Annotated in this window: 64 protein-coding genes, 3 tRNA genes and 1 pseudogene (1 of these 68 running past the window's edge); 43 read left to right on the forward strand and 25 right to left on the reverse strand. The window is 35.0% G+C overall.

From position 1 onward, the window contains the following. Positions 1 to 341: 341 nt before the first annotated feature. Together BKH41_RS06895 and BKH41_RS06900 are read left to right on the forward strand one after the other, a co-directional pair. Positions 342 to 416, forward strand: a tRNA-Gln gene (locus tag BKH41_RS06895). Positions 417 to 442: 26 nt separating this feature from the next. Beyond that, positions 443 to 519 (forward strand) — tRNA-Met (locus tag BKH41_RS06900). Between the two features lie 415 nt (positions 520 to 934). Here BKH41_RS06900 and BKH41_RS06905 read toward each other — a convergent pair. After that, complete coding sequence (locus BKH41_RS06905; protein WP_095298363.1) at positions 935 to 1,909, reverse strand: ABC transporter substrate-binding protein; 975 nt, start codon at positions 1,907 to 1,909, stop codon at positions 935 to 937. Between the two features lie 86 nt (positions 1,910 to 1,995). Between BKH41_RS06905 and BKH41_RS06910 the strand changes: the two genes are divergently transcribed. From BKH41_RS06910 to BKH41_RS06970, 14 genes are all read left to right on the forward strand, one after another. Further along, positions 1,996 to 2,661, forward strand: a complete 666-nt coding sequence (locus BKH41_RS06910; RefSeq protein WP_095298365.1) for a tRNA threonylcarbamoyladenosine dehydratase — start codon at positions 1,996 to 1,998, stop codon at positions 2,659 to 2,661. Further along, positions 2,655 to 2,822 carry a hypothetical protein gene (locus BKH41_RS09815; protein ID WP_180762766.1) on the forward strand — a complete coding sequence of 56 codons (168 nt, stop codon included), beginning with the start codon at positions 2,655 to 2,657 and terminating at the stop codon, positions 2,820 to 2,822. Before BKH41_RS06910 ends, BKH41_RS09815 begins: the two co-directional genes overlap by 7 nt. A 12-nt stretch (positions 2,823 to 2,834) precedes the next feature. Beyond that, on the forward strand, positions 2,835 to 3,707 hold the full coding sequence (locus tag BKH41_RS06915) for a carbon-nitrogen hydrolase (protein WP_180762773.1): 873 nt from the start codon (positions 2,835 to 2,837) through the stop codon (positions 3,705 to 3,707). A 12-nt stretch (positions 3,708 to 3,719) separates the two neighbouring features. Continuing rightward, positions 3,720 to 5,024, forward strand: a complete 1,305-nt coding sequence (locus tag BKH41_RS06920) for a Na+/H+ antiporter family protein (protein ID WP_180762767.1) — start codon at positions 3,720 to 3,722, stop codon at positions 5,022 to 5,024. Between the two features lie 4 nt (positions 5,025 to 5,028). Next, positions 5,029 to 6,126, forward strand: coding sequence for a UDP-galactopyranose mutase (gene glf, locus BKH41_RS06925; protein ID WP_095298369.1), 1,098 nt, complete (start codon positions 5,029 to 5,031; stop codon positions 6,124 to 6,126). Between the two features lie 92 nt (positions 6,127 to 6,218). Next, positions 6,219 to 6,797, forward strand: coding sequence for a glycosyltransferase family 2 protein (locus BKH41_RS06930; protein WP_095298371.1), 579 nt, complete (start codon positions 6,219 to 6,221; stop codon positions 6,795 to 6,797). A 195-nt stretch (positions 6,798 to 6,992) separates the two neighbouring features. Further along, positions 6,993 to 8,402: an O-antigen ligase family protein gene (locus BKH41_RS06940; protein ID WP_095298375.1), complete on the forward strand. Its 1,410-nt coding sequence runs from the start codon at positions 6,993 to 6,995 to the stop codon at positions 8,400 to 8,402. Then, positions 8,392 to 8,604, forward strand: a complete 213-nt coding sequence (locus tag BKH41_RS06945) for a hypothetical protein (RefSeq protein ID WP_095298377.1) — start codon at positions 8,392 to 8,394, stop codon at positions 8,602 to 8,604. Before BKH41_RS06940 ends, BKH41_RS06945 begins: the two co-directional genes overlap by 11 nt. Before the next feature lie 3 nt (positions 8,605 to 8,607). Next, positions 8,608 to 9,762: a glycosyltransferase family 1 protein gene (locus tag BKH41_RS06950; protein WP_095298379.1), complete on the forward strand. Its 1,155-nt coding sequence runs from the start codon at positions 8,608 to 8,610 to the stop codon at positions 9,760 to 9,762. A gap of 13 nt (positions 9,763 to 9,775) precedes the next feature. Next, positions 9,776 to 9,952: a hypothetical protein gene (locus BKH41_RS09660; RefSeq protein ID WP_219350024.1), complete on the forward strand. Its 177-nt coding sequence runs from the start codon at positions 9,776 to 9,778 to the stop codon at positions 9,950 to 9,952. Further along, positions 9,943 to 10,836 carry a glycosyltransferase gene (locus tag BKH41_RS06955; protein ID WP_095298381.1) on the forward strand — a complete coding sequence of 298 codons (894 nt, stop codon included), beginning with the start codon at positions 9,943 to 9,945 and terminating at the stop codon, positions 10,834 to 10,836. The genes BKH41_RS09660 and BKH41_RS06955 overlap by 10 nt, the downstream gene beginning before the upstream one ends. Next, positions 10,833 to 11,834: a glycosyltransferase gene (locus tag BKH41_RS06960; RefSeq protein WP_095298383.1), complete on the forward strand. Its 1,002-nt coding sequence runs from the start codon at positions 10,833 to 10,835 to the stop codon at positions 11,832 to 11,834. Before BKH41_RS06955 ends, BKH41_RS06960 begins: the two co-directional genes overlap by 4 nt. Positions 11,835 to 11,874: 40 nt before the next feature. Next, a complete protein-coding gene (locus BKH41_RS06965) occupies positions 11,875 to 12,477 on the forward strand; it encodes a class I SAM-dependent methyltransferase (protein ID WP_095298385.1) in 603 nt (200 codons plus the stop codon). Next, positions 12,474 to 13,808: an MATE family efflux transporter gene (locus BKH41_RS06970; protein ID WP_095298387.1), complete on the forward strand. Its 1,335-nt coding sequence runs from the start codon at positions 12,474 to 12,476 to the stop codon at positions 13,806 to 13,808. Before BKH41_RS06965 ends, BKH41_RS06970 begins: the two co-directional genes overlap by 4 nt. On the opposite strand, the gene BKH41_RS06975 is transcribed toward BKH41_RS06970, so the two are convergent. Further along, the gene (locus tag BKH41_RS06975) at positions 13,801 to 14,049 is read right to left on the reverse strand and encodes a hypothetical protein (protein WP_095298389.1); all 249 of its coding nucleotides are present in this window, start codon (positions 14,047 to 14,049) and stop codon (positions 13,801 to 13,803) included. The two genes, BKH41_RS06970 and BKH41_RS06975, sit on opposite strands and share 8 nt — an antisense overlap. Before the next feature lie 175 nt (positions 14,050 to 14,224). Here BKH41_RS06975 and BKH41_RS06980 point away from each other — a divergent pair, with 175 nt between their 5' ends. Then, positions 14,225 to 15,052 carry an outer membrane beta-barrel protein gene (locus tag BKH41_RS06980; RefSeq protein ID WP_095298391.1) on the forward strand — a complete coding sequence of 276 codons (828 nt, stop codon included), beginning with the start codon at positions 14,225 to 14,227 and terminating at the stop codon, positions 15,050 to 15,052. A 50-nt stretch (positions 15,053 to 15,102) separates the two neighbouring features. Here BKH41_RS06980 and BKH41_RS06985 read toward each other — a convergent pair whose 3' ends face one another. The 3 genes from BKH41_RS06985 to BKH41_RS06990 form a co-directional block, all read right to left on the reverse strand. After that, complete coding sequence (locus BKH41_RS06985) at positions 15,103 to 15,606, reverse strand: ferritin (RefSeq protein WP_095298393.1); 504 nt, start codon at positions 15,604 to 15,606, stop codon at positions 15,103 to 15,105. A gap of 84 nt (positions 15,607 to 15,690) precedes the next feature. Next, positions 15,691 to 15,846 carry a hypothetical protein gene (locus BKH41_RS09825; protein WP_180762769.1) on the reverse strand — a complete coding sequence of 52 codons (156 nt, stop codon included), beginning with the start codon at positions 15,844 to 15,846 and terminating at the stop codon, positions 15,691 to 15,693. Next, on the reverse strand, positions 15,843 to 16,379 hold the full coding sequence (locus BKH41_RS06990; protein ID WP_095298395.1) for a hypothetical protein: 537 nt from the start codon (positions 16,377 to 16,379) through the stop codon (positions 15,843 to 15,845). The genes BKH41_RS09825 and BKH41_RS06990 overlap by 4 nt, the downstream gene beginning before the upstream one ends. 86 nt (positions 16,380 to 16,465) lie before the next feature. Between BKH41_RS06990 and luxS the strand changes: the two genes are divergently transcribed. After that, on the forward strand, positions 16,466 to 16,963 hold the full coding sequence (gene luxS / locus BKH41_RS06995) for an S-ribosylhomocysteine lyase (protein WP_095298397.1): 498 nt from the start codon (positions 16,466 to 16,468) through the stop codon (positions 16,961 to 16,963). 99 nt (positions 16,964 to 17,062) lie between these two features. Here the strand turns inward: luxS and BKH41_RS07000 are convergent, their stop codons facing one another. The 7 genes from BKH41_RS07000 to ribE form a co-directional block, all read right to left on the reverse strand. Continuing rightward, a complete protein-coding gene (locus BKH41_RS07000; protein WP_095298548.1) occupies positions 17,063 to 18,208 on the reverse strand; it encodes a DegT/DnrJ/EryC1/StrS family aminotransferase in 1,146 nt (381 codons plus the stop codon). Between the two features lie 7 nt (positions 18,209 to 18,215). After that, on the reverse strand, positions 18,216 to 18,980 hold the full coding sequence (locus BKH41_RS07005) for a MetQ/NlpA family ABC transporter substrate-binding protein (protein WP_095298400.1): 765 nt from the start codon (positions 18,978 to 18,980) through the stop codon (positions 18,216 to 18,218). A 21-nt stretch (positions 18,981 to 19,001) separates the two neighbouring features. After that, entirely contained in the window at positions 19,002 to 19,772 is a 771-nt protein-coding gene (locus tag BKH41_RS07010; RefSeq protein WP_095298403.1) for a MetQ/NlpA family ABC transporter substrate-binding protein, read from the reverse strand. 18 nt (positions 19,773 to 19,790) lie between these two features. Continuing rightward, positions 19,791 to 20,435, reverse strand: coding sequence for a methionine ABC transporter permease (locus BKH41_RS07015; protein ID WP_095298407.1), 645 nt, complete (start codon positions 20,433 to 20,435; stop codon positions 19,791 to 19,793). A 1-nt stretch (position 20,436) separates the two neighbouring features. After that, positions 20,437 to 21,441: an ATP-binding cassette domain-containing protein gene (locus tag BKH41_RS07020; RefSeq protein WP_180762774.1), complete on the reverse strand. Its 1,005-nt coding sequence runs from the start codon at positions 21,439 to 21,441 to the stop codon at positions 20,437 to 20,439. Between the two features lie 130 nt (positions 21,442 to 21,571). Next, positions 21,572 to 21,862: an EscU/YscU/HrcU family type III secretion system export apparatus switch protein gene (locus BKH41_RS07025; protein WP_095298411.1), complete on the reverse strand. Its 291-nt coding sequence runs from the start codon at positions 21,860 to 21,862 to the stop codon at positions 21,572 to 21,574. A 3-nt stretch (positions 21,863 to 21,865) separates the two neighbouring features. Then, positions 21,866 to 22,486 carry a riboflavin synthase gene (gene ribE, locus BKH41_RS07030; RefSeq protein WP_095298414.1) on the reverse strand — a complete coding sequence of 207 codons (621 nt, stop codon included), beginning with the start codon at positions 22,484 to 22,486 and terminating at the stop codon, positions 21,866 to 21,868. A 96-nt stretch (positions 22,487 to 22,582) separates the two neighbouring features. Here ribE and BKH41_RS07035 point away from each other — a divergent pair, with 96 nt between their 5' ends. The 11 genes and pseudogenes from BKH41_RS07035 (at position 22,583) to mrdA (ending at position 30,952) form a co-directional block, all read left to right on the forward strand. After that, positions 22,583 to 23,353 (forward strand): TatD family hydrolase, encoded by a 771-nt coding sequence (locus BKH41_RS07035; RefSeq protein WP_095298416.1) that lies wholly within the window; start codon positions 22,583 to 22,585, stop codon positions 23,351 to 23,353. Positions 23,354 to 23,446: 93 nt separating this feature from the next. Continuing rightward, entirely contained in the window at positions 23,447 to 24,562 is a 1,116-nt protein-coding gene (locus tag BKH41_RS07040) for a lytic transglycosylase domain-containing protein (RefSeq protein ID WP_095298418.1), read from the forward strand. Between the two features lie 239 nt (positions 24,563 to 24,801). Further along, positions 24,802 to 25,527, forward strand: a pseudogene (locus tag BKH41_RS07045) (septal ring lytic transglycosylase RlpA family protein); the annotation flags it as partial. 2 nt (positions 25,528 to 25,529) lie between these two features. After that, complete coding sequence (gene hisB / locus BKH41_RS07050) at positions 25,530 to 26,114, forward strand: imidazoleglycerol-phosphate dehydratase HisB (RefSeq protein WP_095298420.1); 585 nt, start codon at positions 25,530 to 25,532, stop codon at positions 26,112 to 26,114. Further along, positions 26,111 to 26,602, forward strand: a complete 492-nt coding sequence (locus BKH41_RS07055; RefSeq protein ID WP_095298422.1) for an HAD family hydrolase — start codon at positions 26,111 to 26,113, stop codon at positions 26,600 to 26,602. The genes hisB and BKH41_RS07055 overlap by 4 nt, the downstream gene beginning before the upstream one ends. A gap of 82 nt (positions 26,603 to 26,684) precedes the next feature. Then, the gene (locus BKH41_RS07060; protein ID WP_180762770.1) at positions 26,685 to 27,143 is read left to right on the forward strand and encodes a hypothetical protein; all 459 of its coding nucleotides are present in this window, start codon (positions 26,685 to 26,687) and stop codon (positions 27,141 to 27,143) included. Next, the gene (gene lptA, locus BKH41_RS07065; protein ID WP_095298427.1) at positions 27,140 to 27,664 is read left to right on the forward strand and encodes a lipopolysaccharide transport periplasmic protein LptA; all 525 of its coding nucleotides are present in this window, start codon (positions 27,140 to 27,142) and stop codon (positions 27,662 to 27,664) included. The genes BKH41_RS07060 and lptA overlap by 4 nt, the downstream gene beginning before the upstream one ends. Then, positions 27,661 to 28,284 carry a ribosome biogenesis GTP-binding protein YihA/YsxC gene (gene yihA / locus BKH41_RS07070; protein WP_095298429.1) on the forward strand — a complete coding sequence of 208 codons (624 nt, stop codon included), beginning with the start codon at positions 27,661 to 27,663 and terminating at the stop codon, positions 28,282 to 28,284. The genes lptA and yihA overlap by 4 nt, the downstream gene beginning before the upstream one ends. Before the next feature lie 46 nt (positions 28,285 to 28,330). Next, the gene (locus tag BKH41_RS07075; protein ID WP_095298552.1) at positions 28,331 to 28,747 is read left to right on the forward strand and encodes an N-acetyltransferase; all 417 of its coding nucleotides are present in this window, start codon (positions 28,331 to 28,333) and stop codon (positions 28,745 to 28,747) included. After that, positions 28,696 to 29,187, forward strand: coding sequence for a hypothetical protein (locus BKH41_RS07080; RefSeq protein ID WP_180762771.1), 492 nt, complete (start codon positions 28,696 to 28,698; stop codon positions 29,185 to 29,187). The genes BKH41_RS07075 and BKH41_RS07080 overlap by 52 nt, the downstream gene beginning before the upstream one ends. After that, positions 29,162 to 30,952 (forward strand): penicillin-binding protein 2, encoded by a 1,791-nt coding sequence (gene mrdA, locus BKH41_RS07085; protein ID WP_095298433.1) that lies wholly within the window; start codon positions 29,162 to 29,164, stop codon positions 30,950 to 30,952. Before BKH41_RS07080 ends, mrdA begins: the two co-directional genes overlap by 26 nt. Positions 30,953 to 30,955: 3 nt before the next feature. On the opposite strand, the gene serB is transcribed toward mrdA, so the two are convergent. After that, on the reverse strand, positions 30,956 to 31,576 hold the full coding sequence (serB, locus tag BKH41_RS07090) for a phosphoserine phosphatase SerB (protein WP_095298435.1): 621 nt from the start codon (positions 31,574 to 31,576) through the stop codon (positions 30,956 to 30,958). A 48-nt stretch (positions 31,577 to 31,624) separates the two neighbouring features. On the opposite strand from serB, the gene BKH41_RS07095 reads away from it, so the two are divergent. Together BKH41_RS07095 and BKH41_RS07100 are read left to right on the forward strand one after the other, a co-directional pair. Continuing rightward, the gene (locus BKH41_RS07095; RefSeq protein WP_095298437.1) at positions 31,625 to 32,110 is read left to right on the forward strand and encodes a hypothetical protein; all 486 of its coding nucleotides are present in this window, start codon (positions 31,625 to 31,627) and stop codon (positions 32,108 to 32,110) included. Continuing rightward, positions 32,089 to 32,379, forward strand: a complete 291-nt coding sequence (locus tag BKH41_RS07100) for a hypothetical protein (RefSeq protein ID WP_095298440.1) — start codon at positions 32,089 to 32,091, stop codon at positions 32,377 to 32,379. The genes BKH41_RS07095 and BKH41_RS07100 overlap by 22 nt, the downstream gene beginning before the upstream one ends. A 3-nt stretch (positions 32,380 to 32,382) precedes the next feature. Here the strand turns inward: BKH41_RS07100 and BKH41_RS07105 are convergent, their stop codons facing one another. The 7 genes from BKH41_RS07105 to glmU form a co-directional block, all read right to left on the reverse strand. Continuing rightward, positions 32,383 to 32,889 (reverse strand): chemotaxis protein CheW, encoded by a 507-nt coding sequence (locus BKH41_RS07105; RefSeq protein ID WP_095298442.1) that lies wholly within the window; start codon positions 32,887 to 32,889, stop codon positions 32,383 to 32,385. Next, positions 32,879 to 35,266: a chemotaxis protein CheW gene (locus BKH41_RS07110; RefSeq protein WP_095298444.1), complete on the reverse strand. Its 2,388-nt coding sequence runs from the start codon at positions 35,264 to 35,266 to the stop codon at positions 32,879 to 32,881. Before BKH41_RS07110 ends, BKH41_RS07105 begins: the two co-directional genes overlap by 11 nt. Positions 35,267 to 35,323: 57 nt before the next feature. After that, positions 35,324 to 36,250: a chemotaxis protein CheV gene (locus tag BKH41_RS07115; RefSeq protein WP_257875436.1), complete on the reverse strand. Its 927-nt coding sequence runs from the start codon at positions 36,248 to 36,250 to the stop codon at positions 35,324 to 35,326. 2 nt (positions 36,251 to 36,252) lie between these two features. Beyond that, positions 36,253 to 37,020, reverse strand: coding sequence for a metallophosphoesterase (locus BKH41_RS07120; RefSeq protein WP_095298447.1), 768 nt, complete (start codon positions 37,018 to 37,020; stop codon positions 36,253 to 36,255). After that, on the reverse strand, positions 36,996 to 38,003 hold the full coding sequence (argC, locus tag BKH41_RS07125; RefSeq protein WP_095298557.1) for an N-acetyl-gamma-glutamyl-phosphate reductase: 1,008 nt from the start codon (positions 38,001 to 38,003) through the stop codon (positions 36,996 to 36,998). The genes BKH41_RS07120 and argC overlap by 25 nt, the downstream gene beginning before the upstream one ends. A gap of 38 nt (positions 38,004 to 38,041) precedes the next feature. Then, the gene (gene thiS / locus BKH41_RS07130; protein ID WP_095298449.1) at positions 38,042 to 38,248 is read right to left on the reverse strand and encodes a sulfur carrier protein ThiS; all 207 of its coding nucleotides are present in this window, start codon (positions 38,246 to 38,248) and stop codon (positions 38,042 to 38,044) included. A 192-nt stretch (positions 38,249 to 38,440) separates the two neighbouring features. Continuing rightward, complete coding sequence (gene glmU / locus BKH41_RS07135) at positions 38,441 to 39,769, reverse strand: bifunctional UDP-N-acetylglucosamine diphosphorylase/glucosamine-1-phosphate N-acetyltransferase GlmU (protein WP_095298451.1); 1,329 nt, start codon at positions 39,767 to 39,769, stop codon at positions 38,441 to 38,443. 116 nt (positions 39,770 to 39,885) lie between these two features. Between glmU and fliP the strand changes: the two genes are divergently transcribed. Continuing rightward, positions 39,886 to 40,599 (forward strand): flagellar type III secretion system pore protein FliP, encoded by a 714-nt coding sequence (gene fliP, locus BKH41_RS07140; RefSeq protein WP_095298559.1) that lies wholly within the window; start codon positions 39,886 to 39,888, stop codon positions 40,597 to 40,599. A gap of 25 nt (positions 40,600 to 40,624) precedes the next feature. Here the strand turns inward: fliP and BKH41_RS07145 are convergent. Then, positions 40,625 to 40,701: transfer RNA gene (locus BKH41_RS07145), tRNA-Ile, on the reverse strand. Then, on the reverse strand, positions 40,663 to 41,814 hold the full coding sequence (locus BKH41_RS07150; RefSeq protein WP_095298561.1) for an FtsW/RodA/SpoVE family cell cycle protein: 1,152 nt from the start codon (positions 41,812 to 41,814) through the stop codon (positions 40,663 to 40,665). The genes BKH41_RS07145 and BKH41_RS07150 overlap by 39 nt, the downstream gene beginning before the upstream one ends. Positions 41,815 to 41,871: 57 nt before the next feature. On the opposite strand from BKH41_RS07150, the gene BKH41_RS07155 reads away from it, so the two are divergent. The 10 genes from BKH41_RS07155 to BKH41_RS07200 all read left to right on the forward strand — a co-directional run bounded on the left by BKH41_RS07155 (position 41,872) and on the right by BKH41_RS07200 (position 51,081). Further along, complete coding sequence (locus tag BKH41_RS07155) at positions 41,872 to 42,852, forward strand: RluA family pseudouridine synthase (protein ID WP_095298563.1); 981 nt, start codon at positions 41,872 to 41,874, stop codon at positions 42,850 to 42,852. Continuing rightward, positions 42,803 to 44,056: a hypothetical protein gene (locus tag BKH41_RS07160; protein ID WP_257875437.1), complete on the forward strand. Its 1,254-nt coding sequence runs from the start codon at positions 42,803 to 42,805 to the stop codon at positions 44,054 to 44,056. Before BKH41_RS07155 ends, BKH41_RS07160 begins: the two co-directional genes overlap by 50 nt. Before the next feature lie 3 nt (positions 44,057 to 44,059). Beyond that, positions 44,060 to 45,226, forward strand: coding sequence for a tRNA (guanosine(46)-N7)-methyltransferase TrmB (gene trmB / locus BKH41_RS07165; RefSeq protein WP_095298453.1), 1,167 nt, complete (start codon positions 44,060 to 44,062; stop codon positions 45,224 to 45,226). After that, positions 45,223 to 45,894, forward strand: coding sequence for an ABC transporter ATP-binding protein (locus BKH41_RS07170; RefSeq protein WP_095298456.1), 672 nt, complete (start codon positions 45,223 to 45,225; stop codon positions 45,892 to 45,894). Before trmB ends, BKH41_RS07170 begins: the two co-directional genes overlap by 4 nt. Next, complete coding sequence (locus tag BKH41_RS07175) at positions 45,881 to 46,690, forward strand: cell division protein FtsX (protein WP_095298458.1); 810 nt, start codon at positions 45,881 to 45,883, stop codon at positions 46,688 to 46,690. The genes BKH41_RS07170 and BKH41_RS07175 overlap by 14 nt, the downstream gene beginning before the upstream one ends. Continuing rightward, a complete protein-coding gene (locus BKH41_RS07180) occupies positions 46,691 to 47,956 on the forward strand; it encodes a peptidoglycan DD-metalloendopeptidase family protein (RefSeq protein WP_257875438.1) in 1,266 nt (421 codons plus the stop codon). A 72-nt stretch (positions 47,957 to 48,028) separates the two neighbouring features. After that, a complete protein-coding gene (locus BKH41_RS07185) occupies positions 48,029 to 48,421 on the forward strand; it encodes a FlaG family protein (protein WP_095298460.1) in 393 nt (130 codons plus the stop codon). 22 nt (positions 48,422 to 48,443) lie between these two features. After that, positions 48,444 to 50,483, forward strand: coding sequence for a flagellar filament capping protein FliD (fliD, locus tag BKH41_RS07190; protein ID WP_095298462.1), 2,040 nt, complete (start codon positions 48,444 to 48,446; stop codon positions 50,481 to 50,483). 9 nt (positions 50,484 to 50,492) lie between these two features. Then, complete coding sequence (fliS, locus tag BKH41_RS07195) at positions 50,493 to 50,876, forward strand: flagellar export chaperone FliS (RefSeq protein ID WP_095298464.1); 384 nt, start codon at positions 50,493 to 50,495, stop codon at positions 50,874 to 50,876. Continuing rightward, entirely contained in the window at positions 50,860 to 51,081 is a 222-nt protein-coding gene (locus tag BKH41_RS07200; protein ID WP_095298466.1) for a hypothetical protein, read from the forward strand. The genes fliS and BKH41_RS07200 overlap by 17 nt, the downstream gene beginning before the upstream one ends. On the opposite strand, the gene BKH41_RS07205 is transcribed toward BKH41_RS07200, so the two are convergent. The 3 genes from BKH41_RS07205 to BKH41_RS07215 are packed head-to-tail and all read right to left on the reverse strand — an operon-like array spanning position 51,082 to position 54,157. Next, complete coding sequence (locus BKH41_RS07205) at positions 51,082 to 51,756, reverse strand: YggS family pyridoxal phosphate-dependent enzyme (RefSeq protein WP_095298468.1); 675 nt, start codon at positions 51,754 to 51,756, stop codon at positions 51,082 to 51,084. An 11-nt stretch (positions 51,757 to 51,767) separates the two neighbouring features. Beyond that, positions 51,768 to 53,606, reverse strand: coding sequence for a menaquinone biosynthesis decarboxylase (locus BKH41_RS07210; protein WP_095298470.1), 1,839 nt, complete (start codon positions 53,604 to 53,606; stop codon positions 51,768 to 51,770). Between the two features lie 53 nt (positions 53,607 to 53,659). Further along, positions 53,660 to 54,157, reverse strand: a complete 498-nt coding sequence (locus BKH41_RS07215) for a hypothetical protein (RefSeq protein ID WP_095298472.1) — start codon at positions 54,155 to 54,157, stop codon at positions 53,660 to 53,662. A 182-nt stretch (positions 54,158 to 54,339) separates the two neighbouring features. On the opposite strand from BKH41_RS07215, the gene BKH41_RS07220 reads away from it, so the two are divergent. After that, on the forward strand, positions 54,340 to 56,222 hold the 5' portion of the coding sequence (locus BKH41_RS07220; RefSeq protein WP_095298474.1) for an RNA degradosome polyphosphate kinase. It continues 205 nt past the right edge of the window; 1,883 of the gene's 2,088 nt are visible here — the first part of the coding sequence; the start codon lies at positions 54,340 to 54,342; its stop codon lies beyond the right edge, outside the window.

The raw sequence follows: 56,222 nt of genomic DNA on the forward strand, positions 1-56,222 counted from the left end.
AGGTTCTTTCATCTCATATTGTTGCAATGATTGTTGCAACATTCTTAGATTGGATAACAGCTTGCTTCCAACAAATAAACAAATCCTTTTCAGATTCAGTTTGATATTGGGGGAGGGGGATTAGAAAAAGAGATTTATATGAATCTATCTCATCAGGTTAAATGGAAATAAAGAGGGCAATGTGATCTGCCTTGATTTAATATAGATTTAATAATGTTTTTAATTCTTTTTGAACTTGGATACCAGAGGGAGAGAAGCAAGGAGTAGAGGAGTTATTGACAATTTTTTCTAAAGTGATTATAATTCCACCTCTAAAAGATTTTGTTTTATGATTATTTTATTGGGGTATCGCCAAGCGGTAAGGCACCTGGTTTTGGTCCAGGCATTCAGAGGTTCGAATCCTTTTACCCCAGCCACTTCTTCTTATCATTTTAATCTTTATCGCGGGATAGAGCAGTCCGGTAGCTCGTTGGGCTCATAACCCAAAGGTCGGCGGTTCAAATCCGTCTCCCGCAACCATCTTTATGTATTTTAATCCATTTTTAAAATAACTTGATTTTTATAAATGCTTTTTCAAAAATTATTTTATTTCTAAGGCTTCGCCTTTTTAAGGGACATAAGGGGGCTTAAATTGAAAAGATTGCCCCTTATGTCCCTTAACAACCCTATACCCTATGACACTTTTAAGAAAAAACCAAAGCACAACTTTAACTTTTGACATTAAAAGCATTAGCAGATAAGAATAGGTTTTGGAAATTTGCATTTAAAAAGCGGGGGTAGGTCTTAGGAAGGGGGTGGGCGATGTTTCACAAGTAAAACTCGCCCCCTCCTAAAGAAAAAGATTTTAAAAAATAGAGATTTTATATCGCCATTATTGATTTGATTTTTGAATTTTTGATTGAAATTTCTAATCTTCAAAAAAAATCAGTGTCGTTTATTCCCATAAAAAAGGCTTGATTTCAGATGGTTTGAGATCAAAAACGTTTTTATAATAATCTTTTAAAAGTGCGTTTATATCCGTGTCTTTAAAAGCTTGTGGGTAGGCTTTGGAAGCTATAAAGAGGGATATGAGTGGAGTTCTAGGACCACCGATGTCAATCGGAGGAAGTTTATAGACTTGTTTATTTTTGATTGCTGCTATGGTTTGAAGCTGCGGATTATTTAATAAATCTTGGGGATTATAGGGGCTAAGCCACCAAATAAAAATTATTTCGGGATTTTCTGAAATTATTTTTTCTAGACTGATTTCTGCTCGCCCGTGATCGATGTATTTAAGACCTAGATTTTCCACGCCTGCATAGACCATAATGTCTGAATCAAGGCTTTCTTTTCCACTAAGTTGGTTGGGTTTGTGAAAAATCTCTATAACGCGTTTTTTGTTCTTAATATTTTTTGTTTTCTGTTCAATCAGCGTTAGAATTTCTTGCATTTTTGCAATCTTTGGGAGTGCTTGAGATTCTTTTTGAAGAACTTTGGCTTGTGTGGTGATGTTTTCGATCACACCTTGAACAGTTCTGTCTTTGAAAGATAAAAAATTGATTCCAAATTTTTTGGCGAATTCGACAGCTTGAGGATTCCCGACGTAGGTGATGATAATGTCGGGTGAGAGGCTTTTGAGTTCTTCGATATTTAAAGCTGCATAATGATCATCGCTTAACTGTTTAATAGAATCAAGGTTTTTTGCAGTCGCTTTGACAATATCGCTTTTGAAGCCATAAGATGCCATCCCTACTATTTCATCCCAAATTCCAAGCATCGCTGGAACTTCGGCATAACTTCCTAGATAAATGACGCGTTTTATTGGTTCTTTAAAAGTTTGTGTTCCAAAATAATCTTTGACTGTGATGGATTCTGTTGCATTTAGAAAAGTTGAAGCAATCAAAAAAGTTAATAAAATGATTTTTTTCATATTTTTATACCCGATCCTTTTGTTAAAATCCCCTTGTGGAGTGTTTGGAGTATGATAAAATAATAAAAAAAATTTAAAGGAAACGGATGGAGGATAGGTTTGTCCGCACGAGATTTTTGTTTGGAGAAGATTTTGAGCTTTTTAGAGATAAAAAAATAATTATTTTTGGCTTAGGAGGCGTGGGGGGATTTGCTCTAGATTGTCTATATAGGACGGGGATTGGGCATATAACCATTGTAGATAAGGATATTTTTGATATTACCAATCAAAATAGGCAGATCGGTTCTGATCGGGTAGGAGAAAGCAAGGTCGAGGTATTGTCTGAAATGTATATGGGGGTAGAGCCTGTCAAAAAACTTGTAAATGCTGATTTTTTGAAAGATTTTGATTGTACTTTATACGATTATGTTATCGATGCTATCGATGATATTCCTGCTAAAGTTGCATTGGCAAAAATTTGTGCCAAGATGCCTTATGGAACTTATGTTAGTTCTACAGGAAGTGCTAAAAAACTTAATCCCTTAGAGATCAAAGTGGATTCTGTTTGGAAAAGCTATGGGGATAAATTTGCTAGAAAATTCAGAGAATTGTTAAAGAAAGAAGGTTTTTGTGGTGATTTTAAGGTAATATTTAGTCCTGAGAATCCAAGGTGCAAACCCTTAGGGAGCTTTAGTGCAGTAACTGGAAGTTTTGGTTTGCAGATTGGGAGTGAGATTATTCGGGATATTTTAAACAGGAGAGAACGATGTTAAAATCTTATGTTTATAAAATGTATGAAGATGATGAAATTGAAGATGAAGGCTATGAAGAGGATTATCAAGATTATGATGATGACGATGAGGATACGACTTCATACAGCGGTTATGACGATGATGACTATCAGAGTTCAGATGATGAATATGAAGAAGATTAGAAAATGAGGAAAATAAAGGTTGCTGCCTTACAGCATAGTTTTAAAGCGGATCGAAAATCGACTATGGCGCACACGCGTTTGATGATGGAGGAAGCTTGTGCGAAGGGAGCGAATCTTATCGTTCTTCAAGAGCTTCATTGCAGTGAATATTTTTGTCAAAATGAAGATACGGCCACTTTTGATTATGGAGCTTATTATAAACTTGATATTGAGTTTTTTTCGCAGGCTGCTAGGGAATATGGGGTAGTGTTGGTGACTTCTTTGTTTGAGAGGCGCGCAAGTGGTTTGTATCATAATACTGCTGTTGTATTTGAAAAAGATGGGAGTATCGCAGGAAAGTATCGCAAAATGCATATCCCTGATGATCCGGGTTTTTATGAGAAATTTTATTTTACTCCAGGTGATTTGGGTTTTGAACCGATTGAGACAAGCGTAGGGAAGCTTGGTGTGCTGATTTGCTGGGATCAGTGGTATCCTGAGGCAGCACGAATTATGGCTTTAAAGGGTGCAGAGATTTTGATTTATCCTACTGCCATCGGTTGGTTTGAGAATGATGATTTTGAAGAGAAAGCACGTCAAAGAGAAGCTTGGATTGCGGTGCAAAGGGGGCATAGCGTTGCCAATACGCTCCCTGTGGTCGCAGTGAATCGAGTGGGGTTTGAAAAAGACCCTTCAGGAGTTCTTGAAGGCATTCGTTTTTGGGGGTCTAGTTTTATTTTTGGAGCACAAGGGGAATTGCTTGCTTTAGGGAATACCGAAAAAGATGAAATACTAAATGCTGAAATCGATTTGGAAAAATGTGAAGAAATACGACGTATTTGGCCATTTTTAAGGGATAGGCGCATTGAGTTTTATGGGGATATTTTGAAAAGATTTTGTGATTGAGGGAAAATAAGTTTGATAATATTTAATCCTGTCGTCATCGCTGTGCTTGTGATGTGTATTTTGTGTTTGTTTCGATTGAATGTGATGCTTGCAATCATAGCAGCTTCTTTAGTTGGGGGCTTGATGGCAGGTATGGGAGCGATTGAGACGATGGGAGTGATGATAGCAGGAATGAAAGGCAATCTTGAAACTGCTCTTAGCTATGTTCTTTTGGGTGCTTTAGCCGTAGCGATTTCGCGGGGGAATCTGACAAAAATACTCATTTATAAGATGGCAAAACTTATTGATGGTAAAGCTGTTTTTCTATGTTTTTTCATCGCTTTCATTGCTTGTTTTTCGCAGAATTTAATTCCGGTTCATATTGCTTTTATCCCGATTTTGATCCCTCCACTTTTGGGGTTGATGAATAGGCTTAAAGTTGATCGTAGGGCGGTGGCTTGTGCATTGACTTTTGGACTTGAGGCTCCTTATATTTCGATTCCAGTGGGGTTTGGGTTGATTTTTCATACTATTTTGCGTGATCAGATGATTCAAAATGGCATTGCTGTTGAGCTTTCAGATATTGCAAGTGTGATGTGGATAGGGGGTTTAAGTATGCTTGTGGGGCTTTTTATTGCCATATTGATTCTTTATAGAAAGCCTAGGGAATATCGCGAAGAGATTTTTAAAAATCAAGAAATCAAGCTTGAAAATATTCGGCTAGGGTTTCAAGATTATTTTATGCTTTTGGGAGCTTTGGTGGCTTTTGGGGTTCAAATTTATACGGGATCTTTGCCTTTTGGCGCTTTTGTGGGGCTTGTGGTGATGCTTGCAGGGAAGGTTGTGAAATGGAATGAGATGGATTTGATCATTGATGAGGGAATGAAGATGATGGCATTTATTGCCTTTGTAATGCTAATTGCTGCGGGTTTTGGAGAAGTGCTTAAGGAAAGCGGAGCGATTGGGGAGCTTGTTTCAGCGACGACAAGTATGGTTGGGGGCAAGCTCGGGGGTGCGATTTTGATGCTCGTGATAGGATTGCTTATTACGCTTGGAATCGGGACTTCTTTTGGAACAATCCCTGTGATAGCTGCATTTTATTGTCCTTTGTGCGTTGCATTGGGTTTTGGAACGCCTGCAACGATTTTATTGCTTGGTATCGCAGGAGCGTTGGGAGATGCCGGTTCTCCGGCCTCATCAAGCACAATGGGTCCGACTTCAGGATTGAATGCTGATGGGCAACACAATCATATTTGGGATACTTGCGTGCCGACATTCATCGCTTATAACATTCCTTTGCTTGTATTTGGCGTTATCGGCGCGATGATATTGGGGTGAAAATATGGGAATTAGAAATTTGATCGTGGGTGCGGGAATTTCAGGATTGGTTCTTGCAGAAAGGTTGGCTAATGAGCTTAAAGAGGAAGTTCTTGTTATCGATAGACGCAATCATATTGGGGGGAATCTTTATGATTATGATGATGAAGGAGTGAATGTTCATAAGTATGGAGCGCATATTTTTCATACCGATTCTTGCAAGGTTTGGGAGTATTTGAGACAATTTACACAATTTTATCCTTATATGCATGAAGTAAAAGCATTGATAAATGGGTGTTATGTACCTATCCCTTTTAATCTGAATTCACTCCGTATGCTTTTTCCAGAATCTCTTGCCTCAGATTTAGAAAGCAAACTTTTAAAAGCCTATCCTTATGGGAGTAGAGTGTCTATTTTAGAGCTTTCTAAAATAGAAGATTTAAAGTTTTTAAGCGAATTTATTTATGAAAATATTTTTTACCATTACACGCTCAAACAATGGCAATGTTCCCCAAAAGATCTTGATTCTTCAGTCCTTTCAAGAGTTCCTGTTTGCATCGGTAAAGACAACCGTTATTTTAAGGATAAGTTTCAAGGCATTCCTTTTGAGGGCTATACCAAAATGTGTGAGAGGATGGTTAAAAATCCCTTGATTGAAGTCCGTCTGCAAAGCGATTTTAAGGAATTTAAGAATCTTGAGATACAAAGGGTGTTTTATAGTGGGGGGATTGATGAGTTTTTTGATTACTGCTTTGGAGAGTTGCCTTATAGAAGCTTGGAGTTTGATTTTAGGAAAATCTCAAAGGAATACTTCCAGTCTGCTTCTGTCATTAATTATCCTAATAATTATGATTTTACTCGAATTGTGGAATATAAATACTTTTTGAGCCAAAAAACATCTCGTAGCGTTATTTCTTTTGAATATCCCAAGAATTATTCAAAAGGTATGGAACGTTTTTATCCAGTGCCTAATGATAAAAATAGGGCATTGTATGAGAAATACTTGCAAAAAGCTTTGGAATTGGAGAATGTTTATTTTATCGGTAGGTTAGGAAAATACGAGTATTTTGATATGGATAAGGCAATATTGAATGTTTTAGAGCTATTCGATAAACTAAGGTAAAAGTAATAAAATTAAAGTTATCATTCGCAAAAATAATCTAATTATAAAATTTAGAATTTGTGAATCATATATTTGGAAGAGTAAGGTAAGAAATGCCGTTGGTTTCAGTCATTATTCCTAGCTATAATACTGCAAAATTTATAAGTTTTGCGCTTGAATCTGTGATTTCTCAGAGTTTTAAAGATTTTGAATGTTTAGTTGTTGATGATGCTTCAGATGACGAAAGTCCTGCTATTATTCAAGAGTATGCTCAAAAAGATTTTAGAGTTTTGCCTATTTTGCTTACTCAAAATGTCGGGGTTTCTAAGGCTAGAAATCTTGCTTTAGAGAGGGCTAAAGGAAGATTCATTGCTTTTTTGGATTCAGATGATATGTGGGAGAAAGATAAACTCAAGATTCAGATTGAGTTTATGCTTAGTGAAAATATCGTGTTTTCGCATACACCTTATTTTGTAGTTGATGAATCCAATAAAAGAATTGGGTCTTTTTTTCCTAAAAAAAACATTAACTATAAAGACATTTTAAAAACTTGTGATATAGGGAATTCTACAGCTATTTATGATGCTTCTGTTTTGGGAAAAATAAGCAGTGGAACGATCCGCCACGATTATGAGATTTGGCTAAAGATTCTTAAGCAATATAAAAGTTATGCCCCCCCCCCCTATTCATAATCACGAACCTTATTTAGCCTCTATACGCATCCGTTCAGGTAGCGATACTTATAATAAATTTAAATCTGCTAAACGCCAATGGCAGGTTTATCGCGAAGTGGAAAAATTAAGTTTTTTCAAAAGCGTATATTATTTTATGCATTATGGTTATTGCGGTTTGAAAAAGAGACACCAATATTTTAAGGAAATATCGCAATGAGTGTCCTTTTAAAGATATTTCCCAATAAAATTATTTCTTTGAGCATCTTGTTTTTAGTTGCAGGTTTTTTTATGATTGGAGCGAATATACCCGATCGATTCGGAGCGATATTTTTGCTTGTCGGAGGCTTGTTATACGCGTATTATATTTATAAGAGCGATTTTAATTTCAGAACCATTTTAAGAGAATTTTATCCGATTTGGTTTTGGATTTTAAGCTATTTGGGCGTTGTTTTTATGGCACTTGTATCAGTGCATTTTGCTTTTGATACTCAAGCCACACTCAAGGCTATCGGACTTTTTTTGATTTTGCCTTTGATTTTGAGTTTATTTTTTTATTTTGTGATAAAAAATTTATCTCAAAAAGCTTTGAGATTTTTTTTGATTTTGCTTGGTGGGATGATTTTTTTCCACCCTTTAGCAACTATTTATGATTATTTTATCAATCATAGTGATCGTGCCACAGGCTTTGGAGAGGCCCTTATTATTCCTTATGGAATGTTTTTGATTCTTTCTTTTGCTTTGGGTATGACGATGGTAGTTTATTTGAGTGGGAAATGGCGTTTTTTTTCTTACGTGGCTTTTGGTATTAGTCTTTTGGCGATATATGCAAATGGAACACGTGCTTTAATTTTGTCTGTGGCAACAATGATTTTTGTGGCATTATTTTTCTTGCACATCAAATATAAAAAAATCATCATTCCCATTGTATTTGTTTTCTTGACTGGGATTGGTATTGGGGTGATTTTTTTAAGCTCTCATTTTAGTGATCGATTCAATTTCAAAAAAATGCTTGAACATATTAGCGTTGTTTGGCATTATGCTCCTAGTGAGATGGGTAGATTTGATAAGAGGTGTTTTATCAATTATTTGTATAAATGTTCTGAATATAGCGGGGATAAATTGGATCAAAGATTTAGTTTTGAATCCAATGCATTGGGTCGATTAAGTCTTTGGAAAAGCGCTTTATTAGCAATCGCAGAAAATCCTTTTCGTCCAAACGGGTTTTATTCCAGATTTTTCGATAAAAATATTTTAAATGTTTTTAAGTCAAGTTCGAATAACCATCCTTATGCTTTGAATCACAGCGGTAAAATTAGTTTTTATGATCATATTCACAATATGCCTTTATCATTTATATTTGAATTGGGTATTGTGGGATTTTTATTTATCATAATAAATTTTTGTTGTATGATCAGGCATTTTACTTCGTATTTAAGACAAACGAATGATTTTTATGAAACTTTTTTCATATCTTTTTTCATCATTTTTTTATCAGGATTTATTATTAGTATGTTTTTTGATTCGATGTTGAGTTTTTTCAATTTTAATAGTTCGTTTTTTATCCTTTGTGGTATATTTTTGGGCATCAGTTGCAGAAAATTTAAAGAAAAAAATGTTTTATGATTACTGTATTTTTGATAATGAATCAGATGCTTCAGCCCAAAAAATAAAGCTGATGTCTGATTGTATCATTGTAAATCATCAAAATATCTCCATCTTTTATGCCAAACAAGTATGGGGAGGGGAAACATATAAAAACATTCTTTGGATGAGTAAGTTAGTATTTCTAAAAATAAAAATTATTAAAATATTTAAGGAGATATAAAGGATGAAAATTATTTTTGATGGGTATTGTTTTAAATATATAACACAGAATAATTCTTCTCGAAGTGGAATATTTTTTAGTGCCTATAATATTCTCACACAGATGCTTCAATATAAAGATTTGGATATTACAATTTATGCAGATGTCAAAACTTTTTATATTTTTAAAGAGCAAATTAGACAAGAAAGAAATTTAAAGAATGTTAAGCTTCTTGAGGTGTATAGAAAATCTGTTTTATTTGTGTCTTATTTGTATTATCTGAAGTCAAAATTTATTCCTAAGGGTATATTTCAAATCTTACTTTCGAAATTAACCACATTGATTTTATTTTTTTTAGAACAATTGGCATTATTTATGTCTGGGATTAAAAAAATAAATTTAAATCAAATAGAGATTTATTTTTCACCTAAAAATAAAGTTCCTAAAATATTTTATAAAGAAAAAAATATTACCAAGTTTATTTTATTGCACGATGTTGTTCCTTTGGTTTTACCTAAGCATCTTGTGAAGCAAGATAGGGGATTTATAGGTTTTTTAAAAGAAAAGATTACGGGGCAAAGTTGGTTTGAAGAGTTTGCAGCTTCTTTAAACCAAGATGACTATTATTTTGCCAATTCTATTTATACAAAAAATGATTTTTTGAAATATTGTCCAAAAATTAATCCTGATAAGATTATGGTGACTTATTTGGGTACGAATGAGAATTTTTACCCCGATAAAAATACAAGAAAAAATATACTTATCCGACAAAAATACCATATTCCTCAAGATAAAAAATATATTTTCAGCCTATGTTCTTTAGAGCCTAGAAAAAATCTCTTGTTTGTTGTAGAAAATTTTATAGATTTTATTAAGAATAATCAAATTCAAGATCTTGTATTTGTTCTTGGCGGAGGGTATTGGGAAGAGTTTATCAAGGAGTTTGAAAAAAAGATTGATGGCTTGGGCGATTGGAAAGATAAGATCATTCGAGCTGGTTATGTGGATGATGAAGATTTGGCAAATCTTTATTCACATAGTTTGTGCAGCGTGTATCTGTCTATCTATGAGGGGTTTGGCTTGCCTGCACTTGAGGCGATGAAATGTGGATCTCCACTGATAGCTTCTAATGTCACTTCAATTCCTGAAGTTGTCGGGGGGGGGGGGGATACTCATTGATCCTAAGGATTCTTTGGCATTGCAAGATTCTTTAAAAAAGATTTATTATGATCCTGCTTTTGCCAAAGAATTATCTTTAAAAGGAATTTTACAAGCAGAAAAATTTAGTTGGAAAAAATGTGTCGATGAAATGGTAGGAAAAATGAAAGCGGTATCAGAGGAAAAAATGTTGGAGGCAAAATGTCGTTAAAGGTTATACATCGGATATTTTTTGGCTTTAAGGGAGAAAAAGATATTTATTTGGAATATTTTCAAAATTGGCAAGAAAAGCTTGTTGGTTATGAATTCAAGCATTGGAATGCTACCAATCTTCCTCTTGATCTCAACCCATATGTAAGGGCAATGGTAGAGCTTGAAGATGGAGTGTTTTTAAGCGATTATTTCAGATGGTGGGTTTTGAGGGAATATGGAGGGATTTATTTGGATGGGGATATAGAGATCATTGATGGATACAAGCTTGATGTTCTTATTGATGAGTTTGAGGCATCTGATGAATATGATGCGATTATCGGGACAGAGTTGAATGATAGGGGTGGCTATACAAGCCATTCAATGGCATCTAAACCCCATTCGGCTCTGAGTGAGTTTATGTGTGAGCTTTATGAGAATCTGGGAAAACTCTATTTGGCACGCAAAGAATTGCTTATTGGACCTAAAATCACAGCATTGTATTTCTTAGACAAGGGAAGTTTTGCCAATTCAAAAGGGTATATTTTTGGTTTTAAAGAGCCGATTGTAAGCAATAGGGTAAAAATCTATCCCAAAGATTATTTTTCTCCTATTTCTTATGGCAGGACCCCAGTTTTGGAAGATCTTACCCATAGATCAGTTTTGGCTCATCATTATGGAAATTCTTGGTGGGAAAAAGATTCTTATTTTTTTGTTCAAAAACAAGCAATGAAAAAACGCCGCAAAATGATCAAAGACTATTTGCAAGAGCAAAAAAGCTTGAAATTCAGATTTAAACGAACTTTAAAATTTATTTTCATCAAACTATTTTTTCCGATAGGTTCCAAACGCAGGTTGTGGGCTAAGAATATGGCTCAAAAAATCATACATATAGGAATAAAATGATTGATTTAAGCGTGATTGTTCCAATTTATAACGTACAAAATTATCTGAGGCAATGTTTGGATTCTTTGATTAAGCAGAAACTTCAAAATATGCAGATTCTTTGTATTAATGATGGCTCTACTGATGGGTCTTTAGATATTATTTCAGAATATGCCAAAATTGATTGCAGAATTGAGCTTATCAATAAGGCAAATTCTGGTTATGGGCATAGCTGTAATGTTGGGATAAAGAAAGCTTTGGGGCAGTATATAGCGATTTTAGAACCCGATGACTTTATTGATCCAGGTATGTATGAAGCGCTTCTTAAAGTGGCTGGAGAAAATGATTCAGATATTGTTAAATGTGCGTATTATGATTATTTTGATTCTATGGGTTCTAAGGCAAGCCATTTTAAGATGGCGCGATGGAATCAAGCTATCAAGCCTCCCAAGAAAGTTTTTGAGATAAAAGATTGTCCTTTATTTTTATTCCATCATCCTAGCATCTGGGCAGGAATTTATAAAAGAGAATTTTTGCTCAATCATCAGATTGAATTTGTTGAAGCAAAGGGAGCTTCTTGGGTGGATAATCCTTTTTCTGTTCAAACATTATGTATGGCAAAAAAAATTTCTTATATTGAAAAAGCTTATTATTTTTATCGTCAGAGCAATCCAAATGCTTCGAGCAATTTGAAAGATTTTAAAATTCCACTGGAAAGAATGCACGATATAAATGCATTTTTGAATACTCATAAAGAATCTCGGGCTGAAATTTTGACTCCAATTTTGAAAAAATATATCCGTTATTTGCTGCTTAGCATTTATGTGGGCAAAAATCAAAGAATTCCAATTGATACAATCAAATTTGAGGTTCATAGTTTGATCAACCAAATCATCAAAGATTTTAAGATGTCTCAAATGCTTAAAATTCAATTTTTATTATTGAGATTTGTTCCTATTGATATAATTTATTATCCATATGCTTTGCTCAAATGGGCAAAATATAAGTTTTTAGTATGATTTATAATTTGATGAACGAAGAAAATAATTTCTTGAGGTAATGCAAAATTTAACCCGATTAGGATATGATTTTGTAAAACATTTTGGAAAAGGGATGAAAGAAGATGCATTTAAGTGGGATAAAAGGCATTCCCAAGACTTGATGCCTGAAACTCCCAGTGATTTTTTAGTAAAGTTTGCTGGTATTTTGCCTAAAGGAAAGGTTTTAGACATTGCTTGCGGGAATGGAAGAAATGCAAAATTTTTAGCTCAAAATGGCTTTATATGCGAGTGTATCGATATTTCTCAGGTTGCACTCAAAAGACTTTTGGGCTTAGAAAGGATTATCCCCATCTGTTCAGATTTGGATACTTATGAAATCAAGCCCGATGCCTATACAGTCATTTTGGATTTTTATTTTTTGGATAGAAGGCTTTTTAAGGGTATCAAAAAAGGTTTGAAGTTTGGAGGGGTTTTCTTGATGGAGACATTTGTTGCCGACAAGAACTTTCCTACAGACATTTGCACGGATAAAATTTTACAGCCTGCAGAGCTGGAAAAAGAGTTCTGTGATTTTGAAATTTTTTTTAAACAAGAGTGCATTGTTTATCGCCTTGATCGGGAAATAAAAACGATTGCTTTTGGGGCGAGAAAAATCAAATGAATGAATTGACATTTTTTCAAAAACTCAAAAAAATTCTTAATATTGCTCTTCCATCAGGAGCGAATTCATTTCTAGATATTTTTGTCATCGCTATTTCAATGTTCTTTATGGGAAAGCTTTCTGATAAGCACATCGTCGCAGTCGGCGTATCAATGAATTTTTTTATGCTGTTTTATACGATTAATGCTATTTTTTATATAGGAACCAATGCACAAATTTCGAGATTTTTTGGAGCCAAAGATAGAGAAAATTCAAATCTTGTATTTTCAACGATTTTAATCGGGACATTTTTTGCTTGTATCCCTGTTTTGATCATCGCTTTTTTAGGTTATGGTTATTTTTTGGATTGGATTGAACTAAGCAAAGACGCTAGAGATCTTTCAGAAATTTATTTAAGAGTGGTGATTTATTCTTTGCCAGCAATGTTTTTAAAAAATATCATCATTTCTGGACTTGCAGCTATCGGGGATACCTTAACTCCTTTTATGATAAGGATTTTTACGACAATTTTTTGCATCGCTTTGAATTACGCTCTTATATTTGGAACATTTGGCTTTCCTCGATTGGAGATATTGGGCGCGGCATATTCAAATATTATTGTGGCTTATTTGGAGCTTTTTATTTTGTTGGTCTTGATGCTTTCAAAAAATAGGTATTTAAGTTTTCACTTGAGATTCCATTATCTGTTTTTTCAGAATGCCTTAAAAATAGGGATTCCTGCTGGACTTGAAAGGCTTTTGACATTATTTTCTTTGGTATTGACGACAAAGTTTTTGTCTGAATATGGGGATAATGTTTTGGCAGGTTCGCAAATTGGGACGCGAATAGAAGCTTTTTCTTTTATGCCTGGTTTTGGTTTTATGATTGCAGCGATGGCTTTGATGGGGCAGAATCTTGGTGCAAATCGTGTGGATTTAGCAGGGGATTTTGTGAAAACGATTTTAAAGATTTCTTCTGTATTTATGGGAATTTTGGGTTTGATAATGGCTATATTTTCAGTGGAATTTTCATCCATTTTTACTTCTAAAGAGGAAACTCTTTATGTTTCTCATTTTTATCTTTTGGCAGTTGGATTATCTCAAGTGCCTTTGATTTGGGTTTTTGTTCTTGATGGAGCGCTCAGAGGGGCGGGAATTACAAAGATTTCTTTATGGATTAATGCAATAAGCATTTGGGTATTTAGAATTTTTCCGATGTGGGTGTTCATTCATTTTGGCTTTGGGGTGGAGTGGATTTTTTTAATGATTTTTATAGAAACCTATATCCGAGCTTTCATATTTTGGCTTGTATTTAGAACTGGTGTATGGAAGCGTCCGGGAAAAACTATTTAGATTCTCGTTTTTCTTTGCATTGTTTGGGAAGAAGTTTCTGGTGCAGAGAGCTTTTTTCCATTACTTGATGGATTGATGAGGGAATGATTTGATTGCGCTCATCTAAAAAAACTCTGTATAAATATCCGTCAATGCATTGATCCAAATGCTGTGGAAAATAAGGAGTTTTGGGCGGGATTTGGTTGGCAGCTGTTAAGAAAGATACCACAATCAGAGGCGATAGAAGTAAAAAATTTTTCATATGGCAACCCTTTGTTTTTGATCTTGTCATTTTCTCTAAAAATATTAAACCAAGCTATATGGCAATAGTTTTGACAAATATTTTTATTGAACAATTAATATAATAAATAATTTAATTAAAGTATTAATGATAATATAATATAGTTTAAAAATAAGTACATAAATAGGAGATCCTTATGCCAAAAATTATTTTTATCACTCTGTTGTTTTTGACAGGACTCTATGCAGATGCTTTTAATGCCAGTATTGCCCGAAATAAAAGCGGATTTTTTATCGGCGGACAAATCGGACTGGTTTCTGCATCTCAAGAATCTTGGGGTTCAAAAGAAATTAGAGAAACTGTTTATGATCCTGGTATCAGCAATTTGAAATGTGAAAAACTACCCAATGGTATGACAAGTTGCACAGGTCACAACGTACTTATCAGTCCTAGTACCTCTGTGACCGATACGTTTGAATTTTTCAGAAGAGATTTTAAAGAAATAACGATAGGATATGGTGGGAGAGTGGGTTATAATCTTTTTCTTACACCAAGAAACGGATTGCGTTTTATAGGTGCTTTGAATTTCTCAAATTTAAATATGAGCAAAGATAAGTATAATGTTTTTGAGGGACGAAAAAACAACTCTTTTTATGTTGCCTCTATTGGTGTAGATTATCTTTTTGATTTTACTAAAGGCAAATCCCCTTTTGGGATTTTTATAGGGTTGGGGTATGATTATAATTTTGGACCTATGTTTGAGGATTTGAAGAGAAATGCACAAAAGAAATCAGACATCAAGAATTCAGGTGTTTATGTAAATTTTGGTATTTCTCAAACAATTTCAAGGCGTTTGCGCATTGAATTGGGATATAAGGCTTTATCTTATGACTATTTTAAGGGTCGTTATGAAAAAAATTATAATGAAATTATCGATGTGAATCATAAAAAAGAAATCCACGAACCTAGCACTGAAACAATTTCTGCAAATTCATTTTATATGGCTGTGGATATACTTTTTTGAGAAAATTTTGAGTAGTATTTCAGGGAGTATTACACTCCCTAAAAGAAGATTTATGATTTTCTTGAGAGGGCAATATTTTTAATGTATTGATCAGCAAGATATAATCCGTTTCCGTTATCTCCTATCAATCTGACTTTATCAACGATGCCTCTAAATAAAGCTTCTTCTTCGTGTTGCTCATTGACATACCATTGCAAAAAATTAAAAGTCGGATAATCTTTTTGTTCAAGCATATGATCAACTAACTCATTGATAGAAAGAGTAATCTTTTTTTCGTGTTCATAAGTTTTTTCAAATACATCTAGCAATCCTTTGAAATTACTTTCAGGCGCATCAATTTTTGCCAACTCAACATGAGAATCAGTCTCATTTAAGTAAGTAATGATTCTTTTTGCGTGATCGCGTTCTTCTTCAGCATGATCAAACAAAAATAATCCTGCTCCATCAAAGCTATTTTCATAGCACCAAGAACTCATACTTAAATATAAATTTGATGAGAACATTTCTTTTTCAACTTGAGAATTCAATAACTTTACGATTTCTTTTGATAACATAAAAAACTCCTTATATTTTTTTTGTATCATAATTATATCATAAATGAGAATAGAAAAGTAAATATCAAGAAAAAATTTACTATCTTACTCTGCAATTCCTATACATTTTTGATGGCATTCATTTGCTTTGCAAAACGTTTCGCATTTGATGGCGGTAATATTTTTTTTGATTTGAAGTTTTTTTTGAGCACAACCATAAAATACCAATGCAAGCGCTAAGGTGCTGAGTATGATTTTCATTTTACACCCGTATCAAAACTATTGAGCATAGAGTGATAAGCAGCTTGAAAAGCCTCGTTTGTGGATTGGTTTTTATCTTCTTGTGTAATGGAGGCGTCTTGTCCAATGCTTAAAATTTTTTTACCATTGATTCGGATAGAGTTTTTGCCCTTGAAGTTTTTTGTAGTTGTTTTATTTTTCAAAGATAAAGTAACTTCTGAACTAAGGATATTCTTAACTTCGGAACTAGCGATTTTTTCATCTGAAGAGCTTTGAAGAGAGGTTTTGTAATTGATTTTTACCAAATAAGTATTTGAGCTGGGTTCTTTTGCTATAACCAAGCAATTATCCTTTAAATTTTTTTCAAGCAATGCTTTGATGAATTCAGGGGTAATATTAAGATCATTTTTTTCGTGTGTGATAGACTCGACATAAATTTCTGCAAGGGGAGTAGAACACTCTTTTGTCGGGAATGAGGTACTAATATTTTGAGGTTGTGCGCATCCATAAATAAAGATTAGAGAAATTGCGCTTGCGAGGAGAAAATGTTTCATATTTTTCCTTATTTGAGTTTTTTTATTATATCCCAACTTGGGTATAATAAGCAATCATTACAACATTGAAAATTTAAGGAGTCTATATGCCTTTATTAGATAGTTTTAAAGTTGATCATACCATTATGCCTGCACCGGCAGTGAGGCTTGCTAAAAGTATGGAAACCCCAAAAGGAGATCATATATCTGTTTTTGATTTGAGATTTTGCAGACCCAATCAAGAAATTTTAAGCGAAAAGGGCATTCACACTTTGGAGCATTTATTCGCAGGATTTATGCGAGAACATCTGAATAATTCTAGAGTTGAGATCATTGATATTTCTCCGATGGGTTGCCGAACAGGATTTTATATGAGTTTAATCGGAATACCTGATCCTTGTGATGTGAGGGATGCTTGGGAAGCAAGTATGCGAGATGTTTTGAGAGTGAAGGATGAAAAAGATATTCCTGAACTCAATATTTACCAATGTGGGACAGCAAAAATGCATTCTTTGAAAGAGGCTCAAGATATCGCCCGCAATATTTTAGATAAAGGTGTGGGTGTGATGAATACCCAAGATTTGCTTTTAAAAGATTTTAAATAACGTTATCTTTTGATCGTTTAAATTGGAGGGGGCTTTTATTTGTTTTGAATAGATTCTTGCAATCCAAATTTTTCGAATCAATTTCAATGCAAGCTGTTATTAATTAATAATCTTTTCAAGCTCATAAAATTTTTCACAAATATAGAGTATTTGTTCTTGTTTGATGTGTTCTCCTATCGGCAGGCTTAGAATATCGGAAGCGTATTTTTTGGCGTTTTTGTTTGAGGCAATTTTGCATTCAGGATGCCCCAAAAGGACTTCTAGGCTTCCCAAGTCTTGGGGATAGTGGATACCACAAGCAATGCCATTTTTTTCCAAATATTCCATAATTATTTTTCTTTTTCCTTTCCATTTTTTTACCAATCGGATGACGTATAAATGCCAAACATTGTTTTCTTTAAAGCAAGATTTTGGAGGTAGGAAGATGTTTTCAAATGTGCTTAGATTTTGACTATAGGTTTCAGCACATTTTTGGCGTGCGGCATTTGAGTCTTGGAGTCGTTTGAGTTTGATGTCTAGGATACCTGCTTGCAAGGAGTCCAAGCGAGAATTTCTTCCGATTAAAGCGTGATCGTATTTATTATTTGTAATGCCGTGATTGGAAATGGAGCGACAGATTTTTAATAATTCTAAATCGTTGCTAATAATTGCTCCTCCATCTCCATAAGCACCAATGTTTTTACCCGGATAAAAGCTAAAACAACCGACATTCCCAATACTTCCAACATTTTTAATTTCATCTTTCCAAAGGATTTTTGCCCCGTGGGCTTGCGAACAATCTTCGATGACTTTAAGAGAATGTTTTTTAGCTAAATCCATAATGGAATTCATATCGCACGCACGTCCATAAAGATGAACGGGCATAATGGCTGAAGTTTTAGGACTGATTGCATTTTCTAACGCTTTTATATCAATCAGATAATCTTCCGTGCAATCAACCAATACAGCTTTGTAACCGCTGTTTAAAATGCTTTCAACGGAAGCAAAAAAGGTATTAGCAGGTACGATGATCTCGCTTGCAACGGGGAGATTTAAGGCCTTAATAGCGATTTCAAGCGCATCTGTTCCATTACCTACGCCCACACAGCCTTTTGTTCGGTTAAAACGTGAAAAATTTTCTTCAAATTTTTGAACATATTTGCCCCCGACAAATACGCTTGAATGTAAAATTTCAGACAAAAGCAAATCAATTTGGGGCTTCAGAATATTATATTCTGCGTAAAGATCAAGAAATTTAATTTGCATAGCCTGATCAAAAGGCCGGAACAATTTCGCCGTGATAGGTTTTTAAGATAAAATCCTTGACTTTTTGACTTTGTAAGGCTTTTTTAAGCTCAAGAATACTTTTTTTATTTTCATCGCCTTTTCTGACTGCTAAAACATTAGCATAAGGAGAGTCTGGACCTTCTGTAAAAATAGCGTCTTTAGCACTTAATCCGGCTTGAAGTGCATAGTTTCCATTGATAATTGCTCCATCAAGGTCATCCAATGCCTTTGTAAGCATTGCTGCTTCTAAGGGGCGAATTTTGATATTTTTAGGATTTTTGATGATGTCAAATTCAGTTGCATAGAGATTTGCAGGATCTTTTAGTGTTATAAGTCCTTTTTTATGGAGTAAAATAAGTGCTCTACCTCCGTTGCTTGGATCATTAGGGATAGCAATGGTTGCTCCGTTTGGGATTTGCTCGATTGATTTTATTTTTTTGGAATAAAATCCAAGCGGTTCAATATGGATTTTGGCGATGGAAACCAAATTTAAATTTCTGTCTTTGTTTGTTTTATCCAAAAAAGGTTGGTGTTGGATAAAATTTACGTCCAAAGACTTGTCTGCAAGCGCAAGATTAGGCGTTACATAATCAGTGAATTCAATAATTTTCAAGTCAATTCCCTTTTTTTTCAAGTCTGGAATGACGACTTTGAGAATTTGGGCTTGGGGAATTGGTGTCGCTCCGACTTTTAGCACTTCAGCATAAATGAAGCTGATTCCTATGAGTAAGACTAAGATGATTTTTTTCATTTTTTTTCCTTTTGAATGATTTTATTGAGCTGGGATGATCTCGCCTTTATATTTTTTGAGGATAAACTCTTTAATTTCAGGACTTAAGAGAACTTTTTTAAGTTTGACAATATCGGGATTGTTTTGGTTGTCTTCTCTTGAAGCAAGCACGTTGGTATAAATTGATTTACCATTTTCGTGAAAAAAAGCTTGCTTGAGACTCATCCCAGCTTGAAGCGCATAATTGGCATTGATGACAGCTGCATCAATGCCGTCTAAAACTTTGGGAAGCATTGCGGCTTCAACTTGTTTAAACTTGAGTTTTTTCGGATTTTCTATAATGTCAAATTCTGTAGAATCTAGATTTGTCGGATCTTTGAGTTTGATAACGCCGTTATCGTGTAAAAGAATTAAAGCGCGCGAATAATTTGTTGGATCATTTGGCAATGCAATAAGCGATCCGTTTTTAATATCTGCAACGCTTTTATATTTTTTGGAATAAAATCCCAAAGGAACGACATAAATTGGTTCAATGGCTACAAGTTTAAACCCTCTGTCTTTATTTATTTTTTCTAAGAAAGGTTTGTGTTGGTATAAGTTGGCATCACTAGATCCTTCATTTAAAGAGATATCAGGAGTCACATAATCTGTGAAGCTTTGGATAATGAGATTGACACCTTCTTTGGCCAAAATCGGCTTGGCAAATTCTAAAATTTCAGCTGCAGGAACCGGTGTAGCACCTACTTTGAGGTTGCCTGCAAATGCACTTAGAGTAAATGTGAAAAATAGTGTAAGCATTTTAATGATTTTCATAACTTTTCCTTGTTAGTTTTATTTATATTTTCGCAGTCTTTTAACGACTAAATCTCCGCTTGTTTGAATGATTTGTACCAAAACAATGATTGTGATGACAGAGTAGAGTAAAACATCAGGGCGATAAGTCTGATAACCGATCCTGATAGCTAAGTCTCCGAGTCCGCCTGCTCCTACTGCACCTGCCATTGCAGAATATCCGATAAGGGAAACGGTTGTGATGATGAGGGCATTGACCAAAGAGGGTAAGCTTTCAGCAATCATCATTTTTACAATCATAAATTTATTTGCGCCCATACTCTGTGTGGCTTCAATCAATCCTTTGGGAACTTCGGCTAAAGCCCCTTCAAAAAGTCTGGCTACAAATGGGATTGCAGAAATTGAAAGCGGAATGATGGCAGCAGTGCTTCCGATACTTGTCCCAATGATCAGACGAGAAAGTGGCAGTAGTAAAATAATTAAAATGATAAATGGGAAAGATCTTGCTGTATTGACAATCCCTCCCAAAGCCTTATTTAACATCGGCATTGGAAGAATGCCATCTTGTTTGGTGATCTGTAAAAAAACTCCCAAAGGAAGTCCAAATAACACTGCAAAAATGCACGAAAAAAATACCATATAAATAGTTTCGAGTGTCGAGTTATGGATCATATCAAAAATCATTTTAAGCCCCTAATTCTTGAATCGTTAATCCATTTTGTTTCAGATAGTCAATGGATTCTGAGATTTTATTTTCTTTTCCGTTAAATTTGATCACTAAATGCCCAATGCTCTCTGTTGCCAAATCTTCTATATTTCCCGAAAGTATGTTGGCATCAATGTCAAAGCGTTTGATAACATCTGAAATCAATGGTTTATTGGCATTATCTCCTGTAAAAATGATCTTAAATACATTTTTTTGATCTTTCAGATGTGAAAGGATATCTTTGCTGTCTGCAGGCGGGAGATAAGAGATAAGTTCTTTGGTTATTTCATTTTTTGGATTTGCAAAAAGTTTATGAACAAGTCCTCTTTCAACGATTTCTCCATCGCTCATCACGCACATTTGAGTGCAGATTTCTTTTACAACTTCTATTTGGTGTGTAATCAGAACAATTGTGAGATCAAATTTTTTCTGAATATTTTTTAGAAGGTTCAGGATGGATTTTGTGGTTTTTGTATCCAAAGCGCTTGTTGCCTCATCGCATAAAAGAATTTTGGGGTGATTTGCCAAGGCTCTTGCTATAGCCACTCTTTGTTTTTGTCCCCCGCTAAGTTGGCTTGGATAAAAATCTGCCTTTTCCTTAAGCCCAACTAGATCTAAAAGCTCATAAACGCGTTCGGAGATATTTTGACGTTTCCAGCCTGCTATTTCAAGGGCGAAAGCGACATTTCCAAATACATTTCTTGAGCTTAATAAATTGAAATGTTGAAAAATCATACCGATTTTTTGACGTATTTTTTGAAGCTCCTTAGGTTTAAGAGAGAGCATATTAATTCCATCTATGATAAGCTCGCCATCAGTGGGATCTTCCAAGCGATTGATGATTCGAATAAGGGTGGATTTTCCTGCCCCCGAATACCCAATAACCCCCATAATATCACCGGCTTTTACTTCTAAATCCAATTTTTTGATTGCGCAAAATCCGTTTGGATAATTCTTTGTTATATTTTTTAAGGTAATAATGATTGACTCCTTAAGATAAATAAATATGCTAGATAAAAACTAGTTGCGATTTTATATTAATATTTTAAAAACACGAATTGTATTTAAAATTTATTTTTGAGATTTGTCTTAAAATGTTACAAATATTCTCATTTTATCCATCTTGAAGAGATTTGCTGAATTGAGAAGAATATTCGGCATTTTTTAGCCAGATAAAAATTTCTACTACGCTTTGATAAAGTTCTTCTGGGATTGATGCATCAATTTGTATTTTCGTTAAAGATTCGGCTAAAGCAGGGTTGGCAAAAATAGGCACGTCGAATTCTTTTGCTTTATTGATAATATTTTTTGCGATTTCCCCTATACCTGAAGCGACAACTTTAGGGGCATTGTCTGTTTGTGAGTGATAAGCTAGGGCTACTGCTTTAAGAGTATTGTTTTTCATTAATTAGTAACCCAGCAAGATCGAATCAATTTCTTTCCAAGAACAGAGGTCGAGTTTTTTATCCCGCTTTTTAAGAAGATGAGCGATACTTCTTACTAGCACGTCGGTTTCTATATTGACCCTTCTTTGAGGTTTATAGGTATGAAAAAGAGTATGTTTTAGAGTATAAGGAATGATGGTGAGTCCAAATCCTTCTTGGAAAATCTCTGATACTGTCAGGCTGATCCCATCTATAGTGATGGAACCTTGCGGGATCACTAGATCCAAAATTTCTTTGGAGGTTTGGATAAAAAAGTCTGTTTGATTTGTCTTTTTACTAATGCTCTTGATTGTGCCAATCCCGTCAATATGCCCTTGTACAAAGTGACCATCCAATCTTGAAGTTGCTTTTAAAGCAGGTTCGATATGCACAAGGTTTTTATAGTTTTCTAAGGCGATATGTTTTTGAGTGTGTTCGCTGAGTTCGAGTTCAAACCCATCTTCATTGGTTTGGACGACTGTAAGACATACTCCATTGACAGCGATACTATCTCCAAGCTGAGGTCTATAGGGACTATGAAGATATAAAATATTATTTTGAAATTTTTTTACTTTTGCAATCTCACGCACAAGCCCGCTGAACAAAATTATAATCCTTAATTTTTATCTGTTGTCAAAATACTGAAGTTTTTTGACTAAAATTGACGAATAATAAAATTCTACCATACAATTGAGAGGAAAATGAACTGTTTGATTGATACGCATTGCCATTTGGATAGCCGAGTTTATGAGAATGATCTTGAAGAAGTTATTCAGGAATCAATGAATAATGGCGTCAAAAAAATCATCATTCCCGGAGCTGATTTGAAAGATTTGCCTAATGCTGTTGCAATTGCAGAAAAATACGAGCAAATTTATTTTGCAGTGGGTATCCACCCTTATGAGATTCAAAATGCACACATTCCCTCTCTTAAAGAATTGATTTCTCATCCCAAGTGCGTGGGGGTTGGAGAATGTGGGTTGGATTACTACAGACTTCCTCCTGAAGAAGAGAGAAAGGATTATAAGGATGCTCAAAAAAAAGCTTTTATTTCTCAAATTGAATTGTCTATTGCATTTGATAAACCTTTAATTGTACATATTCGAGAGGCAAGTTTTGATGCCTTTGAAATTTTAAGTCGATACAAGGAAGCACACGGGGTTTTGCATTGTTTTAATGCCGATGAGATCTTGTTGGGTTTGTCTGATAGGTTTTATTATGGGATTGGGGGCGTGGCGACTTTTAAAAACGCTAAAAAAATTATTGAAATTTTACCAAAGATCCCAAAAAGCAGATTATTACTTGAAACTGATGCGCCTTATTTGAGTCCTCACCCTTACAGAGGAGAGAGAAATGAGCCAATGCGCATACCCTTGATTGCTCACAAACTTTCTGAAGTGCTTGCGATGAATGTCGATGAAATTGCTTCCCTTACAACCCAAAATGCTTATGATTTGTTTGGTTCGATTTAAGGATGAGGTTTTTATTGGGTGGAATAATTTTGGGTTTAAGTATTTTTCAAGTAGAATAAACCCTTAATTCTAGATTTTCAGTTAGGAAAATAAATGCAGCTAAAAACAATGGTTTTGCTGACCTGTTTGTGTTCATCAAGTATGTTGAAAGCAGACTTTAATAGTCTTATTTATGACAGGTTTAGCGAAAATATTTTAAACTCTTTTGGTGTGAGCGGGACATTTTTGGCTGAATTGAAAGTAAAAAATTCATTTAAGACAAATAGTGCAGAAGCCAGATGGGATTATTTTTTGGAAAAGTTTGATTCTAGCTATGAGTTTATACCGATTCTTAAAAGTATGATGGCTCAAGCAGGGATTCCTCAAGAATTTTTGTTTTTAGCTATGGCAGAGTCTGAATTTTCTACAAGAGCATATAGTCCTAAAAAAGCTTCTGGAATTTGGCAACTTATGCCTGTTACAGCTAAACAGCTTGGATTAAAGATCAATGATTATATTGATGAGAGGCGTGATCCCATCAAAAGCACTCAGGCTGCTATTAAATACCTTCAATTTCTATATAAACTTACGGGGCAATGGTATTTGGCTGCTATGGCTTATAATTGTGGTGTGGGGAGACTTCAAAAGGCCATCAAGAAAGCTCAAACAAGTGATATTAATGTTCTTTTGGACGATAAGAAAAAATATCTTCCAAAAGAAACAAGGAATTATATGCGGATGATTTTGAGTATGTCTGTAGCTTTTAACAATATCGATAGATTTAAAAGTGAGGATAGGGAATATTTACTCAATCGAGGGGCGATGAATACTTTAGCGAGTGTGAATGTCAAGGCGGGAACCTTGCTCAAAACGATTGCACAGGGAGCAGGAATAAGTTTAAGCGAATTGAAAAAATACAATCGTCAATTCCGTTACGATTTTTTACCCCCAGGCTATAAAGAATATACTGTCTATATCCCTTATGAGAAACTCGTTTATTTCAAACAGAATTTTAAAGAAGATGAAAATCCCAATGAAATGTTTGTTTTACACAAAGTAAAGCAGGGGGAAACGCTCACTTCCATTTCCAAAAAATATAAGGTCAGCATTCAAGAATTAAAGATTACCAATAATCTTAAAAATTCTTTCTTATCCATCAATCAAAAACTTATTGTTCCAGTCATTAGAAAAGATCATCAAAAATTAGCTCAAAATGAGGTCGGACGTTGAGAGAATATGTTGGTAAAGGGCTTTTTGTTTTTATTTTAGCTTTATTTTGGGGCTGTTCTCCTCAAAGTGTTTATAATGGTGGGGTGGGTGCTTTTAGCGATTATGAAAGTTTAGGATCTTATCGATCTAAAAAATATACTTCAAATTATACCAATCAATCTTATTCAAGTGAATCAGGTTTTGGATCAGGGAATGCTGCAGACGATGTTTTTACAGGTTCAAATCCTTCAATGTTGGAGGGAATGAGAGATTCTGCTGCGATTCAAAGAGCAACGATGAGACCTTATCAAATAGCGGGTAAATGGTATTATCCGACTAGAGTTGATGTGGGAGAAATTTTTGATGGAATTGCGAGTTGGTATGGACCGAACTTTCACGCTAAAAAGACCTCTAATGGCGAAACCTACAATATGCACGCTCATACAGCAGCAAGTAAAATTTTACCGATGAATACAGTGGTAAAAGTTTATAATAAAGAAAACGGAAAAAGTACCGTTGTTAGGATTAATGACAGAGGTCCTTTTGTAGATGGGAGGATTATTGATTTATCCAATGCAGCAGCTCGCGATATTAATATGGTTGATAAGGGAACAGCTAAAGTGAGACTTGAAGTCTTAGGTTTTGGCGGGATGATTTCTAAAAATTATGAAAGTTCTATTTCCAAAGATATGGAACAATCTAAGACCTTAAAAGAAGAATTTAAGATTGGAGAAAGTAAGACTAGCGTAGAGGGAGGGTCTTTTTCTTTGCAAATAGGGGCATTTAAGAAAAAAGAAGGGGCGCTTGCTCTAAAGGAGCAGACTGAAAAATCTATCAAAGAGAGTCATTATAAGGTCGATATAAAAGAACAAGTCAGTAACGGCGAAGCAATTTATAGGGTTTTTGTTAAAGGCTTTCAAAGCGAGGATGAAGCGCTTGATTTTGCCAAATCAAAAAATTTGGCCGGTATAGTCATCAGGGAGTAAAAATGAAGCAAATAACACGCGATACCAAAGAAACAAAAATAAAGGCTTCTTTGGAAATATATGGGAATGGTGAAGGAAAAATCAGCACAAAGATAGGTTTTTTTGATCATATGCTTGAAGCTTTTACTAAGCATTCTTTAATGGATTTGGATATTGTTTGTGAGGGGGATAAACATATTGATGGGCATCATAGTGTTGAAGATTGTGGGATTGTTATTGGGAGTCTTTTGAGAGAGGAAATCTATCCGATTAAAAGTATTGAGAGATTTGGAAGTGGGGCTGTTGTGATGGATGAAGCTTGCGTGGAATGCGATATTGATATTTGCAACCGAGCTTTTTTGGTATTTGATATGGATAATTATGGGGATTTTAAAGGAAAAGTCGGGGATTTTGACATTGAATTGACCGAAGAGTTTTTTAGGGCTTTGGCAATGAATGCAGGGTTTTGTATGCATATTTATCTCAAAAGAGGAAAAAATCTCCATCATATTATAGAAGCGATTTTCAAATCCTTTGCATTGGCTTTGCGCAGGGCATTGTCACACAATCAAAGAATTGGCATTCCAAGCACGAAAGGCTCTTTGTGATTGAGCTTATTTTGCTTGATGTAGATGGGACGCTTACAAATGGAGAGTTGATTTACAATCAGGATTTGGTCGAAAGTAAGTCTTTCAATATCAAAGATGGCTTAGGTTTGGTGGTTTGGCAAAAATTGGGGAAAAAGGTTGCTGTTATATCTGGACGACATTCAGAGATCACTGCCTTTCGGATGAAAGAATTAGGAATCACTTCTGTTTATATGGGGATTGTCGATAAAGGAAAAATCGCCTCTGAGCTTAAAAAAGAACTTGGTTTAAAATCTTGTGAAGTTGCTTGCATTGGAGATGATTTGAATGATTTGGGTATGTTTAAAGAATGCGGCTTGCGCTTTGCTCCAAGCGATTCTGCAGAATGGATCAAAGGGTTTGTTGATGTGGTGCTGTGTGCATCTGGAGGAAAGGGAGCTGTTCGAGAAATGATTGAGCATATCCTGATTAGAGATGGGCTAAAAGATGAAGTACTTAAGTTCTACTAATAGTGTATTGAACTTTTTTTTGGTCCTATTTGGGCTTACTTTTGCATCTATTTTCTTTTTTGCCCCTTCTAAAAGATTTGAAGTGATTTCTAGTGAAAATATCCCTAAAATTGAACTCATAGATTTTAATATGTATCAGATTAATGGGAATTTTGTGGATATGAAAATCGAAGGTTCCAAAGCACTTCAATTTAATGATTATGAGATTTTATATGGTTTTTTAGCAAGCCGTTATAACAATAAATCTAAAAATACATATGAGTATATCAGTGGGGATGAGGTGATTAGAAAGGGAGATATGTATGATTTTCCAAAAGGAGTGGTTTATACCAAAAGCGATGGCGGAAGTTTTTGGAGTGAAAGCGGGATTTATGACTATCGTAAAGAGATTTTTAAAGGCAAAGGAGATTTTGTGCTTAATGCCTTGGAGGGTGAATTTATGGGTAAAAATATTGTTTATGATAAAAAATCTCAAATAATTCATGCTGTAAGCGTCACTTCAGAGATTATTCTTGAAGGTGGAGATAAGGACAAAAAATGAAGAAAATACTTTTTTTGTTTTGTTTATCTTTTGCCATAGCCATATGTTCCCAAGAAACCCTTGAAGTAACTGCAAATAAATTTTATGGCGATGATGCTAAAGGAATTACAATCATAGAAGGCAATGTGCATATAAAAAAATCTAAAGACACGCTTGAAGCTGATAAAGTAATCATTCATTCAGACAAAAATAGAAAACCTCAGTTTTATGAGGCGCAAGGAAATGTAAAATTTCATATTTTTATGGAAAATGGCAGGGAGATTAAAGGGCATTCTGATAAACTGACTTATAATGCTCAAAATGGAGAATATAGGCTATTGGAAAATGCGGTCGTGAATGAAGTGGGGAAAGCCAATACGATCAGGGGTGAAGAGATTATTGTTAATAATGAGAGTGGTTATGCCAACGTGCTTGGAAGCAAGGATAAACCGGCTAAATTTATTTTTAATTTAGATGATATTGATCAGAAAGATGATAAAACTCAAAATCAACAGACCCAACCCAATAAGGGCAATGAATGATTGTTGTCAAAGATGCAAAATTTCTGACTTCTGCGACAAAGCTTGCCGATTGCCCACATCCAGATTTGATGGAAGTTGTATTTTTGGGCAGGAGCAATGTGGGCAAAAGCACTTTTATTAATTTGATATTAGGTAAAAATCTAGCAAAAAGTTCATCAACACCCGGAAAAACTCAGTTGATAAATTTTTTTACTTCAATTTGGGAAAGGAAAGAACCTGATTCTCAAATTATTTCTTTCAGATTTGTGGATTTACCGGGCTTTGGCTATGCTAAGGTTTCTAAAGAGATAAAGAAAAAATGGGAAGATAATCTTTGGGAATTTTTAAGCAAACGAGTTTCTGTTAAATTGTTTGTACATTTGATAGATGCTAGACATACTGAGCTTGAGATAGATAATTATGTCAATGAAGCTTTAGAGAATATTCTAAGGAACGATCAAAGGATTTTAAATATTTATACCAAATTTGATAAGCTCAATAAGAGCCAACAACATCTTTTTTATCAGAAGGGCAGAGTAGTTGCATCAAATAATGATAAAATTATAGATAAAAGATATGGTGGCAAAACTAAAATCCAAGAAATAATTTTAAACGGGGTGTTGGGAATTGGGACAGATTGATGCAACAATATATATACAAAAACCTGTTTTAAACGATATACCATTGATGTGTGCTATGGTGGCAGAAGAAGTTCAAAAAGGTTTGATATTGCCTAGAAGCCCTGAGGAAATGGCAACCTCGATAAGATCTTATTTTATTGCAAAACAAAGTGAAAACATTGTAGGATTTTGCGCTTTACATATTTATTCACCGACATTAGGAGAAGTCAGAAGCTTAGTTGTCAATGAGAGGTATCGTCGTCAAGGCATAGCTAGAAAACTTGTGGATTCGGTTTTGAGCGAAGGGGGAACGCTTGGGCTTAAAGAGTTTTTAGTTTTGACTTATTGCGATGGTTTGTTTAGAAAATTAGGTTTTGAAGTTATTGAAAAATCATTATTGCCAGACCATAAAATCTGGGCGGATTGTATTAAATGCAAGCGTTTTCCAATTTGCGAAGAAATAGCACTCTTAAAGAAACTTTAAAAGCTTCTGTGCTTTTGGTTTGTTTTTATTTTTATACTTGTTTGAGTGATATTTATTTATTTTTACCACCAATGATTGGGTTACTTTTTATTCTTTATGTGCGGGCTTCTAAGGAAAATCGTTGGATTTTTACATTTGGAATTGTAATTTGTCTGTTATTTTTTGAGTTTGATCACGATAAATATGCCGGTATTTTACCAATCGTGTTTGTGGCTATCAATTGGCTTGTAATTAAAAAATTTCGGCTATTGTTCGAGGAAAATATATTTTTTGTTTTTATATATGTTCCTTTAATTTATTTTGTTTATTTCTTTATTTTGTATCTGTTTGGTTTATTTGGAGAGGTTTTGGATTCGGATTTAGGTTCGATTTTTATTTCTTATGTTTTTTATGAGTCTTGCTTGGGAATTGTGTATGAAAAAATTAAACATCAGATATAAAATTGTCATTTTTGCTTTTATCCTTATTTGGATGGCATTGATTGCAAAAGTATTTGTGCTAACCATCAAATCTCACGAGTATTTTGAAAAATTAGCCCAGAGAAATATGACTAAAAAAGAAATTCTTATTCCTTCTAGGGGGCAGATACTTGATAGAAACGGTGAGCCTTTAGCCATCAATGAGTTAGGTTTTTCAATCTTGTTCAATCCTTTGCTTAAAGATGAAGCCTTAGAAACGCAAATAGAAACTATTGGGAGTTTTTTTCCCGAAATTAATCGTCCCGAAATGATAAAGGCATATAAAAAACAAGATTCTATTTACAATCATTCCCCGATTAAAGTTGTTAATTTTATTCCTTATACGAAAATGCAAAAAATCTATGCTCGAATTATTCAAAATCCTGATATTTTAGTGGAGCCTGCTACCAAAAGACTTTATCCCAACAATCTTTCGGCTTCTCATGTTATTGGCTATGTAGGGGCAGCAGATGAAGCAGATATTCAAAGCGATCCTGTTAGTAAATATACTGGGATTATTGGCAAAACGGGTTTGGAGAAAGAATATAATTTTTTTCTGCAAGGACAGATTGGTTATCGTATTATGGCCGTTAATGCCCTCAACCAAGAACTTGAGGTTTTAGACGAATTGAAACCTGAAAATCAAAATGATTTGGTGCTTAGCATTGATATGAGACTTCAAGAAATTGCCGATGCGGCATTTCAGGATAAAGAGGGTGCAGTTATCGTGATGGATGTTCATACCGGAGAGATTATTGTTGCAGGGAGCTATCCTGAATATAATCTGAATGATTTTGTCGGTGGGATTAGCTATGATAAATGGAATGCTTTGAGCGAAAATATTTATAATCCTTTGCTCAATAAACTTGTGAATGCTTTGTATCCTCCAGGATCTGTTGTGAAAATGGGTATGGGGCTTGCTTTTTTGGAGTATGCAGGGGTTAATGAGAATACAAAAATTGACACACCTGCTTATATTGAGCTTGGGGGGAGAAAATTTCGAGATTGGAAGCCTTCAGGACACGGAAAGTCAGATTTAGTTAAGGCAATTCGCGAATCTGTGGATGTTTATTTTTATAAGCTTTCTCAAACTGCGGGAATAAATAATATTGCAAATGTTTTAAAACAAATGGGTTTTGGGCAAAAAACCGGCGTTGATATTCCTAATGAATTTATTGGTATTGTGCCAGATCCCGAATGGAAAATGAAGAGATATGGAAGAGTTTGGTATACAGGAGATACAATTATAACTTCAATCGGGCAGGGAGCTTTTTTGGTAACTCCAATGCAGATTGCTGGATATACTGCTTTAATTGCCACAGGAAAATTACCTATCCCACATTTTGCAAAAACTTTTGGAAATGAGAATTCTGATTATGAGCCTAAAGATGTTTTAAATGATTTTCAAAAATCAAAATTGAGCATTCTACAAAAAGGAATGTATGAGGCTTGTAGTGTAAAAGGCGGAACAGCTTACAGCCGCACTTTAGGATCTAAAGCCCCACTTGCTTGTAAAACCGGAACCGCTCAAGTTGTGCAAATCCCTCAAGAGATTAAAGTCAGAATGAAAGAAAGTCAAATGGAGTATCTTCGTCGTTCGCACGCTTGGATTACGGGATTTGTGCCTTATAAAAATCCCAAATATGCCATCACGGTTTTGCTTGAACACGGACAAAGCGGAGGAAAGGGAGGTCCCATTTTGGTTAAAATGGCGAATGCGCTTTATGATTATGGATATTTGAAATAAAATTCAGATATAAGAGAGTATTTCTTGCAAATCTTTTTTATCAATGATGATATTTGCTTGTTTTTTAAGAATTTCTTTCGCACAAAAAGCAACTTTTTTATCTGCGTGTTGAAACATACTTGCATCATTAGCTCCATCGCCTATTGCGATAGTATCAGATGGCGAAACTTGAAGCAGACTTTGAAGGGTTTGGAGCATTTCTCCTTTTGAGGAGCCAAACATCATTTCACCCCCAACTTCTCCGCTAAGCATACCGTTTTTACAATGGAGTGTATTGCTGAAATCGGCATCTAGCCCGATGATGTCTTTAAAATGTGCAGTTGCAAATTTAAATCCCCCGCTAAAGCACACTACTTTATAGCCCCTATTTTTCAGGCCCAAAACGACCTCCTTAGCTCCTTTGTTTAGGGGTAGGTTTTGACAGATTTGGCGTGCTTGTTGCTCTTGCATTCCTTTGAGCAGTTTTACACGGGCTTTGAGGCTTTCGTAAAAATCTAATTTTCCTTCCATTGCTTTTGTTGTAATGGAAGCTACTTGTTCAATTACCCCGTGACTTTGGGCAAGAATTTCAATGGTTTCACCATCCATTAGTGTGGAGTCAAAATCAAACACGGCAAGTTTCATCGGCTTTCTCCATAAAATTTGTATAATTCTAGCAAAAATGGAGATAAAGTGTTAAGTTTAGAATATATTCCAAAACATCAAGAGCGTGATTATGCAATTCTTTCTGATTGGTTTAAAAAGTTTCAAGCAGATTTTTTAATTATCCCTGATAGTCCTAAAATGAGACCGACACCAGAAGCTTGTATTGTGAGCGTGTTGTTTGGTAAAGGGCTTGGAGTAGATGTAATTCCAAGCATAGCAGCTTCTGGAAGAAGAGAAGAAAGAGTGGAGAGTCTTTTGTTGGGGTTAAAATATGCAGGGATTAAAAAAGTTGCGGTTGTGGGAGGGGACTATCGTAAAGCAGAAGAACTTAACGGATCACAAATGGCAAAGAAAGCCAAAGAGATTTTAGGTGCGGAAAGCTTTATTGTTTGTGGTAGTCATTTAGTCTTGGACAAAGCGAATAAAAAGTTATTGGAAAGTAAAATTACCAACGGCGCAGAAATGATTATCAGTCAGCCTGCATTCGATATTTGGAGTGCGCAAAATTTTTAAAAGATTTTGAAGATGTTATAAAGGGGAGTAAGATAAAAGTAGCCATAGGTTTTTTTCCAATTTATGAAAGTGCTTTGTGCGAAAAAATTGCAACCGATAATCTCGGATTTGAGATCCCATTTGCTTATAGAGAAAAAATCTGCAACAAGGCTTTTGAGACAAATCTTAAGCTTTATAAAGAACTCAAAGGGATTTGCCCCAATATCCATCTTTGCGGGGCAAAAAATGCATTTATCAACAATTTTATAATGAGTGCAACGGAATTCTAGAGACTAAAAATCCCTTTTTAAAAGTGTTTCTATTTTAAGAATAGTTACAAGCCTATCTTCTCTTTTACCTACCCCATACATTAAATTGTCTTGTTCGGCAAGGGTTTCTGGGACAGGGTCAATATCTGATTTTTTGATCCGAATCGCTTCAGTGAGCTTATCAATAACAAAACCTGCAATTTGATCATTGTGTCGCACAACCAAATAACGGGTGTCTTTATCTTGTTTGGCTGCAGGAATTCCAAATTTTAATCGTAGATTTATCAATGGAAACACATTACCCCTGAGATTAAAAACTCCTAGAACATAATTAGGGGTTCCTGGAACTCTTGTGTATTCTATGGGTTTTACAATCTCAATAACATTTAAAATAGGGACGGCAAACTCTTCGTTACCAACGATAAAGCCAATGACTTGAAGGATATCTTCAATTTCTTCTTGTCGAGTGGCGTGCTGAGTTGTTTCTTTTTGTTTGTCAAAAATATCTTTTAATGTTTTGTTATTGCTCATTGGTTACTCCGTCTATATTGAGTTTTATATTGCGTTTGACCACATTGACAAGGTATTCTGCAGTATAGGGTTTTGTGATATATTCTGTCATTCCTGATTCCACGCCTCTCATACGGTCTGTTTTGCTTGTTCTACTTGTAACTGCAATGAGGGGCAAATTTTTAAATTTATTGTATTTTCTGACTTCGGCTGCAAACGTATAGCCGTCCATTCTAGGCATTTCTATATCTACAAGAACGGCATCAGGCATTTTGTCCCCATTCTTAACAATCTCAAGACCTTCCAATCCATTGGCAGCTTCAAGTATAGTTACCCCTAAAGGTTTGAGGCATTTTTTCATAATGGCGCGATCAGTGCTGCTATCATCAATAGCAAGGATTACATAGTCGCTAGGAGAGTTTTTAATCTTTGAAGCCTCAGCTTCATCAATGAGCTTGTTAATGCTGACTTTGACATTTTTTGCCATTTCCATCATCGCTCCCACATCTACAATAAGAGTGATTTTTCCATCTCCCCTCACTGTTGCTCCTGCAATTCCTGTGGTGCTTTTGAGATAATAACCCAAAGATTTTATAACAACTTCTTCTTGACCGATAAGATAATCCACAATAACGCCGATTTTTTGATCGGCTAAACCGACGATTACGACATAGACCTCATTCATTGTTTCCAAGATGGAATCGACTTTAAAAATATCAGCTAAACGCACTAGAGACAAAACTTCATCTCTTAGTCTTAAGACACTTTTGCCATCGACAGTGTAAATTTCATCTTGACTGACTCGAACGGTCTCAAGAACTGATGAAAGAGGAATCGCATAATATTCTTCCTGAACCCCAACAAGCAGAGCCTGAATAATTGCTAGCGTAAGAGGAATTTTTAATTTTTCTGTTGTTCCTACGCCTTTTTCGGATTCTACTTCGATAATTCCATTGAGTTTTTCAATGTTGGTTTTGACCACATCCATTCCAACGCCTCTTCCTGAGACATTTGAAATGTTTTTAGCTGTTGAAAAACCAGGTTTGAATATAATCCCGAATGCTTCTTTGTCACTCATACTGTCGGCTTCTCTCTCGGTGATTACTCCTTTTTCAATGGCTTTTTGTTTGAGCATATCTGCATCTAGACCCTTCCCATCATCAGCAATTTCAATGACAATATGATTTCCTTCATTGTAAGCTTTAAGCTCCACTTTTCCTGTCTCTTCTTTGCCTGCTTGCTTTCTTTCTTCTGGAGTTTCAATCCCGTGATCGCAGGAATTTCTGATGATATGGATGAGGGGATCGCCGATTTCTTCTACAATGGATTTGTCTAATTCTGTCTCTTCCCCAGTAATGACTAAATCAATGCTTTTGCCGAGTTCTCTAGAAAGGTCTCGCACCATTCTTGGGAATTTATTAAAAACTTTTCCTACAGGCTGCATTCTTGTTTTCATTACAGCAAGTTGGAGATCTGTGGTCACAGTGGAAATAGAAGATACAACCTGATTGAGCTCTTCAAGGAATTTTTCTCCGTCGTATCGTTCTTCTACGTCCCCATAAATCCGAATCAATCTATTTTTTCCAAGAACTAGTTCCCCAATCAGATTCATTAAATGGTCTAATCGTCGCACATCAACTCTTACGGTTTGTTCAACGCCTGTTGATGGAGATTTATTTTCGTCTGTTTTTGGTTTGGTGGGCTCGGGTTTTTTGGGTTGAGCTGATTTTTTGGGTTCTTCTTTTTTAGATTGGGGCTCGGTGGGCTCGCGAGGAGCCTGAATATCTTCTGAGACATTATCTTTTTTCTTTTGAGAGCGTTTTTGTTTGTCCGCCTCTTGTCTTTTTTGAAGCAATCTTTGAATTTCTGCCTCGACTTCTTGAGCGCTCATATTGGCATAATCAAGTTCAGGTTCATCTGCTAATGGATTTTGTGGTTCTGGTGAGCTTGCCTCAGAAGATGAAGATTGAACTTCTTGGGGTTGGGAAGATGTTTTATCATTTGATTGCTCGCTTGAAATCGCCTGAAGTTTTTTAACTGTATCAGAAATATCAATACCGCTGTTTGAGTCTGTCCCTGCATCTCTAATTTTTACCAAGAGGGCTTTCATTAAATCAATGGATTGCAATACGACATCCATAATATCGGGGGTGAGCTTAAGCTCACCTTTTCTAGCCTTATTGAGGACATCTTCCATATTATGCGTTAAATGAGTGAGAGTATCAAAATTTAAAAAGGAGCTTGAGCCTTTGATAGTATGGGCAACCCTGAAAATTCGATTTAAAAGCTCTAAATCTTCAGGATTATTTTCAAGCTCGACTAAATCCTGATCAAGCTGTTCGATCATTTCGAATGCTTCAATTAAAAAATCTTCCATTATTTCTTGCATATCATCCATTTAACACCTCTTCAATATTGATTTAGGTTTTTGTATTTTACAACCATAAAATTCTATTTAGCTTAAGATTTTTGAAATTTCATCATAAAATCTGTCCGCGTCAAATTTTACCAAATAAGCTTCAGCTCCAAGACTTTTAGCTTTTTCTGCACTATATTTGTCGCAGATTGAGGAATTAAAAATTACTGGTATGTTTGAAAATCTATTGTCTTGATGAACCTGAGATAAAAAATGAAAACCATCCATTTTAGGCATTTCTACATCCGATATAATCAATTTTAAGTGATCGGAGAGATTGTCGCCAAATTCTTCATAAAGTTTCTCTAATTTTGTTATGCCGTCTTCTCCATCAATGGCTTCTATTATTTTAAAGCCCATTTCTATAAGGTTTTTTCTGATCATTTTTCTAGCTGCATTGCTATCGTCTAAAAACAAAACTATACCATTAAATTTGATTTTTGGTGTAAAACTCATTGATTTTTTATTATTTTCTTGGTGGAGATCAAGATCGTCTATGATACTTTCTAAGTCAAGTATCAAAAGCGTTTTATCATCTTCAATTCTTGTTATTCCTGTGATTTTTTCTCTTTCTATGACGCTAGAAGAATTAAAATGAGCTGGTTCGATATTTTGCCAACTAATACGACGGATACGTTTGGCACAATGGACGATAAAACCTATTTTTATATTGTTGAATTCTGTGATGATGACAGTTTTTTGTTGATTATTGTCGCTAGAAGCAATCCCTATCCATTTTGACAGATCAACCAAGGGAATAATAGTAGATCTTAAGTCAAAAACACCCACTACATAATCTAGGCTTGAAGGTAATTCAAAAATTTCAGGCATTTTGATAATCTCTTGGACTTTGGCAACATTGATGCCATAAATCCTTTCATAGAATCCATTTTCCCGTGTTTCAAATATTCTAAAGTCGATCAGTTCGATCTCATTTGAGCTTAATTTTGGATCGTTATTTGTCAAAATCACTCCATTATATTTGCTATTTCATTTGATTGTATAATAAAAGCGCTTTTTTGGCAATAAAAAGAAGGCAAAGAGATATAGTGCTTCAGATTTTTTCCTATATGAAAATGTCCCTCGATAATTCCGTCTATAGAGCCTAGATTATTTTTTTTTGCAAATTTGGAATATTTTTGGAATCTTTCTAAACTGAATTTTTTAAAAACTTTCTCATTTATTTGCAGTGGTTTAATGGATTTTTGACAGATTTTTTTTGCAATCGCGCCATAAATGATTCCAAAACTCAATCTATCAAGAATCTTTAAAAAACTAAGGGTAATTGGATTATTTAGTGTGCGGATATAAAAATCATAACTTCTTGTAAGAAAAATATCCCCGTGTGCTAAAAGAAAGCGCTTTTCTTTCCAAATAAAAAGAGCAGGCTGCAAGGAACGGGGATAAAGTTTGACTTTTGGAAGTAAAAAGCTGTCAATTCCAAAATCGTGATTTCCTTCAAAATAAAATATTTCGGTTTTATCACTTAGCTCATTGATCAAAGAAATCAAAGGAAAGTTTTGTTTTTGACTAGAAGGGAGATGTCCGATTAAGAGATGGAAAATATCCCCCATTAAAAAAACTTGTTTCGGCGGAGAAAGGATGAGTTTTCGTACAAAATTGAAAAATCTGTAATCTGAATCCATATAGTGGGAATCAGCAATAAAAAGGGCGCCGTCTTTAATGATAGGTACTTGGGATTCTGTTTTTGTCATCGGGGGATTTTTGGAATACAAAGATCTTCTTTCAAACCACACATTAAATTTGCATTCACTACAGCTTGGGAGCTTGCACCTCGCAAAAGGTTGTCTATAGCTGCATTGATGTAAATATCTTTTCCTCTATTGGTAGCAAATATATCACAAAAGTTAGTTCCACGTACATTTTTTATCTCTACGCTTTGGCTTCTGATGCGAATGAAATCTTCTTTTTGATAACGTTTATATAGAATTTCAATCGGATTGATTTCTTTTTTGAGTCTGCCAAAGACACTCACAAGCATTCCTTGATTCAAGGGGACTAAATGAGGAACAAAATTAACTTGCAGGGCTTTGCCTGCGAAAAATTCACATTTTTCCTCGATTTCAACTTGATGGCGATGGGAGAGTGGGGAATAGCTGAATAGATTTTCATTGATGTTTGGGTAATGGGTATTATCGCTCAGTTTTTTTCCCGCTCCGCTTACTCCGCTTTTAGCATCGACAAATACGCTTGTTTGGTCTAAAAAAGGCAAAAAAGGCAATAATGCCAATAATGTGGCTGTAGGATAGCAACCAGGATTTGCAATTAAAGAAGCGCTTTTTATTTCTTCTCTTGCATATTCGACTAGTCCATAAACAGCGCGAGTGAGATTATGGGGATCAATGTGGGTAGTTTGGTAATTTTGTTCGTAATTTTCGCGTTTAAGCCGATAATCTGCAGAGAGATCAACGACCTTTACCCCATATTCTAGTATTTCTTTGGCAAATTCCATTGAACTTTTGTGCGGGAGGGCTAAAAAAACAAGTTCGCAATTTTGTGCGACTTCTTTTGCATTTGCTTTGAGAACAGGTATTTCAAATATGCCCTCAAGACAGGGATGAATTTCAGATAGTTTTTGAGTTCCTTGTGAATTCCCAATATAAGAGATTTCAAAAACAGGATGTTCTAAAAGAATTTTTATCAATTCTAGTCCGGTATAGCCACTAACTCCAAGAATTCCCACAGGAATTTTACGCATTACTTTCTCCGATGGATTTGTTTTTGTATTTGGCATCATCAGTTCTTGCCACCACCCATAAACTGCAAGAATTCTATTTTGTCTCCGTCTTGAGCAAAAGTATTGCTCCAATCTTGTTTTTTTACGACCATTGAATTTAAAGCAACCGCAACTACTTTAGATTCAATGCCTAAAGAATCCAGAATCTCTTGAATGCTAAGGGATTTGGAAAAGCTTTTGTTTTCACCATTGATAATCAGTTCCATTTTGTTTCTCCGAATAATGAATAATTTACTATTTTACACTAAAAATATTAAGCTTTATGTACTTTGGCATCGTATTTTACATTCAAATATAAATAAAAATCTTTTTATGTTTTAAATTTTGAAAGTTTGCAATCAAACTTATTGATTGCAAACTGATAGTTGTTTATCTAGAGTAGCAACAGCCATAATGTTTTATTTTTTGTTTGGATTGAAAAATCTGTAAAATCCTCCATTTTTATTTTCTTGTCGGACCCTAGAAATGACCAAATCCCCTTCTTTGGCATTTTTTGTCATTGTGGTACCGCTTCCGATTAATACGTTGGATTCTATTTCAAGAGGTGCTACAAGCTGTGTGTCACTACCGATAAAGACATTTTTTCCAATCAAGGTTTTATGTTTGGCTTTACCATCATAATTGCAAGTAATCACTCCTGCTCCTATATTGCTCCCCTCTCCGATTTCACAATCTCCTAAATAGCTTAAATGTCCTGCTTTTGCACCTTTGATTTTGCTTGCTTTAAGTTCTACGAAATTCCCGATATGGCTTTGAGAAATTTCGCAACCGGGGCGGATATGAGCCATAGGTCCGATGTCAGAATGTTCAATCACACTGCTTTCAATCACACTGTAGGCCTTGATGAGTGAATTGATAATTTTTGTTTTCCCGCTGATACACACTCCAGGCTGTATTTCACATTCCCCCTCAAAAGTGACACTGGGTTCTAAATAGAGAGTTTGAGGCAAATGGATGATTACGCCTTGATCCATTGCTTTGTTCCTGAGTCGCTCAAGCATTATGTCTTGAGCTTTTGAAAGTTCTGATTTTGAATTCACGCCCATAAAATTTTTGGGATTTACAAAAATCGGAAGGATCTCAAGCTTATTTTTAGTTGCCAAATCAATCAGATCTGTCAGGTAGTATTCTTTTTGAGCGTTGGTATTTGTAAGTTTTGGGAGGTAGGTTTCCAAGAATTTTTTATCAAATGCATACACACCTGCATTGAGTGTTCTTATCGCTTTGATAGGAGGGGTAGCATCTTTTTCTTCGATGATTTGTTTGACTTGGTTGTCTTTGATGATAACGCGTCCGTAACCAGTTGGATTTTCAAGCTCAAATACCCCCAGTGCTACAGGATTTTTAAAACCAATGAAGCGTTCTAATTCTTCTTTAGTGATAAGGGGCATATCGCCATTGAGGATTAAGATTTGATCGTGTTTGAGAGGGATTAATTTTTGTTGCTCATTTTGCATCAAAGCCCCTCCAGTTCCAGGATACTTAGAATGGTTTTGAATGTGAAAGAAGATTTTGTGCAGGTGGTCTTGAAAACTGCATTCTATGTGTTGCCTAATTTTTTCGTGTTGAAAAAATAAAATAATATGAATGTCTTCACTTATTTTCAGGGCTTCTTGCACAGAATAAGAAAGCATTTCTTGACCGCAGATTTTATGGAGAACTTTTGGGAGGGAAGAGCGCATTCTTGTCCCTGCACCTGCTGCTAAAATGATGACTGAAACAGACATTTTTTTCCCTTACTTTAAGGATTTATAAAATTTTAACACAATTGTGTCTATACTACGGCTTTAATTTGTATGAAACTGGAGATATTTTGAGGCTGATATTTTTGATTTTGGCAGCGATGTTTTGCGGGATCAGTTTTGGTTATGGGGCTGAAACTACGATACCCACGGTTAATCTCTCTCTTTCGGCTCCTTCAAGCCCTAAACAGCTTGTTACCACGCTCAATATCGTCGTTATTTTGACTTTTTTGGTGCTTGCTCCGTCTTTGGTGCTTGTGATGACGAGTTTTACACGCTTGATTATTGTTTTTTCATTTTTGCGAACAGCCTTAGGAACCCAGCAATCTCCACCCACACAAATTCTTGTTTCTTTAGCATTGGTGCTGACTTTTTTTATTATGGAACCTGTAGCCAAACAGGGTTATAATGCAGGTATCAAGCCTTATATGGACAATAAGATTTCTTATGATGTTGCATTTGAAAAAACGATTGCCCCTTTCAAAGAATTTATGATGAAAAATACGCGTGAAAAGGATTTAGCGCTTTTTTTTAGGATACGCAATCTTCCTAATCCTCAAAACATTGAGGATGTGCCTTTAAGTGTGCTTGTTCCTGCATTTATGATCAGTGAGCTTAAGACGGCTTTTCAGATAGGTTTTTTACTTTACCTTCCTTTTTTAGTTATTGATATGGTTGTAAGTTCGATTTTGATGGCAATGGGAATGATGATGTTGCCTCCAGTGATGATTTCTTTACCCTTTAAAATATTAATTTTTGTATTGGTGGATGGATTCAATCTGCTTATAGGGAATTTGGTGGCAAGCTTTAAATAATTAATTTTAAGTTTCGAATTGCAGGTGGTGGACCCTGCAGGACTCGAACCTGCGACCGATCGGTTATGAGCCGAGCGCTCTAACCAGCTGAGCTAAGGGTCCTTTTTTATTTATATTCTTAAAAGGGTTGGAATTATACTCAAAATTAAACCTAAAGGCAAGCAAATTTTCAAGGATACCAAACAATACAATGAAAGTTATAAAGCTGCTCCCGCCGTAACTGAACATTGGTAAAGGAACGCCTACTACAGGTGCAAGACCTATTGTCATTCCAATATTAACTGCCATATAAACAAAGATTAAAATAGCAATCCCGCTTGACATAACCCGCAATTGATAATCCCTTGAATTGATGAAAGAAAATGACAGAATATGTAAAATGAGACCTATATAAAAACCCAGCAGAATGATTGCTCCTACAAAGCCGAATCGTTCGACATAATAAGCAAATATAAAATCGCTTGTGGCAATGGGTAGGAATTTGAGTTGTGTTTGCGTGGATTTTTCTTTAGATTTTCCAAACAAACCGCCTGAACCAATTGTAATAACAGACTGTCTAATGTGATAACTCGGTTTTTCAGCGATAAAATCGTGGATTCGTTTGCGCTGATAATCGTGCAAGGATTTGTAAATCAGTGGGGAAGCTACCAAAACAATGATGAGTATTGAAAGCCAGATTTTGTAATTCACCCCTATTAAAAACAAGATTCCAAAGCCCATTATTACAACGACCAAAGCAGTTCCAAGGTCGGGTTGCTTGAGGATGAGGAGAAATGGCAGGATGATATAAAAGCTGATTTTAAGAAAATCTTTCCAACCATAGCCGTTTTTTGGAGGAGGATTGTGGCAGATAAGGTTGGCAAGCATTAGCAAGATGGCTACTTTGACAGGTTCGCTTGGTTGCAGTGATATTCCAGTACCAGGGATTATAATCCAACGTTGGGCCCCAAGCTTGGCAGTCCCATAAATATCTACAATCACGAGTAAAATGATACAAAACCAATAAAAAATACTGATACTTTTACTGAGATTTCTAAAAGGGATAAAAAAGATGATCCAAAAGAGAAAAAAACCTGCTGCAATATAGATTGCTTGTTTGATGCTCAATATTTCGTTAGCTTCATTGATGAGAAAAAACGATACAGCAATGATAGGGAAGATAAGAAAAAGCAACAGGAAATCAAAGTGTGTTAAAATCCGCCTGTCGATCATCATTGGGGTTACCTTCTGAGCATTTTGGCAATTTTATCATATTTGGATGGATATATGGCAATGAAAAAAGTCTTTCGCCTTGAAGAGTCTTATAAGCGTTTGGATACATTTTTGTCCCAAGAACTTGGGATTTCTAAAAACCAAGTTGTTCATTTGATAAAAAATTCTTTGATTTTTTTAAACGAATCTGTTTGCAAGAAAGGAGGACAAAGGCTTAAAATCGGAGATAAATTGAGCGTTCTTGAACCTGATATAGCCCCTTATGAAACTCCTTTAGAAGTGGAAATGGATGTGCGTCTTATTTATGAAGACGAAGATATTTTGCTTTTAAACAAACCTCCAAGAATTGTTGTTCATAGTGCTCCAAGCGTAAAGGAATTGACCTTGGTGGATTGGCTGAAATATAAGGGTTTTTCGCTTTCAAACCTGAGTGGTCAAGAACGTTATGGGATTATTCACAGGCTTGATAAGGAAACCAGCGGAGCTATTTTGGTCGCTAAAAATAATTTTGCTCACGCTAAACTTTCTGCACAGCTTAAAAACAGAGAAATGGGAAGGTATTATTTAGCAGTTTTGCAAGGAGAGATTTCTAAGCAAATTACCATTGAGTGTCAGATGGGCAGAAATCCAAAGAATCGTTTGAAGATGGCAAATCTTGATGGGTTTAGGCAAAAAATATCGGCTTCTAGATATTCTAAAAGTCAATTTATTCCCTTGCTTAAAAGTAAGGATGGTAAATTTAGCCTCATTGCAGCGAAGCTTTATACGGGCAGAACACATCAAATTCGGGTACATTTAGAAAGTATTTCTAGACATATTGTTGGTGATAAGCTTTATGGTTGCAAGGATAATCTGAATGTCCGAATGATGCTCCACGCTTATTTGATTTATTTTTTACATCCAAGAACAGAGCAAAAAATGTTTTTTAAAGTTCCTGTTTTTGATGATATGTTAGAATTTTTGCATAAAAATTTTGATGAGGCAGGTTTGAATGAGGCTACGCACGAGGATCACATCCTTAGCTGTTTTGATGCTTTTTAGTTTGCTTGCAGGCTGTGCTTCAATGCAGAATAATGTTTTATCTCTTTTTGGTAGAGATGATAAATTAGATGCGTCTTTACCGATTGTTAAAGATGTGAAAACAATTAATGATGTCAGATCTGTCGGGTTTGAATGGGAAAAAATCAACGATACTTCTTTGATCGAAGGATTTGTACTTTATCGGGTTGAGAAAGATGGGAGTGCAAAAAAAATTGCAACAATTAGAAATCCTTTAGCAACGCATTATTATGATAATGGATTGCTTCCGCAAACAAAATACGCTTATCAGGTTTCAACTTTAGGTAAAAATGGTTCGGTTTCTCCCAGATCGCCCATAGTCCATATTAAAACCTCTTTTATTGATCCAGTTGAGAGTGTATTTGCTAGTGATAATTATGCTAAGGAAGTGAAAATTATTTGGAGTCCCCATCCTAATCCTAGTATTTCAAAATATATCATTCAAAGACAGGATTCAAAGGGAGTTTTTTTAAATATTGGTGTTGTTAAAAATCGGCTTTATGTGGAATATTTTGATAAGAATTTGGAAGATGGTAAGGATTATAAATATAGGGTCATTGCAGAGAGTTTTGAGGGAGCAAAATCTTTGCCCGGTCCGATCGCAGTCGGCAGGACAAAATCCCAACCTCCTGCTATTAGTGGTCTTAGTGCAAGTTCTGATTTGCCTAGAGAGATTCGATTAAAGTGGGATAAATCTCCTCAAGAAGATGTGAGCAAATATAAAATTTATGCGGCTAATTCTTTGAAAGACCATTTTAAAGTAATTGGGGAAACAAAAAATACTGAGTATGTCGACAAAGTGGATTCAGATGGTTTGGAGAGATTTTATAAGGTTGTTCCGATTGATAATGCTAATATTGAGGGTGAGTTACCATTGGGAGCGGTTAAGGGTTCTACGTTGGTTCCTCCACCAACGCCTGTGATCATTAAAGGAGTGATTCAAAATGCTCAGGCCATTATTCAATGGCAAAAAGTCAATGATACCAGAGTCAAGAGTTATGCAGTTTATCGGTATGAGGGTAATTTTTCTTCTAGACCCTTGCGTTTTGCGAATATTTTGAAGAATGAGTTTGTAGATAAAGAAATGACCAATGGTAAAAAATATCGTTATCAGGTTGTCAGCGTCGATGGTAACGGATTGGAATCTAGACCTTCCAAAGAAGTTGAACTTCTTCTCAACAGGTAATTTATGCCTCATTTTTTAGCTGAAAGTGCGTCTTTGGGAGACTATCCTTTCTATGAAGATGCGTATGCGTTTTTGTTTGAGGTCAAAAGTCTTAAAAATATATCAGAAAGTTTAATTTGTGTAACTTATGGCAATCATAAATTTTTCATCAAAAAAATAAAACGCCAAAAAGAAATTTTATTTAAAGCTGAAAAGAATACAAAACCAAATCCTGTAGGGATTCTTAAGGGTGCTTTGAGAGTATTGGCTAAAAGATCGCAACTCATCTCGCATAATCTGAATAACGATTCAGTACGCCAAGTCATTAAGAGCAAATTTTTATTGAAACCTTCTGAAATTTTTCGGCTTGAACTTAGGAATTTTTGTGTTGAAATTGGTTTTGGATCAGGCAGGCATTTGCTCAAAATGGCTCAAAAAAATTTGGATAAAAAATATATCGGGATAGAAATCCATACCCCTTCAATTGAGCAGGTTTTGAGACAAATTGAACTATTGGGGCTTGAAAATATTTTTATTGTGCGCGTAGATGCAAGAATATTGCTTGAAATTCTCCCTTCTAATCAATGCGAAGCTATTTATGTGCATTTCCCTGTTCCTTGGAATAAAAAGCCCCATCGTAGAGTGATGAGTGCAAAATTAATATCGCAAGCATTGCGGGTATTGCAGAAAGATTGCGCACTTGAGCTTAGGACAGATGATCAGAAATATTTTAAAGATAGTTTTGAAATGGTTTTAGATAACAAAAGCGCTAAAATTGAAGCTGCTAAAAATCTTTCCGGCGAGGTTGTGAGCAAATATGAGGCAAGGTGGCAAAGGCAGCATAAAGATATTTTTGATTTAAAAATTTTTTCTCTTACTTGGGATGAAGATGAAAAAATAGAGTATGATTTCAAATTTGATTTTTTTATTCCCAAACATCTGCAATCATTGCAAAAATCTCAAAAAATCGTGAAAGAGGATTATTTTCTACATATTTGCGATGTGTTTGAATCTGATTTCTTTGTGATTTTTGCAGTTAGTTTTGGAGATTTTAGCTGGCCTGTGAATAAAATGATTGTTTGTGATAAAAAAAATCAAGAAACTTATTATTTTGGCGATATTCCTTTAGCAACACCAGCAAATATAATGGCTCACAAAGAATTATTGAAGTTATTAGCGGAGGATAAATGAGCAGTGTTATTCGGGCAAAAGATCTATGTTTGGGTTATAAAAAAGGCGAATTGATCATTAAGAATGCAAATTTTCAAATTGAACGCAAAGATTTTGTGTTTATTTCAGGAGCCAGCGGTAGTGGGAAAAGCACTTTACTTAGATCGCTGTATGGAAATCTTCCTATATTTGGGGGGAATTTAGAAGTGTGTAATATCAACATCGAAAGAGCTGGGAAAAGGCTGATCAATGAACTACGCCGCAATATCGGGATTGTTTTTCAAGATTATAAACTGATTGAAGAATGGAGCGTAGAGAAAAATATTTGTTTGCCGATGATTATCAGTGGTTACAAGAAAGAAGTCTATGATTCTCAGGTTGAAAAACTCCTTTCTCACGTTGATTTGCTTTATAAAGCAAATCGCTATCCCTTAGAGCTTAGCGGTGGAGAGCAGCAAAGGGTTGCGATGGCAAGGGCTATTGCTCATCGACCTTCACTGATATTAGCAGATGAACCTACGGGCAATCTTGATGATTATTCTAGCGATATGATTTGGAGTTTATTAAAGAGTGCTAATGAACAACTTGATGTGACTGTCGTAGTTGTGACTCACAGAATCCCAGATCGCCTGAATGTCCCTTATAGAAAATTAAACATAAAAGATGGAGAAGTTTATGAATACTCTTAAAAGGCATTTTTCATTGATCATTCCTTTATTAGCTTTGCTTTTTAGCCTTGAGAGTATCGTTTTGGTAAATCGTGCCATATCTGTTAAAGAAGATAAATTATCCCAAAGCTATTCTATATTGCTAGCGAGTCGGCAAAAATTAAGCTTGGAATTTATTGTTAAAAATGTCAGAGAGGCTAAGAATCTTATCCCCATTAATCCAGATTTTTTGTTGGAACGTCTGAAACAAAATATGACTGAAGCTAATCTTGCTAACGTTAAGAAAGACTTACCGTTTTTTTATTCATTGAAGCTTTCTGTTTTTCCTAATCAAAAACGATTAGAAGATATCAATCAAATACTTTTGAAGATACCTGGCGTTCAAAAAGTGGAAGCTTTTAGCAAGACACATAACCAAGTTTATAGATTATTATTTTTAATCAAAATTAACGTTTGGATTTTTGCTTCCTTGATTGCAATTCTATCAATTTTGCTCATCATTAGGCAGATTCAAATTTGGCGCTTTGAGCATAGCAAAAGAATGGAAATTATGAGTTTTTTAGGAGCACCGGTATGGATTAAAAACGGGATTTTATTCAGATTGGCCATCATCGATTCTATCATTACAAGCATTTGTATTATCGTAGGGACTTTTTATTTGTCTATGCGAGAAGATTTTAAAGAAATGATCAGTGCGTTAGAGATTCAAGAGAGTATTTTCAGATTCGGTTCGGATTTTTTAATGCTTTTATCAATTTCTATTTTGATTTCAGTATTTTCAGTGTTGGTAGTAATCTTCTCTCAAAGGAGATTTTAAGTGAGGTTGAACAAGTCTTTTATAGTTTTTTTGGTCTTTGTTTTTCTTATTGGAGCAGATATTGAAGATATCAATAAAAATATCAGCACCAACAAGTCAAAGCTTCAGAAAAAAGAGAAAGAAAAGAATGAAATCAGCAACCTTCTAAATACCTTAGGAGCTAAGATTAATCAAAAGCACAGGCAGATTAAAGAGTTAGATGATCAGATTGAAGCAGTTCAAAAAAATATCAATAAGAACCAGTCAGAAAATTCTGCACAGGAAAAAGCTCTCAAAGAATATAAGAATTCATTGAATAATCTCGAGAAGCAAAAGATTAAGATTCAAGATGATATTGCCAATATTTTGATTAAAGATATGGCCTTTATTATGGTTCTCAACCATCAAAGTCCAATTTCGCCCGATGACATCATATTGCAAGAAATTTTTAAAAATCTCAATAAAGATTCTAAAAAAAGAATAGAAGAATTCACCCAAGAAGAAAATAATATCAATGCACAAATATCCCAGCTTAGTAATAATATCAATAAAATCAGCACTTTTATTACCGTTCAAAAAGATAAAAAGCAAAAACTTCAGGCAATGATTTCAGAACAAAAAAAATTAGTCAAAAATTTGCAATCGGAGTTGGGAGCTTATGATAAAAAACTCAGAGATATTGACAATGAAAGAAAAAGTCTTGATAAAATCCTTTCCAATCTCAATATATTGAAACAAACAAAAGAAAAGGAATTATTGGCAAAAAAATTAAAAGAAGAAGAGGAGAGGCAAAAGGTCCGCGCCAAATCCCAGCCTGCAAATACAAATCAACTTCAAGCACCTTTGGATGTCAAGCAGGTTGCAAGTTCTTATCGAAGCATTTCGACTACAAAATACAAGGGTCCAAAGACAATTGCTCCTTTATCGAGCTATCGGGTAGAACAAAAGTTTGGTCCTTATTTTGACCCTGTTTATAAATTGAAGGTTTTTAATGAATCTGTAACTTTGGTATCTAAAGTTCGCAATGCAGTCGTTCGAAATATTTTTGATGGGAAGGTTGTGTATGCAAAGGAGGTGCCAATATTAAAAAAAGTCATTATTATTGAGCATAAAGATGAAATGCATACGATTTATTCACAACTTGATAAGATTGCTCCGACAATTAAACCTGGATTAAGAATTCAAAAAGGTTATGTGATTGGCAGAGTTGATCAGAGATTGGGTTTTGAAGTAACCCAGAAAGACAAGCATATTGACCCGTTGGAAATAATTTCTCAAAGTAAATAAAATTTTTTTTTGAATTGTCGATATTGAATAATGTAGTTCTGATTCGATAAGAGAGATCAAGGAGGAAATATAATGATGGACAATATACAAGGAAGTTCATTTTCATCATTGCAAAATAAGCTTGTCGGTCTTGTAAATAATGCCGGAAAACCCGTAGGGATAGATGAACACACACAAATTCCTATAGCCAAACAAAATCAAGAGATAGATACTTATCACAGCAATAGAAAAAAAGACGAACTCAAACAGGAACTGATATTGCTTAGTGGTGAATTGAATAAAGAAATGAAAAGAATCAATACAGATATCAATTTTAACTATAATGATGATATTAGAGGATTGGTTGTTACCGTAAAAGAAGTCAATGGAGATAAAATTATCCGTGAAATTCCTTCAAAAGAGGCAATTGAATTGATGAAAAAAATGCACGACATTGTAGGGCTTATTTTTGACAAAAAGGGCTGATACATTTTTTAAGGAGTAGCTTTTGGCAATGGGCAAACTAAGCTCCCTTGGAATTGGGAGCAATGTTTTAAATTATGATGTTATCGATAAGCTTAAGAGCGCCGATGAAAAGACTATGATTGTTCCTATTGACAAAAAAATGGAATTAAATGTTGAGAAACAAAAAGAGCTTGTTGCAATAAAAACGCTCATCAGTACTTTAAAATCTCCGGTCAAAACCCTCTCTGATTATTCTTCTTATATCGCTAGAACGAGCAATGTAGCCGGAAGTGCCATTAAAGCTAACGTTAGTGCAGGCGTCCCTATACAGGATATAAAAATTGATGTCGAAAGTTTGGCACAAGGAGACATCAATGAAGTGGGGACAAAATTTTCATCAAGGGATGATGCATTTAGCGATCACGATGTGAAGCTGAAGTTTTTTACCAATGGCAAAAATTATACGATTGATATTAAAGCTGGAATGACTCTTGGAGACGTTGCTCAGGCAATTACAGATACCACAAAGGGTGAAGTATCGGGGATTGTTATGAAAACTGGCGGGGCTAAGCCCTATCAGTTGATGATTAACTCTAAAAATACTGGCGAAAACAGCAGGATTTATTTTGGTTCCATCATTACTTCCAATCCTATTCCTGAAACTCCTATTGATTTAGAACAGGGAGATTTTACGCTAACACTTAAAGACAAAAATGGGAATAATCAAAATATTGATATTATTTTTAATATTAAAGAAAAAACATCTGCTCAAGATAAAGCAGAAGCTTTAAAAGAAGCTATCAAAGAGGCTATTAAAGAAAATCCAGATACCAAAGATTTGCTTGATGGGGATATTAATGTTGGTCTTTCAGATGATGGGAAATCATTGGTTTTAAATGATAGGAGGGGCTATGAAGTCTCACTTGGAGGAAAAAAACTTGCCCAACTTGGCTTTGAACAAAATCATTCTGAAAAAGATGCTCTGCTTGAATCTAATGTTTCTGTGAAAGCAGGACATTTGGAGGGAGTGATCAATATTGGTACAGTTCCTTTAAATCTTGCTAAGATGACTAAGAAAAACAATACAAGTGAAGAAAATGCCAAAATCATTGCCCAAGCCATTGAAAATATTGCTGGAATGCACGCAAAAACTGATGGAAATGGCAAGTTGATCTTGAACTCTGAAATTGGGGAGATCAAAATTACCCCTCAAGATAGCGAGGGTAAAAAAGCCATTAAAGAATTGGGTTTAAAAGAAGGATTGATTCAAGATTATTCAAAAATTCAAAGCGAGATTTTTAAGTTTAAAAATCTTCAAGCTGCTTCTGATGCAAAATTTACTTATAATGGAGTGACAATAACACGTCCAAGCAATGAGATTAATGATGTGATCAATGGAGTTTCTTTAACCTTGCAAGAAACGACTGAACCAGGAAAACCCGCCATTATTAGTATCGGTAGAGATAATCAGGTCATTATCGATAATATCAAAGAATTTGTTAAGGCTTATAATGAATTGATTCCAAAGCTTGATGAAACTACCCGTTATGATCCTGATACCAAAGTAGCGGGTATTTTTAATGGTGTTAGTGATATCCGAACGATTCGTTCTGCCATCAATAATGCTTTTTCTTATACTGTGAGTTCGCAAGGTGATATGCAAAGTCTTATGAAATATGGCTTGAGCATTGATGATAAAAGCAAAATGAGTTTAGATGAATCCAAACTCTCAAGCGCTTTGAATGAAGATCCTCAAAAAACTCAAGATTTTTTTTATGGAATGGATAAAAAGAATTTTGAAGGAAAAGAAATTCACCAAGAAGGGATTTTTGTAAAATTTAATAAAGTTTTGTCTGATTTGGTCGATGGTAATAATGCTAAACTTAAAATCTATGAGGATTCATTGGATAAAGATGCTAAAAATCTCAAGAAAGACAAGGAAAGTGCTATGGATCTTTTGAAAACTAGATACGATATTATGGCAGATAGATTCGCAGCTTACGATGGTCAGATTGCTAAGGCTAATAATTCGTTTAATGCCGTTCAAATGATGATAGATCAATCCGTTGCCAAGAAAAAATAAGGAAAATAAATGCGAAGTGCGAACGCCTATTATCTGTATCAGCAGAATTCAGTTTCTGTAGAATCTCCTGCTAAGCTTATTGAAATGCTTTATGAGGGTATTTTAAGGTTTGCTTCTCACGCTCGCAGGCATACTGAAATCCAAGATATTGAGAAAAAAATTTATTATATCAATCGAGTAACAGATATTTTTACAGAGTTACTTAATATCCTTGATTATGAAAAAGGTGGAGAGGTGGCAGTTTATCTCACGGGTCTTTATACCCATCAAATCAAATTGCTCACGCAAGCAAATGTTGAAAATAATTGTAATAAGATCGACACGGTCATCAATGTGACTAAAGGTTTGCTAGAAGCTTGGAGAGAAATTCATCAAAATGAATTGGGCAGATAGTTTAAAAATCGCTATTTTAGAGGGAAACACACAAAAAGCTTACGAGCTTGTCATTAACCTTCCCACTGATTCTTTTAAAGATATGGATGAGTTGCTCACTGCTCAAGAATTGATAGCCCAGTCGATTGAGATGTTGGAAAAAGATCAGGAAAAAGTTAAAAAACAAATGCTTCAAATTAAAATGGCTAAGAAATTTTTGGAATGATTATTTTTCAAATAATGCCGATCCAATTCGGAGCATATTGGCTCCGCAAGAAATAGCGATTTCAAAATCTCCACTCATTCCCATTGATAAAATTCTTGCTCCATTTGCTTTGAGTTTGTCAAAAATATCTTTAGTCGTTTGAAACGATTTTTCAATTTTTGTCACTTCAGATGTATTGGCTCCGATGGTCATCAATCCTTCTAAATGAATACAAGGACAATGTTTAAGAATATTAAAATAAGTTTCTTCTGCTTCTTGAGGTTTCACACCGCTTTTTGTAGGTTCGCCTGAAGAGTTGATTTGCAAGAGAGCATTGAGGGTAAGATGATTTGCTTCACATTTTTTTTGGATTGCTAAAGCAAGCTTAAAGGAGTCTAGAGAATGCATCAACGTGGGTTTTAGTGCCAATAATGCATTGATTTTATTTTCTTGCAGAGTTCCAATCATATGCCATTGCAACGGGAGTTCGTTTAATGCTTGAGTTTTTGCTTTCAGATCTTGAATTTTGTTTTCACCAAAAGCTCTTTGACCACATTCATACAAGGCTTGAATATCGTAAATAGTTACATATTTAGATACGGCAATGAGTTGGATAATTTGATGTCTTGAATAAGCAATTCTTGCTTTTTCTATTTTTGTAATGATCGTATCAAGATTTTTTGCAAAGACATTCACTTTTATTTCCTTTAAGTTTTTGGGGATTGACAAATATGAAATCGCTTCATAAAGCCTTCAGTAATCCCATCTAAAAGTCCTTTTTTTCTAAGCGATTCGATGATTTCTTCAGAACAGTCTGTTTCTGCGGGCCATTCTCTAAGATGAGCGTCTATTTTATTCTTATCGGTAGCATCAATAAAAATCGTATTTTCAATAATATTGATATCGCGTTTAGCATCAATATTGTTTGTAATTCTCCAAAGGAGCATATAAGGATTATTTAAATCGTTTTTATTTGCATCGACAAAAATGACAATCGCAATAGAATCCCGCAAGGCAATCAAATTTGTAGAAGCTTGTAAAATATTTCGATTTGATTTTTCTACACCTACGATACAGATGGGATTTTTGGTAAAGGTGAAATATTGTTTTAAAATCGTTATTTCAGACATCATCGGGCGCATCAAATCAAGCAGTTCTTTATCGCTGTAAAGTTCAAAATTTTTTTCGCCACATTCTTGGGTGGCATCCACGCCTAATTTTCCTCCAAGTCCGAAAAAAGGAGATGAGTGATCAAGCGCATCACAGATTCCCTCTGTGATCACAAGGTTTTGTGTGCGAAAGTGATTGAGGATATATTCTGTGATTTTTTCAGTATCGGTGAGTTTTGGAGCTTTTTCATCGACAAAAATAGCGTGTTTGACAAAACTCATTTGTCCTGTTCCCCAAAAATTATGCATAATTTGTTTGGCGTGACCAGGATATTGGGGATTGATTTTGGCTAAAATCAAATTATGAAATACTCCATTTTCGGGCATATAATAATCAATAAGCCCGTGAGCAGAAGTTTGAAGAAGAGGCAAGAAAACCCTTTCACTCAAATAGCCCATATATTTGTCTTCCAAGGGCGGTTTTCCTACTACTGTGGCTAAATAAACCGGAGATTTTTTGTGTGTGATTGCACTGACTTCTAAAACCGGATAAGGTTCAATGGGAGTGTAGAATCCGGTATGATCTCCGAAAGGTCCTTCAAGTTTTATTTGGGTAGGATCTACCCAACCTTCTATAACCATATCACAATCACAAGGTAGGTAAAGCGGATTTGTAAGACATTTTGCAACTTTTGGTCTTTTGCCCTTGATAAAACCATAAAGCATCAATTCATAAATACCATAGGGAAGCGGGGCTTGACCGCACCAAGTATAAAGCGGATCTCCACCGATTCCAATGCTCACAGGCATTTTAACGCCGGCTTTTTTGTATTCGTGAAAAAAGTGATTGGAATCTTTATGGATTTGCCAATGCAAACCTAAGTGGTTTTTGTCATAAATTTGCAGGCGATACATCCCGAGATTTTTTTTCTTACCATCTAAGCTTTGAGTATAGACTTGCCCCATTGTAATAAAAGGTCCTCCATCTTTTTCCCAAGTTGTTAAAATCGGAAAATCAAAGAGATTTATGGAGTCACTTGTCTTAATAATGCTTTGTGATTCAGGAGTATGATGAACGGATTTTGGGAAAGTATGGCGTAAAAAAAGAAAATCTTTAAGAGTAGAGAAAATACCTTTAATTCCTTTTGGAGGAGCAAAATCAATGAGTTTTTTTAAATGAGTGGCGATATTTTCTATGGGCTGATTGATAATCAGTTTTAGGCGGGAGTAAGATCCAAAAACATTCATCAAAACTGGAATATCAAATTTTTTTCCATTTCTTGAATCGATTGGGTGAGTAAAAAGCAACGCCTTTCCCCCGCCTTGTTTTTTTACTTCCAGATAAGCTAAATGAGGAATCTCTAGATAAATATCCAAAGGAATATCAATAATTCTTAACTCATTATTTTTCTCAAGCAATTCAATGAATTTTTGCATCAATTCTCTTTATGTTTTTATGTTGAGAATTGTAGCAAAAAACCGGCAAATTTTTAGAATGCCAAACCGATAGTGGCTCCGATTCGATTCATTTCATAGCGACCCCCGCCAAATATTTTTGGCTTTTGATAAGTGCCATCTAGACCTATTGTTAAAAATGGAATTAAGGGAACATCAATTTTAATGCCGTAATTAAAAGATGCTGTATCTCTGAAAGCTACGTTTTCAAAAGTTGAATAACTAACCCCGATATATGGAGTGAGCGGAAGAATTGGAATTTCAAACCCGATAAGCCCGCCAATTTGCATATTTTTATAAGAATCATTTGCGTTTTTGCTTGATTTTGCAATCACATCATATTTGAATTGTGGGGCGATAACAACGCGTGATACTCCCATCCATACTCTTGCATAACCACCATAAGTGAATTTGTTTTTGCCATTTTGATAGCTTAGATTTGCTCCGATTTCAGGGGTGATTTGGTAATTGCCTAAACCGATTCCAAACAAGCTTGTAGCAGTTATTAAGAAGGCTAAGGTTATTTTTTTCATAATTTCTCTCCTCATATTATTGTGAATTTTTGCTTGGAAGTATATCGGATTTTGGGGGATTTATTTTAAGATTTTAAAAAGTGTAAAGATGTTTTTTAGTTTGTTATTGATTTTTGAATCGGTTTTATTCTAGGATTTGGGTAAAATGTATCCAACCTATTAAAAGTTTTTAAGGAAAGAGTATGGAATTTTCCGATTCGAAAATGTTTTTTAACAGAGAACTTTCTTGGCTGAGGTTTAACACAAGAGTTTTAAATGAGGCTCATAATGAAACTTTGCCCTTGCTTGAGAGAATAAAGTTTTTAGCAATTTATGGCACGAATCTTGATGAATTTTATATGATTCGAGTGGCGGGGTTGAAGCGGCTGTATGGGAGTGGGGTTGCTGAAATCGGAGCAGATAGATTGACTCCTTTAGAGCAGCTTCGGCACATTAGGGACTATTTACATCAAGAACAAAAGACTCTTGAAGCTCTTTTTCATCAAATAAGACTCCAGCTTTCAAAAGCAGGGCTTATGATTAAGAAATTCAGCGAATTGAACAAGACACAGAAATTGGGGATAAAAGATTATTTTCAGAATTATTTATACCCTATAATTGTTCCTATAGTCGTTGATGCCACCCATCCTTTTCCTCATTTGAATAATTTGAGTTTTGGTATTGCAGTCAAGCTAAAAAGCGAAGAGAATGGAGAGATTAAATACGGGATGATACGAATCCCTAGAATTTTGACGCGGTTTGTAGAAGTGGATAAAGGTTTGTTTGTTCCTGTAGAAACCATAGTAGGAGAATTTGCCGGAGATTTATTTGAAGGATATGAGCTTGAGGGTTATGCTCCTTTTAGAGTCACTCGCAATGCAGATATTGAAATCGAAGAGGATGAGGCAGATGATTTTATTGAGCTGATGAGTGAAGGTCTCAAAGCAAGAAAAAAAGGCGAAATTGTCAGGCTTGAGGTTGGGTCAGGAGATCGGAGTTTGCTTGAGTTTGTCAAAAAACAAATTATTGTCGAAAAAGAGGACATTTATGAAAATAATATGCCTTTGAATCTAGCTACGTTTTGGGAGCTTGTTGGTTGTAAGGATTTTGCCCATTTGTCCATATCGCCGTTTAATCCCAAAATTTTACCTCCCCTAGATTGCACTACTTGTATTTTTGATACAATCGATAAGCAAGATTTGATGTTATTCCATCCTTATGAAAGTTTTGATTCGGTCGTAAATTTTATTCAAAGTGCAGCAAAAGATCCTGATGTTCTTTCGATTCGTATGACACTTTATCGCGTTGGAAAAAATTCTCCTATCATCAAAGCTCTAACAGAGGCGGCAGAAAATAAACAGGTTACCGTCCTTGTGGAACTCAAAGCAAGATTTGATGAAGAAAATAATTTGCATTGGGCAAAGGCTCTAGAGTCTGCAGGTGCTCACGTTATTTATGGAGTGCCAGGGTTGAAAGTCCATGCAAAAGTGGCGTTGGTGATTAAAAAAGTTGGAGATAAGCTTAAGGAATATGTGCATTTAAGTACGGGAAATTATAATGTTGCCTCAGCAAAGATTTATACTGATGTAAGCTTATTTACTTCCAACAAAGAGATTGCCAATGATGTGATCAAGCTTTTCCATTCTCTTTCTACAGGAACTTCCCATAAGACAGAGCTAAATGCTTTATGTGTGGCTCCTGTTCAGATCAAGCCTAAAATTATTTCTTTGATTGAAAATGAAATCAAACATGGCTCTAAGGGTAGGATTATTTTAAAGGCGAATGCACTTGTGGATGCTGATATTATCCGTTGTCTTTATCGGGCCTCAGAAGCGGGTGTTAAAATTGATTTGATCATACGGGGGATTTGTTGTTTGAGACCAAATGTAAAAGGTTTCAGTGAAAATATTCGTGTATTTTCAATCATAGGAAAGTATCTTGAACACGCTAGGATTTATTATTTTGCCCATTCTAATCCTCAAGTTTATTTTTCAAGCGCAGACCTTATGCCTAGGAATCTTGAAAAAAGAGTGGAGCTTTTTGTCCCTGCAACATCTGAGTTGATTACAAAAAGATTGGTAGAGAT

The sequence above is a fragment of the Helicobacter sp. 12S02232-10 genome (assembly GCF_002272895.1).
GTDB lineage: Bacteria > Campylobacterota > Campylobacteria > Campylobacterales > Helicobacteraceae > Helicobacter_J.

Excerpts from the sequence above, each read along its gene's own strand:
- BKH41_RS07000 (WP_095298548.1), bottom strand. The coding sequence starts at position 18,208 with ATGCAAATTAAATTTCTTGATCTTTACGCAGAATATAATATTCTGAAG.
- BKH41_RS07215 (WP_095298472.1), bottom strand. The coding sequence starts at position 54,157 with ATGAAAAAAATAACCTTAGCCTTCTTAATAACTGCTACAAGCTTGTTT.
- hisB (WP_095298420.1), top strand. The coding sequence starts at position 25,530 with ATGAAGCAAATAACACGCGATACCAAAGAAACAAAAATAAAGGCTTCT.
- BKH41_RS09825 (WP_180762769.1), bottom strand. The coding sequence starts at position 15,846 with ATGAAAATCATACTCAGCACCTTAGCGCTTGCATTGGTATTTTATGGT.
- mrdA (WP_095298433.1), top strand. The coding sequence starts at position 29,162 with ATGAAAAAATTAAACATCAGATATAAAATTGTCATTTTTGCTTTTATC.
- BKH41_RS07175 (WP_095298458.1), top strand. The coding sequence starts at position 45,881 with ATGAATACTCTTAAAAGGCATTTTTCATTGATCATTCCTTTATTAGCT.
- BKH41_RS07170 (WP_095298456.1), top strand. The coding sequence starts at position 45,223 with ATGAGCAGTGTTATTCGGGCAAAAGATCTATGTTTGGGTTATAAAAAA.
- BKH41_RS07040 (WP_095298418.1), top strand. The coding sequence starts at position 23,447 with ATGCAGCTAAAAACAATGGTTTTGCTGACCTGTTTGTGTTCATCAAGT.
- BKH41_RS07035 (WP_095298416.1), top strand. The coding sequence starts at position 22,583 with ATGAACTGTTTGATTGATACGCATTGCCATTTGGATAGCCGAGTTTAT.
- BKH41_RS06905 (WP_095298363.1), bottom strand. The coding sequence starts at position 1,909 with ATGAAAAAAATCATTTTATTAACTTTTTTGATTGCTTCAACTTTTCTA.
- thiS (WP_095298449.1), bottom strand. The coding sequence starts at position 38,248 with ATGGAACTGATTATCAATGGTGAAAACAAAAGCTTTTCCAAATCCCTT.
- BKH41_RS06945 (WP_095298377.1), top strand. The coding sequence starts at position 8,392 with ATGTTTTATGATTACTGTATTTTTGATAATGAATCAGATGCTTCAGCC.
- BKH41_RS06950 (WP_095298379.1), top strand. The coding sequence starts at position 8,608 with ATGAAAATTATTTTTGATGGGTATTGTTTTAAATATATAACACAGAAT.
- BKH41_RS06930 (WP_095298371.1), top strand. The coding sequence starts at position 6,219 with ATGCCGTTGGTTTCAGTCATTATTCCTAGCTATAATACTGCAAAATTT.
- BKH41_RS06985 (WP_095298393.1), bottom strand. The coding sequence starts at position 15,606 with ATGTTATCAAAAGAAATCGTAAAGTTATTGAATTCTCAAGTTGAAAAA.
- BKH41_RS07160 (WP_257875437.1), top strand. The coding sequence starts at position 42,803 with ATGAGGCTACGCACGAGGATCACATCCTTAGCTGTTTTGATGCTTTTT.
- BKH41_RS09815 (WP_180762766.1), top strand. The coding sequence starts at position 2,655 with ATGTTAAAATCTTATGTTTATAAAATGTATGAAGATGATGAAATTGAA.
- BKH41_RS07010 (WP_095298403.1), bottom strand. The coding sequence starts at position 19,772 with ATGAAAATCATTAAAATGCTTACACTATTTTTCACATTTACTCTAAGT.
- fliS (WP_095298464.1), top strand. The coding sequence starts at position 50,493 with ATGCGAAGTGCGAACGCCTATTATCTGTATCAGCAGAATTCAGTTTCT.
- BKH41_RS07110 (WP_095298444.1), bottom strand. The coding sequence starts at position 35,266 with ATGGATGATATGCAAGAAATAATGGAAGATTTTTTAATTGAAGCATTC.
- BKH41_RS06980 (WP_095298391.1), top strand. The coding sequence starts at position 14,225 with ATGCCAAAAATTATTTTTATCACTCTGTTGTTTTTGACAGGACTCTAT.
- BKH41_RS06910 (WP_095298365.1), top strand. The coding sequence starts at position 1,996 with ATGGAGGATAGGTTTGTCCGCACGAGATTTTTGTTTGGAGAAGATTTT.
- BKH41_RS06965 (WP_095298385.1), top strand. The coding sequence starts at position 11,875 with ATGCAAAATTTAACCCGATTAGGATATGATTTTGTAAAACATTTTGGA.
- trmB (WP_095298453.1), top strand. The coding sequence starts at position 44,060 with ATGCCTCATTTTTTAGCTGAAAGTGCGTCTTTGGGAGACTATCCTTTC.
- BKH41_RS06990 (WP_095298395.1), bottom strand. The coding sequence starts at position 16,379 with ATGAAACATTTTCTCCTCGCAAGCGCAATTTCTCTAATCTTTATTTAT.
- BKH41_RS07105 (WP_095298442.1), bottom strand. The coding sequence starts at position 32,889 with ATGAGCAATAACAAAACATTAAAAGATATTTTTGACAAACAAAAAGAA.
- BKH41_RS07075 (WP_095298552.1), top strand. The coding sequence starts at position 28,331 with ATGTGTGCTATGGTGGCAGAAGAAGTTCAAAAAGGTTTGATATTGCCT.
- glmU (WP_095298451.1), bottom strand. The coding sequence starts at position 39,769 with ATGTCTGTTTCAGTCATCATTTTAGCAGCAGGTGCAGGGACAAGAATG.
- BKH41_RS07025 (WP_095298411.1), bottom strand. The coding sequence starts at position 21,862 with ATGAAAAACAATACTCTTAAAGCAGTAGCCCTAGCTTATCACTCACAA.
- lptA (WP_095298427.1), top strand. The coding sequence starts at position 27,140 with ATGAAGAAAATACTTTTTTTGTTTTGTTTATCTTTTGCCATAGCCATA.
- BKH41_RS07210 (WP_095298470.1), bottom strand. The coding sequence starts at position 53,606 with ATGCAAAAATTCATTGAATTGCTTGAGAAAAATAATGAGTTAAGAATT.
- BKH41_RS06975 (WP_095298389.1), bottom strand. The coding sequence starts at position 14,049 with ATGAAAAATTTTTTACTTCTATCGCCTCTGATTGTGGTATCTTTCTTA.
- BKH41_RS07015 (WP_095298407.1), bottom strand. The coding sequence starts at position 20,435 with ATGATTTTTGATATGATCCATAACTCGACACTCGAAACTATTTATATG.
- BKH41_RS07200 (WP_095298466.1), top strand. The coding sequence starts at position 50,860 with ATGAATTGGGCAGATAGTTTAAAAATCGCTATTTTAGAGGGAAACACA.
- BKH41_RS07005 (WP_095298400.1), bottom strand. The coding sequence starts at position 18,980 with ATGAAAAAAATCATCTTAGTCTTACTCATAGGAATCAGCTTCATTTAT.
- BKH41_RS06940 (WP_095298375.1), top strand. The coding sequence starts at position 6,993 with ATGAGTGTCCTTTTAAAGATATTTCCCAATAAAATTATTTCTTTGAGC.
- argC (WP_095298557.1), bottom strand. The coding sequence starts at position 38,003 with ATGCGTAAAATTCCTGTGGGAATTCTTGGAGTTAGTGGCTATACCGGA.
- BKH41_RS06955 (WP_095298381.1), top strand. The coding sequence starts at position 9,943 with ATGTCGTTAAAGGTTATACATCGGATATTTTTTGGCTTTAAGGGAGAA.
- luxS (WP_095298397.1), top strand. The coding sequence starts at position 16,466 with ATGCCTTTATTAGATAGTTTTAAAGTTGATCATACCATTATGCCTGCA.
- BKH41_RS07155 (WP_095298563.1), top strand. The coding sequence starts at position 41,872 with ATGAAAAAAGTCTTTCGCCTTGAAGAGTCTTATAAGCGTTTGGATACA.
- BKH41_RS07080 (WP_180762771.1), top strand. The coding sequence starts at position 28,696 with ATGCAAGCGTTTTCCAATTTGCGAAGAAATAGCACTCTTAAAGAAACT.
- glf (WP_095298369.1), top strand. The coding sequence starts at position 5,029 with ATGGGAATTAGAAATTTGATCGTGGGTGCGGGAATTTCAGGATTGGTT.
- BKH41_RS06970 (WP_095298387.1), top strand. The coding sequence starts at position 12,474 with ATGAATGAATTGACATTTTTTCAAAAACTCAAAAAAATTCTTAATATT.
- yihA (WP_095298429.1), top strand. The coding sequence starts at position 27,661 with ATGATTGTTGTCAAAGATGCAAAATTTCTGACTTCTGCGACAAAGCTT.
- BKH41_RS06960 (WP_095298383.1), top strand. The coding sequence starts at position 10,833 with ATGATTGATTTAAGCGTGATTGTTCCAATTTATAACGTACAAAATTAT.
- serB (WP_095298435.1), bottom strand. The coding sequence starts at position 31,576 with ATGAAACTTGCCGTGTTTGATTTTGACTCCACACTAATGGATGGTGAA.
- BKH41_RS07185 (WP_095298460.1), top strand. The coding sequence starts at position 48,029 with ATGATGGACAATATACAAGGAAGTTCATTTTCATCATTGCAAAATAAG.
- fliP (WP_095298559.1), top strand. The coding sequence starts at position 39,886 with ATGTTTTGCGGGATCAGTTTTGGTTATGGGGCTGAAACTACGATACCC.
- BKH41_RS07150 (WP_095298561.1), bottom strand. The coding sequence starts at position 41,814 with ATGATGATCGACAGGCGGATTTTAACACACTTTGATTTCCTGTTGCTT.